Origin of the sequence: Arthrobacter celericrescens (genome assembly GCF_003614925.1) — a bacterium.
GTDB lineage: Bacteria > Actinomycetota > Actinomycetes > Actinomycetales > Micrococcaceae > Arthrobacter > Arthrobacter celericrescens.
Map to the genome: position 1 here is coordinate 1 of NZ_QYLP01000090.1, position 56,971 is coordinate 56,971.

49 protein-coding genes (1 of these 49 cut by a window edge) are annotated in these 56,971 nt (G+C 67.5%); 25 read left to right on the forward strand and 24 right to left on the reverse strand.

The window, feature by feature from the left end; all coding sequences use genetic code 11:
• Window positions 1–97: 97 nt before the first annotated feature.
• The 5 genes from D3654_RS15430 to D3654_RS15450 all read right to left on the reverse strand — a co-directional run bounded on the left by D3654_RS15430 (window position 98) and on the right by D3654_RS15450 (window position 7,269).
• Window positions 98–2,908 (reverse strand): molybdopterin-dependent oxidoreductase, encoded by a 2,811-nt coding sequence (locus tag D3654_RS15430; RefSeq protein ID WP_120522357.1) that lies wholly within the window; start codon window positions 2,906–2,908, stop codon window positions 98–100.
• Window positions 2,898–3,884, reverse strand: coding sequence for an FAD binding domain-containing protein (locus D3654_RS15435; protein WP_120522358.1), 987 nt, complete (start codon window positions 3,882–3,884; stop codon window positions 2,898–2,900). Before D3654_RS15435 ends, D3654_RS15430 begins: the two co-directional genes overlap by 11 nt.
• Entirely contained in the window at window positions 3,875–5,089 is a 1,215-nt protein-coding gene (locus D3654_RS15440) for an XdhC family protein (RefSeq protein ID WP_120522359.1), read from the reverse strand. The genes D3654_RS15435 and D3654_RS15440 overlap by 10 nt, the downstream gene beginning before the upstream one ends.
• A gap of 116 nt (window positions 5,090–5,205) precedes the next feature.
• Complete coding sequence (locus tag D3654_RS15445; RefSeq protein WP_205571833.1) at window positions 5,206–6,759, reverse strand: NCS2 family permease; 1,554 nt, start codon at window positions 6,757–6,759, stop codon at window positions 5,206–5,208.
• A 15-nt stretch (window positions 6,760–6,774) separates the two neighbouring features.
• Entirely contained in the window at window positions 6,775–7,269 is a 495-nt protein-coding gene (locus tag D3654_RS15450; RefSeq protein WP_120522361.1) for a nucleoside deaminase, read from the reverse strand.
• Window positions 7,270–7,628: 359 nt separating this feature from the next.
• On the opposite strand from D3654_RS15450, the gene D3654_RS15455 reads away from it, so the two are divergent.
• Entirely contained in the window at window positions 7,629–9,017 is a 1,389-nt protein-coding gene (locus tag D3654_RS15455) for an 8-oxoguanine deaminase (RefSeq protein ID WP_120522362.1), read from the forward strand.
• 49 nt (window positions 9,018–9,066) lie between these two features.
• On the opposite strand, the gene D3654_RS15460 is transcribed toward D3654_RS15455, so the two are convergent.
• Window positions 9,067–12,732: an ATP-binding protein gene (locus tag D3654_RS15460; RefSeq protein WP_120522363.1), complete on the reverse strand. Its 3,666-nt coding sequence runs from the start codon at window positions 12,730–12,732 to the stop codon at window positions 9,067–9,069.
• A 154-nt stretch (window positions 12,733–12,886) separates the two neighbouring features.
• On the opposite strand from D3654_RS15460, the gene D3654_RS15465 reads away from it, so the two are divergent.
• Window positions 12,887–13,276, forward strand: coding sequence for a hypothetical protein (locus tag D3654_RS15465; protein ID WP_074586844.1), 390 nt, complete (start codon window positions 12,887–12,889; stop codon window positions 13,274–13,276).
• A 9-nt stretch (window positions 13,277–13,285) separates the two neighbouring features.
• Complete coding sequence (locus tag D3654_RS15470) at window positions 13,286–13,726, forward strand: SRPBCC family protein (protein ID WP_074586842.1); 441 nt, start codon at window positions 13,286–13,288, stop codon at window positions 13,724–13,726.
• Window positions 13,727–13,845: 119 nt separating this feature from the next.
• On the opposite strand, the gene D3654_RS20535 is transcribed toward D3654_RS15470, so the two are convergent.
• A complete protein-coding gene (locus D3654_RS20535) occupies window positions 13,846–14,022 on the reverse strand; it encodes a hypothetical protein (RefSeq protein WP_162943758.1) in 177 nt (58 codons plus the stop codon).
• Window positions 14,023–14,391: 369 nt separating this feature from the next.
• On the opposite strand from D3654_RS20535, the gene pucL reads away from it, so the two are divergent.
• From pucL to D3654_RS15490, 4 genes are all read left to right on the forward strand, one after another.
• Window positions 14,392–15,303: a factor-independent urate hydroxylase gene (gene pucL / locus D3654_RS15475; protein ID WP_074586840.1), complete on the forward strand. Its 912-nt coding sequence runs from the start codon at window positions 14,392–14,394 to the stop codon at window positions 15,301–15,303.
• A gap of 208 nt (window positions 15,304–15,511) precedes the next feature.
• Window positions 15,512–16,996: a nucleobase:cation symporter-2 family protein gene (locus D3654_RS15480; RefSeq protein WP_120522364.1), complete on the forward strand. Its 1,485-nt coding sequence runs from the start codon at window positions 15,512–15,514 to the stop codon at window positions 16,994–16,996.
• Window positions 16,997–17,090: 94 nt separating this feature from the next.
• Complete coding sequence (locus D3654_RS15485) at window positions 17,091–17,909, forward strand: MurR/RpiR family transcriptional regulator (RefSeq protein ID WP_120522365.1); 819 nt, start codon at window positions 17,091–17,093, stop codon at window positions 17,907–17,909.
• Window positions 17,910–18,035: 126 nt separating this feature from the next.
• The gene (locus D3654_RS15490) at window positions 18,036–19,577 is read left to right on the forward strand and encodes an NCS1 family nucleobase:cation symporter-1 (protein ID WP_074586834.1); all 1,542 of its coding nucleotides are present in this window, start codon (window positions 18,036–18,038) and stop codon (window positions 19,575–19,577) included.
• Window positions 19,578–19,676: 99 nt separating this feature from the next.
• Here D3654_RS15490 and D3654_RS15495 read toward each other — a convergent pair whose 3' ends face one another.
• On the reverse strand, window positions 19,677–20,432 hold the full coding sequence (locus D3654_RS15495) for an IclR family transcriptional regulator (RefSeq protein ID WP_120522366.1): 756 nt from the start codon (window positions 20,430–20,432) through the stop codon (window positions 19,677–19,679).
• A 209-nt stretch (window positions 20,433–20,641) separates the two neighbouring features.
• Between D3654_RS15495 and D3654_RS15500 the strand changes: the two genes are divergently transcribed.
• Genes D3654_RS15500 through D3654_RS15515 form a run of 4 tightly spaced genes read left to right on the forward strand, consistent with a single transcriptional unit; the run spans window position 20,642 to window position 25,800 of the window.
• Window positions 20,642–22,078, forward strand: a complete 1,437-nt coding sequence (locus tag D3654_RS15500) for an NAD-dependent malic enzyme (RefSeq protein WP_120522367.1) — start codon at window positions 20,642–20,644, stop codon at window positions 22,076–22,078.
• Between the two features lie 15 nt (window positions 22,079–22,093).
• A complete protein-coding gene (gene aceB / locus D3654_RS15505; RefSeq protein ID WP_120522368.1) occupies window positions 22,094–23,689 on the forward strand; it encodes a malate synthase A in 1,596 nt (531 codons plus the stop codon).
• A 2-nt stretch (window positions 23,690–23,691) separates the two neighbouring features.
• The gene (locus tag D3654_RS15510; RefSeq protein WP_120522369.1) at window positions 23,692–24,957 is read left to right on the forward strand and encodes a DUF6986 family protein; all 1,266 of its coding nucleotides are present in this window, start codon (window positions 23,692–23,694) and stop codon (window positions 24,955–24,957) included.
• A 12-nt stretch (window positions 24,958–24,969) separates the two neighbouring features.
• A complete protein-coding gene (locus D3654_RS15515; RefSeq protein ID WP_120522370.1) occupies window positions 24,970–25,800 on the forward strand; it encodes a bifunctional allantoicase/(S)-ureidoglycine aminohydrolase in 831 nt (276 codons plus the stop codon).
• Between the two features lie 101 nt (window positions 25,801–25,901).
• On the opposite strand, the gene D3654_RS20840 is transcribed toward D3654_RS15515, so the two are convergent.
• Window positions 25,902–26,462: a hypothetical protein gene (locus tag D3654_RS20840; RefSeq protein WP_245413269.1), complete on the reverse strand. Its 561-nt coding sequence runs from the start codon at window positions 26,460–26,462 to the stop codon at window positions 25,902–25,904.
• A gap of 259 nt (window positions 26,463–26,721) precedes the next feature.
• On the opposite strand from D3654_RS20840, the gene D3654_RS15525 reads away from it, so the two are divergent.
• Window positions 26,722–27,186, forward strand: coding sequence for a cupin domain-containing protein (locus D3654_RS15525; protein WP_120522371.1), 465 nt, complete (start codon window positions 26,722–26,724; stop codon window positions 27,184–27,186).
• 154 nt (window positions 27,187–27,340) lie between these two features.
• Window positions 27,341–28,816, forward strand: a complete 1,476-nt coding sequence (locus tag D3654_RS15530) for an ATP-binding protein (protein ID WP_120522372.1) — start codon at window positions 27,341–27,343, stop codon at window positions 28,814–28,816.
• Window positions 28,817–28,820: 4 nt separating this feature from the next.
• Here D3654_RS15530 and D3654_RS15535 read toward each other — a convergent pair whose 3' ends face one another.
• Both D3654_RS15535 and D3654_RS15540 read right to left on the reverse strand, forming a co-directional pair.
• Window positions 28,821–29,036 (reverse strand): hypothetical protein, encoded by a 216-nt coding sequence (locus tag D3654_RS15535; RefSeq protein ID WP_120522373.1) that lies wholly within the window; start codon window positions 29,034–29,036, stop codon window positions 28,821–28,823.
• Window positions 29,037–29,117: 81 nt separating this feature from the next.
• The gene (locus tag D3654_RS15540) at window positions 29,118–29,702 is read right to left on the reverse strand and encodes an adenylate kinase (RefSeq protein ID WP_120522374.1); all 585 of its coding nucleotides are present in this window, start codon (window positions 29,700–29,702) and stop codon (window positions 29,118–29,120) included.
• A gap of 306 nt (window positions 29,703–30,008) precedes the next feature.
• Between D3654_RS15540 and D3654_RS15545 the strand changes: the two genes are divergently transcribed.
• Window positions 30,009–30,488, forward strand: coding sequence for a hypothetical protein (locus tag D3654_RS15545; protein ID WP_120522375.1), 480 nt, complete (start codon window positions 30,009–30,011; stop codon window positions 30,486–30,488).
• A gap of 58 nt (window positions 30,489–30,546) precedes the next feature.
• On the opposite strand, the gene D3654_RS15550 is transcribed toward D3654_RS15545, so the two are convergent.
• The 3 genes from D3654_RS15550 to D3654_RS15560 form a co-directional block, all read right to left on the reverse strand.
• Window positions 30,547–31,230: a response regulator gene (locus tag D3654_RS15550; protein ID WP_120522376.1), complete on the reverse strand. Its 684-nt coding sequence runs from the start codon at window positions 31,228–31,230 to the stop codon at window positions 30,547–30,549.
• Complete coding sequence (locus D3654_RS15555) at window positions 31,227–33,119, reverse strand: sensor histidine kinase (RefSeq protein ID WP_245413270.1); 1,893 nt, start codon at window positions 33,117–33,119, stop codon at window positions 31,227–31,229. The genes D3654_RS15550 and D3654_RS15555 overlap by 4 nt, the downstream gene beginning before the upstream one ends.
• A gap of 101 nt (window positions 33,120–33,220) precedes the next feature.
• Window positions 33,221–33,529: a hypothetical protein gene (locus D3654_RS15560; protein WP_205571826.1), complete on the reverse strand. Its 309-nt coding sequence runs from the start codon at window positions 33,527–33,529 to the stop codon at window positions 33,221–33,223.
• 333 nt (window positions 33,530–33,862) lie between these two features.
• Between D3654_RS15560 and D3654_RS15565 the strand changes: the two genes are divergently transcribed.
• Complete coding sequence (locus D3654_RS15565) at window positions 33,863–35,191, forward strand: MFS transporter (RefSeq protein WP_120522378.1); 1,329 nt, start codon at window positions 33,863–33,865, stop codon at window positions 35,189–35,191.
• Between the two features lie 33 nt (window positions 35,192–35,224).
• On the opposite strand, the gene D3654_RS15570 is transcribed toward D3654_RS15565, so the two are convergent.
• From D3654_RS15570 to D3654_RS15580, 3 genes are all read right to left on the reverse strand, one after another.
• Entirely contained in the window at window positions 35,225–35,839 is a 615-nt protein-coding gene (locus tag D3654_RS15570; RefSeq protein WP_120522379.1) for a DnaJ family domain-containing protein, read from the reverse strand.
• Window positions 35,840–35,964: 125 nt separating this feature from the next.
• Window positions 35,965–36,462 (reverse strand): SRPBCC family protein, encoded by a 498-nt coding sequence (locus tag D3654_RS15575; RefSeq protein ID WP_120522380.1) that lies wholly within the window; start codon window positions 36,460–36,462, stop codon window positions 35,965–35,967.
• A gap of 12 nt (window positions 36,463–36,474) precedes the next feature.
• Window positions 36,475–36,819, reverse strand: a complete 345-nt coding sequence (locus D3654_RS15580; RefSeq protein WP_120522381.1) for an ArsR/SmtB family transcription factor — start codon at window positions 36,817–36,819, stop codon at window positions 36,475–36,477.
• A 64-nt stretch (window positions 36,820–36,883) separates the two neighbouring features.
• Here D3654_RS15580 and D3654_RS15585 point away from each other — a divergent pair, with 64 nt between their 5' ends.
• A complete protein-coding gene (locus D3654_RS15585) occupies window positions 36,884–37,450 on the forward strand; it encodes an MOSC domain-containing protein (RefSeq protein ID WP_120522382.1) in 567 nt (188 codons plus the stop codon).
• 14 nt (window positions 37,451–37,464) lie between these two features.
• On the opposite strand, the gene D3654_RS15590 is transcribed toward D3654_RS15585, so the two are convergent.
• A complete protein-coding gene (locus tag D3654_RS15590) occupies window positions 37,465–37,860 on the reverse strand; it encodes an SRPBCC domain-containing protein (protein ID WP_245413271.1) in 396 nt (131 codons plus the stop codon).
• Between the two features lie 321 nt (window positions 37,861–38,181).
• Here D3654_RS15590 and D3654_RS20540 point away from each other — a divergent pair, with 321 nt between their 5' ends.
• A complete protein-coding gene (locus D3654_RS20540; protein ID WP_205571827.1) occupies window positions 38,182–38,355 on the forward strand; it encodes a hypothetical protein in 174 nt (57 codons plus the stop codon).
• A gap of 118 nt (window positions 38,356–38,473) precedes the next feature.
• Here the strand turns inward: D3654_RS20540 and D3654_RS15595 are convergent, their stop codons facing one another.
• Window positions 38,474–40,402 carry an ABC transporter ATP-binding protein gene (locus tag D3654_RS15595; RefSeq protein WP_205571834.1) on the reverse strand — a complete coding sequence of 643 codons (1,929 nt, stop codon included), beginning with the start codon at window positions 40,400–40,402 and terminating at the stop codon, window positions 38,474–38,476.
• Between the two features lie 107 nt (window positions 40,403–40,509).
• Window positions 40,510–42,243, reverse strand: a complete 1,734-nt coding sequence (locus D3654_RS15600) for an ABC transporter ATP-binding protein (protein WP_120522384.1) — start codon at window positions 42,241–42,243, stop codon at window positions 40,510–40,512.
• A 157-nt stretch (window positions 42,244–42,400) separates the two neighbouring features.
• Here D3654_RS15600 and D3654_RS15605 point away from each other — a divergent pair, with 157 nt between their 5' ends.
• The 4 genes from D3654_RS15605 to D3654_RS15620 all read left to right on the forward strand — a co-directional run bounded on the left by D3654_RS15605 (window position 42,401) and on the right by D3654_RS15620 (window position 46,289).
• Window positions 42,401–43,237 carry an alpha/beta fold hydrolase gene (locus D3654_RS15605; protein WP_120522385.1) on the forward strand — a complete coding sequence of 279 codons (837 nt, stop codon included), beginning with the start codon at window positions 42,401–42,403 and terminating at the stop codon, window positions 43,235–43,237.
• Between the two features lie 204 nt (window positions 43,238–43,441).
• A complete protein-coding gene (locus D3654_RS15610; RefSeq protein ID WP_205571828.1) occupies window positions 43,442–44,908 on the forward strand; it encodes an MFS transporter in 1,467 nt (488 codons plus the stop codon).
• Window positions 44,898–45,611 (forward strand): aspartate/glutamate racemase family protein, encoded by a 714-nt coding sequence (locus D3654_RS15615; RefSeq protein ID WP_120522386.1) that lies wholly within the window; start codon window positions 44,898–44,900, stop codon window positions 45,609–45,611. Before D3654_RS15610 ends, D3654_RS15615 begins: the two co-directional genes overlap by 11 nt.
• A 198-nt stretch (window positions 45,612–45,809) precedes the next feature.
• Complete coding sequence (locus D3654_RS15620; RefSeq protein ID WP_120522387.1) at window positions 45,810–46,289, forward strand: hypothetical protein; 480 nt, start codon at window positions 45,810–45,812, stop codon at window positions 46,287–46,289.
• A 102-nt stretch (window positions 46,290–46,391) separates the two neighbouring features.
• Here the strand turns inward: D3654_RS15620 and D3654_RS15625 are convergent, their stop codons facing one another.
• From D3654_RS15625 to D3654_RS20850, 3 genes are read right to left on the reverse strand one after another with little or no spacing between them, the layout of a single operon-like run.
• The gene (locus D3654_RS15625) at window positions 46,392–47,063 is read right to left on the reverse strand and encodes a response regulator transcription factor (RefSeq protein WP_120522388.1); all 672 of its coding nucleotides are present in this window, start codon (window positions 47,061–47,063) and stop codon (window positions 46,392–46,394) included.
• The gene (locus D3654_RS20845; RefSeq protein ID WP_245413272.1) at window positions 47,060–47,662 is read right to left on the reverse strand and encodes a histidine kinase; all 603 of its coding nucleotides are present in this window, start codon (window positions 47,660–47,662) and stop codon (window positions 47,060–47,062) included. Before D3654_RS20845 ends, D3654_RS15625 begins: the two co-directional genes overlap by 4 nt.
• Complete coding sequence (locus D3654_RS20850) at window positions 47,659–48,618, reverse strand: hypothetical protein (RefSeq protein ID WP_245413273.1); 960 nt, start codon at window positions 48,616–48,618, stop codon at window positions 47,659–47,661. The genes D3654_RS20845 and D3654_RS20850 overlap by 4 nt, the downstream gene beginning before the upstream one ends.
• Window positions 48,619–48,749: 131 nt before the next feature.
• Here D3654_RS20850 and D3654_RS15635 point away from each other — a divergent pair, with 131 nt between their 5' ends.
• Window positions 48,750–50,360 carry an alkaline phosphatase D family protein gene (locus tag D3654_RS15635; protein ID WP_120522389.1) on the forward strand — a complete coding sequence of 537 codons (1,611 nt, stop codon included), beginning with the start codon at window positions 48,750–48,752 and terminating at the stop codon, window positions 50,358–50,360.
• A 180-nt stretch (window positions 50,361–50,540) separates the two neighbouring features.
• Complete coding sequence (locus D3654_RS15640; RefSeq protein ID WP_120522390.1) at window positions 50,541–52,853, forward strand: solute carrier family 23 protein; 2,313 nt, start codon at window positions 50,541–50,543, stop codon at window positions 52,851–52,853.
• Between the two features lie 1,435 nt (window positions 52,854–54,288).
• Here D3654_RS15640 and D3654_RS15645 read toward each other — a convergent pair.
• The gene (locus D3654_RS15645) at window positions 54,289–55,026 is read right to left on the reverse strand and encodes a glutamine amidotransferase (protein WP_120522391.1); all 738 of its coding nucleotides are present in this window, start codon (window positions 55,024–55,026) and stop codon (window positions 54,289–54,291) included.
• 323 nt (window positions 55,027–55,349) lie between these two features.
• Here D3654_RS15645 and D3654_RS15650 point away from each other — a divergent pair, with 323 nt between their 5' ends.
• Window positions 55,350–56,609, forward strand: a complete 1,260-nt coding sequence (locus tag D3654_RS15650) for an ammonium transporter (protein WP_120522469.1) — start codon at window positions 55,350–55,352, stop codon at window positions 56,607–56,609.
• Between the two features lie 45 nt (window positions 56,610–56,654).
• Window positions 56,655–56,971 carry the start of an NADPH-dependent F420 reductase gene (locus tag D3654_RS15655; protein WP_280960125.1) on the forward strand. Its footprint extends 367 nt past the window's final position, so the window shows 317 of its 684 coding nt (coding positions 1–317); the start codon lies at window positions 56,655–56,657; the stop codon falls past the right edge of the window.

Genomic DNA, 56,971 nt, shown 5'->3' on the forward strand with positions numbered 1-56,971 from the left:
CCGACGGATCTATCGAACCCTCAACGCGACAAACCACACCCGCAGCCAGGCTTGACGAACTATAGAAGGGTCAACAACTGCGAGCTAGTTGGGGAAGCTAGACGGCAATCTCTTCCCGGGCCTTCTCCTTCAGGCCCAGGTAGATCTTGTCCCGCGCGATCGGCAGCTCGGCGAAGCGCACCCCCGTGGCGTTGCGGATGGCGTTGGCGAGCGCGGGCGCCACCGGGTTGAAGGGGCTTTCGCTCATCGACTTCGCACCCAGCGGGCCGAGTTCGTCGTTCGTCGACGCGAAGTACACCTCGCTGCGCGGCACGTCCGCGAAGGACGGGATGTGGTACTGCCGCAGGATGTCCGTGGTCACTCGGCCGTCGTCGTCAACTTTCACTTCCTCGTACAGCGCGACGCCCAGGGCCTGCGCGATCCCGCCCTCGATCTGCCCGCGGCACTGCCGCGGATTGACCACCACGCCGGCGTCGGCGGCCTGCACACTCTGCAGGATCCGCAGCTCTCCGGTGCCGGTGTTCACCGCCACCCGGAACCCGTGGACGTTGAACGCGACCGACCGCGGGGTGCCGCCCCAGCGGCCCTCGGCGGACAGTTCGACGCCGGCCCGGTGCGCCGCGCCGTACACCTCGGACAGCGTTACCCGGCGTTCCCCGCAGAGCACGCCGCCGCCGTCGAGCACGCAGTCCGCCTCCGGGACGCCGCTCAGCGCGGACGCCACCGTGCGGATCCGGCGCGCCAGCTCCTGGGCGGCGAGCAGCGTCGCCTGCCCGGCCACCACAGTGCCGGCGGAACCGAAGGCGCCGGTGTCGTGCTCCACGAGGTCCGTGTCGGACTGCCGCACGGCCACCTTCGGGGCCTCGGTGCCCAGGGCCGTCGCCGCGAGCTGGGAGTGCACCGTGGTGGTGCCGTTGCCGAATTCGGCGGTCCCGACGGCGGCGTCGTACGTGCCGTCGGGCAGCAGGCGCAGGCGGGTGTGGGCGTAGTGGCCGCGCGGCGGGACGGTGTCGATCATGGACAGGGCGGAGCCGGTGCCGGTGACCCATTCCGGGCCGAGGTCGTCCAGGCCGGCGTCCCGGTAGCGCGCTGCCCCGCGGTCCAGGGCGTCGCGGACCAGCTGGATGCACTGTTCGAGGCCGTAGCTGCCGTAGTGGACGTCCTCTTCCGGTTCCGGATGGGTGGAGAGCATGTGGTCGCCGGGGCGGACCATGTTCTTCAGCCGGAAGTCCAGCGGGTCCATGCCGATGCCTTCGGCGAGCTCGTCGATGGCGGACTCGATCGCGAAGATCATCTGGCTCAGCCCGTAGCCGCGGAAGGCACCGGCCGGGACGGTGTTGGTATACACGGCCCGGGCGTCCACCTTCTTGTTGGCGCAGTTGTACACCGCCAGGGATTCGCCGCAGCCGTGGAACATGACCCCGGGCGCGTGGTTCCCGTAGGCACCGGTGTTGGTGACCACGTCCAGCTGCAGGGCGGTGAGCAGGCCCTCCCGGTTGGCTCCGGCCTTGAGCTTGATGGTGAAGGGGTGGCGGGTGGTGGTGGCGGTGAACTGCTCGGTGCGGGTGAACTCCACCTGCACGGGCCGGCGCAGCTTCAGGGCGGCGAGCGCCACGAGGTCTTCGGTGAGTACCTCCTGCTTGCTGCCGAAGCCGCCGCCCACCCGGCCGGCGACCACACGGACGCGGTCCTCTGACAGGTCGAACACCCGGGCCAGGGTGCGCTTGACCAGGAACGGCACCTGGCTGGAACTGCGCACCACCAGCCGGTCCTCGTCGTCGAGCCAGGCGATCGCGGCATGCGTTTCCATGGCCACGTGCTGGACGCGCTGGGTCTGGTACGTCTTCTCGTGGATGACGTCGGCGGCGGCGAAGCCCGCGGCCACGTCGCCCAGTTCGGAGTGGACCTCGGCCACCACGTTCTCCAGGGGCCGGGAGATCCGGCTGGTTTCGCCGTCCTTGTCGCCGTGCACGGCGGGCGCTCCCGGCTGCAGGGCGTCGGCCGGAGTGAAGACGGCGTCCAGGAGTTCGTATTCGACCTCGACGGCGCGTGCCCCGGCTTCCGCCGCGGCCACCGAGTCGGCGACGACGGCGGCCACCCGCTGCCCGATGAAGCGCACCACGTTATCCAACACCCGCGTGTCGTCGGGGTCGTCGGTGTAGAGCTCGTGCTGGGCGGTGGAGAACAGCTGCGCCGGCGCGTCCTCGTGGGTGAAGACGGCCACCACCCCGGGCACCCGCAGCGCGGCCGCCGTGTCGATCGACACGATCCGGGCATGCGCGTGCGGCGAGCGCAGCAGCTTCAGGTGCAGCAGCCCGGGGAGCTGCTCGGGCGGGACGTCCAGGGTGTAGCGTGCGGTGCCGGTGACGACGGCGTGCCCCGCCGGGGCGGGAACGTTGTCGCCGAGCTGGCCGGAGCCGGAGCCCGAGGCAACCGCGCCGGAACCGGCGGACCCGGCGGCACCGTTCGCCGTGCCGCAGACGGCGTCGGCGATGGAGCGGTAGCCGGTGCAGCGGCAGAGGTTGCCCTTGAGGTTGCGCGGCAGGTTGGCTTTCTGCTCCTCGTCGAAAGTGGCGGCCGTCATCATCATGCCCGCCGTGCAGAAGCCGCATTGGAAGCCTTGGTTCTCCAGGAACCGCTCCTGCACCGGGTGCAGCTCCCCCTCCGCGCAGCCCGCAGAAGCGGGCAGGCCCTCGATGGTGGTCACCGAGTGCCCCTCGGCGCGCACCGCCGGATAGATGCAGCTGTGCACGGGAGTGCCGTCCACGTGGACCGTGCAGGCGCCGCAGTCGCCGCCGTCGCAGCCCTTCTTGACCCCGAAGTTGCCTTGTTCGCGGAGGAAGGTCCGCAGGCATTGGCCCGGGCGCGGCGACTCCGCAGCGGGGGTTCCGTTGATCTCAATTGCCATTCGGGGCCTCCTTCGTGGGGGCTGGAGTCTGCGGGAAAGTCTGTGCGGCCGAAGCCTGGGCTGACGTGGCGTGCGGTCTTCCGGAAGGGCTCCAGAAATCGCCGGACACCCGGATTCCTTCGCCCAGGAGCTCGGCACGGATTTCCTCCGCCAGCCGGAACGTCATGTCGCGGCGCCAGGCGGGCAGGCCATGGATGTCGTCGTGGTAGAGATCCGCCGGGATCGAGTGTTCGACGGCGTCAGCCAACTGCTGCGCGTCAGGCAGCTTCGCCGCGGCGAAGCGCAGCTGCACCGGGCGTTTGGTGGCGGCCGTGACGGTCAGGACCAGTCCGCCGTCGGGATCCAGGCGGCCGGTCAGCAGCGCGCCGGAGCGGCCGAGGTTGCTCAGCGAGAGCCGCCGGAACGCCACCTTGGCGGACAGCGCGGATGCCGGGATGAAGATGCTGCGCAGCAGCTCACCGGGGGCCAGGCAGTTCCTGGCATCGCCGGTGACGAAATCCGCCACGGGGACCGTCCGGGTGGCGCCGCCGGAGCCGAGGATGGTGGCAGTGGCGTCGAGCCCGGCGCACAGGGAGATCATGGGCCCGGCGGGCAGCGAGGTGCAGATATTGCCGCCCACGGTGGACATGTTCCACACCTTGAAGGAGGCCACGAAGGAGTCGCAGCACGGCCGGAACAGGTCCAGGCCGGACCAGCCGCGGCCGGCCACGGAGGGGGAATCCGGCAGGGCGTAGAGTTCGGCCACGGTGCAGGTGGCGGCAAGTTCGATGCCGGCCTCGTTCGCGGTGGCGGGGGTCCAGCCGGCCTGTCCGAGGTCCAGCAGGCGCCTCAGCGGTCCGCCGTCGGAGACGGAACGGCCGAAGGCGAAGCTGCCGTAGGAAAACAGGACCGTTCCGCCTGCCAGCCAGGCGTCGCCGTCGCGCCATTCGGCCGGATCGGTGGTGGGCACCACCGCCTCGATGGTGTTCATGTCCATTGCTGCGCCTTTCGGGCCGGGCTCGTTGAAAGAGTGCTTGTAGAAGTCATTGAAGGGTCTGTTGCGTGGATGGGGCCGCTGCCGTTCCGCAGGGGCGCGGCCGAGGCGTTGCCCCGGGACGCGATGATTTCCGCCGTGACGGACACCGCCACCTCGGCGGGGGTGACGGCGCCCAGGTCCAGGCCGATCGGCGAATGGAGCCGCTGCAGGGCTTCGGCCGTGGTGCCTTCGGCGAGCAGCGAGTCCACGCGCTGGCGGTGGCTGCGCCGCGAACCCATGGCTCCCACGTAGGCGAGCCCGGGTTCCGAGGCCAGGTCCAGGGCGGTGCGCAGCAGCGGGATGTCGAACTTGGGGTCGTGGCTGAGCACGCACACCACGGTCCGCGCGTCGATCCGGCCGGCCTCGGCCTCGGCGGCGAGGTAGCGGTGCGGCCAGGCGGTGGCCAGTTCATCGGCGGCACGGAAGCGTTCCTGGCCGGTGAACGCCGGCCGGGCATCACACAGGGTCACGTGGTAGCCGAGCAGCTTGCCGGCCGGGATGAGGGCGGCAGCGAAGTCGTTGGCGCCGAAGACCAGCATGCGGGGTGCGGGCAGCCGGCTCTCGACGAAGAGCGTGATGGGTTCCGTGTCCGGATCGCAGCCCCCCGGCGATTCGAGCCGGACCAGCCCGGCCCGTCCGCCGCGCAGCAGCGGTTCGAGCTGGGCCGCCGCGGCGGCCAGCACCGCCGGGTCGTCGCCCAGCAGCCGCGCCAGGTCCGCCGAAGCGGCGGCGCGGAAGTGCGCGGGGTCATCGACCACGACGGCGCCCGGGGCGTCGAGCCTGCGGATAAGTGCCAGGGCCGCCCCTGCGCCCCTGCCGGCCAGTGCGCCGAAGCCTGCGAGTTCGGCCGGGTCGGCCGGTTGGATGTGGACTTCCAGCTCGCCGCCGCAGCTGAGCCCGACGGCGAAGGCGTCCTCGGCACTGTAGCCGAACAGCTCGAGGCGGCTGCCGCCGTCGCGCATCGATTCCAGGGCCGCCTCCACGACGGCGCCTTCGACGCAGCCGCCGGACAAGCTGCCCAGGACCTCGCCGTGTTCAGACACCAGCATCGAGGTGCCCATTGGGCGGGGAACGGAACCGCCGCAGGCCACGATGGTGGCGACGGCGCAGCGCTGGCCGCTCAGGGCGGGTTGCCAGCTGCCGAGTGTCGGCATCAGATCCAGCATGGAAATCACTTCCTTTACCGTGACGTTCCGGGCGGGTTTCCCCGCCCGGAACGGTTCGCGATCCTCTCCCTAGTCTTGTTCTTCCCTGCCGTTCTGGGAAGGACGCCCAGGGAGTGTCAGACGCCGAGCAGGGTGTTGATGGGGCCGCGCGCGAAGTAGACCAGGAAGCCCGCGGTGACCACCCACATGAGCGGATGGACCTTCCGGGCCCGGCCGGATGCGGCGCTCACCACGGCGTAGGAAACGAATCCGACGCCGATGCCGTTGGCGATCGAGTAGCTCAGCGGCATGGTGACGATGGTGAGGAAGGCCGGCAGCGCCACCGAGAACTTGGTGAACTTGATCTCCCGGATCTGGGCCATCATCATCGCGCCGACCACCACCAGGGCGGCCGCGGCCACCTCGATGGGAACCACGGAGGTCAGCGGCGTGAAGAACATCGAACCCAGGAACAGGACTCCCGTAACCACGGAGGCCAGGCCCGTGCGGGCGCCTTCGCCGATGCCGGCCGCGGAGTCGATGTAGACGGTGTTGGACGACCCGGAGGTTCCGCCGCCCACCACTGCGCCCATGCCTTCGACAATGAAGGCCGACTTCAGCTTGGGGAACGTGCCGTCCTTGTGGGCCACACCGGCGCTCTTGGCCAGGCCGGTCATGGTGCCCATCGCGTCGAAGAAGTTGGTGAACACCAGGGTGAAGACCAGCATGGTGGCAGCGAGGCCGCCGATCCGTGCGAACGAGCCGAAGATGTCGAACTGGCCCACCAGGCCCAGGTCGGGGACGGATACCAGGTGCCCTGACAGGACGGGCGTGTTGAGGTGCCACCCGCCGGGGTTGTCTGCGCCGCCGGGACCGATCCGGAACACGGCCTCGGCAACGGCGGCGAGGACGGTTGTAGCGACGATGCCGATCAGCAGGCCGCCCTGGATCTTGCGTGCCACGAGGATACCCATGACCAGCAGTCCGACGATGAATACGAGTGTGGGGATGGACGTGATGGATCCATCGTTGCCGAGCTGGACCGGCGGGCCGCCCTTGGTGGCGCGGACGAAGCCGGAGTCGACGAAGCCGATGAAGGCGATGAACAGGCCAATGCCGACGGTGATGGCGGCCTTGAGTTCCTTGGGTACTGCCTTGAAAATCGCCGTCCGTGCGCCCGTGGCGCCGAAGAGGACGATCAGGATGCCGTTGATGACCACCAGGCCCATGGCTTCGGGCCACGTGACCTCCTGGATCACCGCGACGGCGAGGAAGGAGTTGATGCCCAGGCCGGCCGCGAGGCCGAAGGGCAGGTTGGCCACCAGGCCGAAAACGATCGTCATGACGCCGGCGGTCAGGCCTGTAACGGCGCCGACCTGTGCGGCCGAGAGCCACCCCCCGGCGACATCCGTGGGGGCGTTCTCTGCCGAGAAGCCGCCCAGGATGAGCGGGTTGAGGATGACGATGTACGCCATGGTGAAGAACGTGACCAGGCCGCCGCGGAATTCGCGGGCCAGCGTGGAGCCGCGCTTGGAGATCTGGAAGAACGTGTCAAGGAACGCCGGCGGCTTCTTGCCGTTTCCTGCTCCTGAAGGCGCGGGCTTTGCGTGTGCCGCTGTGGGCTCTGCGCTGTTGTGCCCGTTGGGGAGCAACGCAGCCTGCTTTTCAGCGGAATTGTCCAGGATTGTCATGTCAGCCACCGGGCCCTAGTAGTCGATCCTGGAATCGAGGGTGTTCCACGTGGTGAACGGCTGGATGACGGGCGGGGCTTGGGGGTCTCCCAGTTCCAGCCGGGCGACCGGCATAAGTGCGTCCCGGTTGTCATTCTCGAAGTATTCGTAGAAGACGGCGTCGTCGAAGCCGACGGAGGCGGCGTCGTGGCGGTCTGCGGCGAAGAACACGCGGTCGATGCGGGCCCAGAGTGCGGAGGCCAGGCACATGGGGCATGGCTCGCAGCTGGTGTAGAGGGTGGCGCCGCTCAGGTCGAAGGTTCCGAGTTCGCGGCAGGCGTTGCGGATGGCGGTGACTTCAGCGTGGGCCGTGGGGTCGTTGCTGGCAGTGACGCGGTTGACGCCTTCGAAGGCCCTGCCGTCCGCGGTGACGACGACGGCGCCGAACGGGCCGCCGCTGTCCAGGACGTTGGCAGTTGCCAGTTCGATGGAGGTGGCCAGGTGCTTTTCGGCCGTGACGGTTGTACTCATTGTGCGACTTCCTTTTGCTGTGGAAGCGCTGGCGACCGAAAAACACCAAGGAACGGAACTGTGCCGCGGTTACCAGGCTTCAGCATGTGCGATGAAGGTTGAGTTACGCCTGGTAGATAGCTTCCCGGAGTCCGGGTGCCCGCCTTTGGCAGTTAGAGATTAGCACCGCTGTGTGAGCCGCGCCATAGGTTTTTGAAAAATAAATATCGCGATGTGAAATCTGCGTTTCACCAGCCTCACGTGGCCGGTCGCACTTGGCAGACAGAAGTGCCGCCGCTACGCTGCCCGTACACCTGGATCAGCAGACAGGGCCTAACTGAGCTGGCACGCACACCGTCACACAGCCAAAGGAGACCGTCATGGCACCTGTCCCCGCAACGATTCTGCAGGAGGCCCCCGCCCCGTCCAGGCTCTGGATCAAGAACCCCCTCGCCGCCTTCACCGCCAACGGCCTCGACGCCGGCGGCGGCCTGGTGGTCAGCGAGGGACGGATCGCCGAACTCGTGCCCGGAGGAGGACAGCCGTCCGCGCCGTGCGATGAGGTGTTCGACGCCGGACGGCACGTCCTGCTGCCCGGCCTGGTCAACACGCACCACCACTTCTACCAGACCCTCACCCGCGCCTGGGGGCCGGTGGCGAATGCTCCCCTGTTCCCCTGGCTGCAGAACCTGTACCCCGTCTGGGCGCGGCTGACCCCCGACAGCCTGGAACTCGCCGTCGAAGTGGCCCTCGCGGAGCTGCTGCTCTCGGGCTGCACCACCGCGGCGGACCACCACTACTTGTTCCCCGCCGGGCTGCAGGACGCCATCGACATCGAGGCCGCCGTGGTTCGCCGCATGGGCATGCGGGCCACGCTCACCCGCGGTTCCATGACGCTCGGCGAGGACGAGGGCGGGCTGCCGCCGCGGTCCACGGTGCAGGACCCGGAGACGATCCTGGCCGACAGCGAACGGCTCATCTGCCAGTACCACGAGCCCGGCGAGGGCGCCGTGATCCAGATTGCGCTGGCGCCATGTTCCCCGTTCTCGGTCACCAAGGAGATCATGGCCGAAAGCGCCGCCCTGGCTGAGAAGCACGACGTCCGCCTGCACACGCACCTGGCCGAAACCCTGGACGAGGAGGACTTCTGCCGGGAAATGTTCGGGCTGCGCACCGTGGACTACCTGGAGAGCGTCGGTTGGCTCGGCAGCCGCACGTGGCTGGGCCACGGCATCCATTTCGACGACGGCGAGATCGCCCGGCTGGGAGCCGCGGGCACCGCCGTCGCGCACTGCCCGACGTCGAACATGCGGCTCGCGTCCGGCACCGCACGGGTGCTGGAACTCGAGGATGCCGGGGTTCCGGTGGGACTGGGCGTGGACGGATCGGCATCCAACGACGCCTCGAACATGGTCCTGGAGGCCAGGCAGGCGCTGTACCTGCAGCGGCTGCGCTACGGCGCGGACGTTCCGGTGGAGCGGGCGCTGCGCTGGGCCACCCGGGGTTCGGCGGCAGTGCTGGGCCGTGCGGACATAGGCCAGCTGGCGCCGGGCCTGCAGGCGGACCTGGCCATGTTCACGCTGGACGAGCTGCGGTTTTCCGGCAGCCACGATCCGGTGGCGGCCCTGTTGCTGTGCGGCGCGGACCGCGCGGACCGGGTGATGGTCGGCGGAACCTGGCGGGTGGTGGATGGCGCCATCCCCGGCCTGGATGTGGCAGGACTGGCGGCGAAGCACACGGCTGCGGCACGGAAGCTCATCGCCGGTTAGGCCGTGCTTGCGAAAGCGGCGATCCGGATCCTTCTGCGCACATGAGGTTTCAGTGCAGATGAGCCATCGCGGCTAGGTTTCCCTTGGCCCGGTAGCAGCGCGCAGCTTCCGCCACGGCGGCGTCACCCCTGGCACGGTCGCCGCGGGCGAAGCAAACGCCGGCCACTGTACGGTGCACGTCGCCGCGCAGGTTCAGCATCTCGGCCGGCGCCCATCGAAGCGCCTCAAGGGCAAGGACTAGTGCCTTGTCCGGATCTCTCGAGGCCATTGCAGACGCCGCCGCCGAGAGGGCCCGGGCCTCCACGCCCTCGGCAGTTGCGGTCGCGGCCGCCAGCGCGGCGAGCTCGGCAGCCTCTTCGGGACGCCCCATCTCGTGGAGCAGCAGCGACAGGCGGGCGGCGGACGTCGGCAAGTTTTGCCGCTCGCCAGTACGCCTGGCAGCGTCGAGCTGGGTCCGCAGGGCTGCCTCTGCGGCGGGGAAATTGCCGGCGAGGAGCTCGGCAGTTCCCCGGACTGCGGCCACGAACATAAGGAGGCGCGGTGCGTGCAGGGTTTCCTGCACGGCTCGTTGGGCCCGGTCGAACAGCTCCCGGCCCTCGTCGAAGCGGCGCTCCATTGCGTGAAGCCAACCCGCGTGGATCAACAATCCGGGGTGCTCAACACCCGGCAGGGCGATGGCCTCGATCTCCGGCAGGCACTGCCGCACCGGTACCGGGCCCGCGGCGAGCGCCTCCGCGAGCAACCAACGGTTCGCCATTTGTTCCCGGACACTCTTCGCCCGGTCTGCAAGTTCGATGTTGGCCCGGAAAGCCCGCTCCGCCTCGGTGAGGCGACCCTGCCGCACCCGGACGCAGGCTTGCAGGAAGATCGCGCGGCAGCGGCCGCCGTCGTCATTGTGTGCGGTGAAGAATGACTCCGCCTCGGCGGCTTCCCGCCCGATCGACGATAGCGGCACGGGATCCGGACCGACGATGAACTGGATGCGGGCGTGCTCGAGGAGTGCCGCCCGTGCGGCGACGTCGTTGCCCGCGGCGGCTGAACGCTGGGCCAACTCGAGCAGGAGTTGCTGTGCCTCGGGGAACCGGCCGAGCACGAGATCGACCTCGGCCAGGCGCTGCGTAAGCGTCCCGCTCGCGGAATCGTCCCCGGCCATCATGGCCCGCGCCCGGGACAGAAGATTCCGGGCCGCGGTCTGATCGGATCTGGCGGCGGCGCGTTCTCCCGCGCGGGACAGGTGCGCGCCCGCCCGGGCCGCCAGGGACTCGTCGCCGGCGCCGATAGCCCGAAGGCTGAGTACGGCCTGCTCCAGGTGGTAGCCCACAATCTCGTCGAGTTCGGGTGGCTGCTCGTGTGCGCCGTCCAGGAGCCATTCGGCGTAGCGTCGATGCAGTGCGGCGCGGTCCGGGTGCGTCATGGAGCGGTATGCCGCGAGGCGGATGAGCACATGTCCGAAGCGGACCACGCCGTTGCTCCCACCCGTCAACAGGCGCCGGGCCTTGAGAGTGGAGAGATGCCGCTCAATGTAGGCCCGCGCCCCGTCCGGTAACAGCGCCGCCAGCGCGTCGCGGCCACAGTCGTCACCGGCCACCGCCGCGACTCTCAGCAGGTCCCGCTCGCCGGGACCGAGCCGGTCCAGACGCGCCGCGAGGAGGGCACGGAGCGAATCCGGGAGCGCGTCAAGGTCCGCCTCCTCGTGCGCCGCGAGGAGTTGTTCGGCGAACAGCGGATTCCCACGGGCGCGGTCGACGATGGCAGTGACGGCCTCGACGTCGATCCCGGGTGCCCGGCCCCGCAGCAACGCCGCCACGTCATCGGCGGGGAGCGGCTCGAGGACGAGCGCATCGGTCCATTCCGGCCGCTGGTCCAGCAGTTCGGGACGCCCCAGGCAGAGCACGAACAGCCGTCCTTTCCCGGAGCCTACTGCCTGGTCGACGAGGTCTAGCAGTGTCGGCTCCGCCCAGTGCAGGTCGTCGAGCACCAGCAGGAGGGGTTGCCTGGCGGAGAGTGCTTCCAGCAGCCGCACCGTTGCACGCAACATGGCGGGCACAGTCTCCGTGCCCTCGGCCAGACCCAGCCCGGCGGCCACTACCGCGGCGTCTTCCGGCACGAGCTCGGCAAGCGCCGGCCAGCCACGTTCGCCTGCGGCGTCGAGGAGGGCCTCGCGGAGCGGCAGGAACGTGATGCCCTCGCCGTACGACGCACAGCGGCCCCATGCCACCAGGGCCTCGCCGTCAACGCTGTCGGCGAAGTCTGCGGCGAGCCGGGTTTTGCCGATGCCGGCCTCCCCCACCACGGTGAAGCGCCCCGGCACACCGGCCCGGCCGGCCGCCCGGAATGCGGTACGGATCCTGACCAGCTCCTCCGCCCGTCCCACGGTCGTGGAATCAAAGCGGAGCCTGCCGCGGGAGTCGTCCATCATCCCGATGACCCGCCACGCAGCGGTCTCACCTGGCACGGATACCACAACCGCCGCGCCGCGCACGAGCTGCAGGGTGCGCGGGCCCACCACGACGTCACTGTCGCGTACGAGCCGCTGGAGCCGGAAAGCGGAGGTGACCGCCGGACCCGACACCATGTCCGCGAGCGACCCGCCCGATCCGCTGACCACGATGTCGCCGGTCTCGACGACGGCCCGCGCGGCATGCCGAACGACGGGCTCGTCGACAGTCGCGAGCCGGTCGCAAACCTCGACGGCGGCACGCACGGCCCGCACGGCGTCGTCCTCGTGCGCCACCGGGAACCCGAAGAACGCGACCATCAGGCCACCCACGACCTGTTCCACGCGTGCGCCATGGGTGCGCAGCACCGCAGCGGCAACCTCGTTGGCACGCGTACCCGCTGCGGCCAGGGCTTCGGCGTCCGCGTCGTCGTCGGACGCCGGCACGATCTCAAGACCGACCACCGTGACCATGCGGCGCTCACGGGGCAGCCAGCCTTCGGTCACGACCCGCGTCGGGGAACGTTCCCCCAGCGAAGGATCCTGCCGGAGAACCGCTGCTTCGATCTCACGCAGCCCGGGGCCGGGCTCGACGCCAAGTTCGTCCACCAGACGGTTGCGGGCGTCGCGGTAGGCAGCGATCGCATCCGCCTGCCGGCCCGCACGGTAAAGGGCAAGCATCAGCAGGCCGGAGAGCCGCTCCCGGAAGGGGTGCTCGGCGACGAGCAGGTCGAGCTCGGCGACCAAACCATGATTCCGGCCCAGCTCGAGGTCTGCCTCGATGCGCGCCTCGAGCGCGGACAGCCTCAGTTCTTCCAAGGCGGTGATGGTGCCCTGGGCGAACGGGTGGAAAGCGAAGTCGGCCAGTGCCGGGCCGCGCCAGAGGGCCAGCGCCTCCGTAAGGAGCCTGGAGCGCGGCTCCGCAGGCTGGCCGGCGGCCTGGTCGAGGAGCTGCTTGAAACAACCGGCGTCAACGTCCCCCGGACTTATTGCCAGCCGGTAGCCGCTTCCTTGAGTGACCAACAGCGTCGGGTGACCAAGGGCTTCGCGGTCAGGCTCGAGCAGCTTGCGCAGCTTCAAGACGTGCATCTGCACCACGGTGTTAGCGGTGGGAGGGGGCTGCTCGCCCCACAGCTCGTCGACAAGACGCTCGGAAGGGACGGGGTCACCCGCATGCAGGACCAGCATCGCGAGGAGGGCACGGGCCCGCCCGCCCGGTACGTCGAGGCGCCGGGTCCCTTCGCGAACCTCCATCGGTCCGAGGATGCGGAATTCCACCGACAGCCGCCTTCGCCAGATCGTCCCGTGCACCAATCTAGCACCGCCGGATCCCGGCCGGATCCGGCTTTAGCGAGGCGTTAGCGGCCGGGCGGACCATGGAAAAAGCCCCAGAGGGGACCCCCAACAAGAGAGAGAGCAAGGAGTGAGAACCATGAATGGAACATTCGTATTCGTCGGCAATTGGACGATCAAGGAAGGCAGGGTCGAGGACGCGAGGAAGGCACTGTCTGAGCACACCGATTTTGTCGAGATCAACGAGCCGCGGCTCATTTCATTCAACTTCTACATCGACGAGGACACCCGCCGCGTGACCTGCGTCCAGGTCCACCCGGACGCAGACTCCATGGCGACTCACATGCAGCTCATCAGCAAGCACCTTTCAGACGGCGTGGAGTGGATGGACACCACCGAACTCGAGCAGTACTACGGCCAGAAGTCGCCGCGGCTGGCCGAACTCCTGGAGCCGTGGTCGAGCCCGCACGTCCCCGAACGATACCTTCCGGAACACTTGGCGGGCTTCACCCGCAGCACGGTCCGCTAAGGAGGAGTGATGATCAGCATTGAGAGCAGCGAGTGGATCGGCCGACCCACGGAGGAAGTGTTCGCGTTCGTGTCCGACATACGCAACGACCCGCAATGGCACACCGACGTCCTCGAGGCGGAATACGAGGCGCCAGGACCGCTCGCCACCGGTACCGCCTTCCGGGCAAAGTTCAAGCCGTTCATGGGACTGTCCGAAGGGACGGGCACAATCACGGCGTACGAACCCCCGCGTCGGGTCGTGCTCACGGAGCGGATGGGCAAGTTCGAGCCGGTGCTGACGCTCACGGTGGAGCCCGACGGCGGCGGCTCGCGGATCACCCGCCGCCTCGACATGGAGCCACACGGGATGCTCAGGATCATGGCGCCGTTTACCGGCGGAATGATGCGCAGGCGTAACGAGGGCTTTCTCAGCAACCTCAAGCGGGTCCTCGAGACCGGACGCCGTTGAGCCGGCACACCCGGCACCGGCCGGGCTTCCGGACACGGAAAAGCGGGCGGCACCTCCCCAGGTACCGCCCGCTTGATGGCTCTGTTGCGCAGAGTCCGTACGTCTCCTAAGGCAGGCTCTCAGGGACGTTGCCGGCCGAACACCGGGAGCGCACGCAGCCACCGGGAGAACCCGCCTTTGGTGCGGTCGCAGTCGGCCGGAATGTAGAAGTCCGGGTCCGTGGAGCCGAACGGCAGGTACAGCTCCTGGCCGGGAGCCGGAAATTCCACGACGTTCTTATTCTCCTGCTGGTCCATCTGTTCCTCCTCGTTCGCAGTCCATCGTTTCCGTATTTCGGAAAACTTTTATTGTTATGTGGAAATCGTAAACAGGTTCCCGTGGCCCGTCAAGAGCCGGACCCGGCCGGATCCGTGCCGGCCGGTCATATTCGGAAAATTGCCGCTGATTGCGTGGACCTCTTCACAAGGTCCGAAACCCGCGCTAGTCTTTTCAGCAACTCGTGACTCAGGTCACGAAACCTGGGAGCAGCAGGCAGGGTCGTAATGAGCTGGCATCGATGGATGCCGGCTCTTTTTTGTTGCCGGCGTCCGCCAAAACAGGCGCCGCACGGCGCACGACACCACACGGTGGACGGGCTCCGCCCACCAGGAAAGTTGAGACAGACCATGAGCAGCAAGATCGTCCTCGGCAAGAACCAGTACGGCAAGGCGGAAAATCGCGTCGTCAAGATCACCCGCGACACCGACCGCCACGAGATCGAAGACCTCAACGTCACTTCCCAGCTCCGCGGCGACTTCAGCGCCGCCCACTTCGAGGGCGACAACGGCCGCGTGGTTCCCACAGACACCCAGAAGAACACCGTCTACGCCTTCGCCCGCGACGGCATCGGCTCCCCGGAGGAGTTCCTGCTCCGCCTGGCCAAGCACTTCACCAGCGAATTCGACTGGGTGACCGGCGGCCGCTGGGAAGCCGAGCAGTACGCCTGGGAGCGGATCATCGCCAACGGCAAGGAGCACGACCACTCCTTCGTCCGCAAGGGGCAGGAAGTCCGCAACGCCGTGGTGGTCCGCGAAGGCGATTCCACCTACGTCATCTCCGGCCTGAGCGACCTCACGGTCCTCAAGTCCACCCAGTCCGGCTTCGAGGGCTACCCGAAGGACAAATACACCACCCTGCAGGAAACCTCGGACCGCATCCTGGCCACCGCAGTCTCGGCCCGCTGGCGCTACAACAACGACGCCGTCGCCGAAGGCAGGATCGATTACAACGCCGCCTACGAATCCGTGAAGGCGCTCCTGCTGGAAGGCTTCTCCGAGCAGTATTCCAAGGCCCTGCAGGAGACCCTCTACCAGATGGCCCAGAAGGTACTGGACGCCCACCCGGAGATCGACGAACTGCGCTTCTCCACCCCGAACAAGCACCACTTCGTGGTGGACCTGAGCCCCTTCGGCCTGGACAACCCGAACGAAGTATTCTTCGCCGCGGACCGCCCATACGGCCTGATCGAAGCCAACTTCGAGCGCGACCTCATCTCCGACCCGGGCAACGCCTGGGACGGCATCGCCGGCTTCTGCTAAGCCGCTCATTAAAAGACCGGGGCGCCGGAGCCAGGGCTGAACAGCGCCTGGCCCCGGCCGCCCCGGAACTCAGCCATACCCCAATAGGCCCCGGCCCTGCCGATCAGTGCCCGAACAGGCCCCCGCCCACAAGCCGTTCTTCGGCCCGGATTGTTAGCCAGACATATCAGCCAGACAAAGGTGTCTGCCCCAAATCAGGAAGTCTGCCATGAACACCAAGAAGAAAACCCGTCCCACAGGGAATGCCAGCACCCGGCCCGAAGACCAACGCCTGTCAATCGGCAGCTCCTTCGCCTACGGATTCCAGCACGTCCTGACCATGTACGGCGGAATCATCGCCCCGCCCCTGATCATCGGCGCGGCCGCCGGCATGTCTTCGCAGGACATCGGCCTGCTGATCGCCGCCTGCCTGTTCGTCGGCGGGCTCGCCACCATCCTGCAGACCGTGGGCATCCCCTTCTTCGGATCCCAGCTCCCGCTCGTCCAGGGCGTCTCCTTCGCCGGCGTGTCCACCATGGTGGCGATCGTCAATGGCGGCGGCGGCATCCAGGCGGTCTTCGGTTCCGTGATTGTCGCCTCCCTGATCGGCCTGGCCATCACCCCGCTCTTCGCGAAAATCATCAAATTCTTCCCGCCCGTGGTCACCGGCACCGTGATCACCACCATCGGCCTGACCCTGATGCCCGTGGCCGCCAACTGGGCCATGGGCGGCAACGCCAAGGCCGAGAACTACGGCAGCGTGGCGAACATCGGCCTCGCCGCCGCCACCACCGCCGTCGTCCTGCTGCTGAGCAAAGTAGGCAACGCCGCCATCTCGCGCCTGTCCATCCTGCTGGCCATGGTCATCGGCACCGTCATCGCCGCGGTCACCGGCATGGCCGACTTCTCCAAGGTGGGCCAGGGCGAGATCGTCGCCTTCCCCACCCCCTTCGCCTTCGGCCCGCCCACCTTCGAGATCGCCGCCATCGTCTCGATGCTGATCGTCATCCTGGTCACCCTGACCGAAACCTCGGCGGACATCATCGCCGTCGGTGAAATCGTGGACACCAAGGTGGACTCCAAGCGCATCGGCAACGGCCTGCGCGCGGACATGCTCTCCAGCGCCATTTCCCCGGTCTTCAACTCCTTCACCCAGAGCGCCTTCGCGCAGAACGTCGGACTCGTGGCCATCACCGGCGTCAAAAGCCGCTTCGTGGTCAGTGCCGGCGGCCTCATCCTGGTGATCCTGGGCCTCCTGCCCGTCCTCGGCCGCGTGGTCGCCGCGGTTCCGACCCCCGTCCTGGGCGGCGCCGGCGTCGTCCTCTTCGGCACCGTGGCCGCCAGCGGCATCCGCACCCTGGCCAAGGTGGAATACCGCAACAACATGAACCTGATCGTGGTGGCGGCGTCCATCGGCTTCGGCATGATCCCGATCGCCGCCCCCAAGTTCTACGACCAGTTCCCGTCCTGGTTCTCCACCATTTTCCACTCCGGCATTAGCTCGGCGGCCGTCATGGCCATCCTGCTGAACGTGCTCTTCAACCACTTCAAGAAGGGCAACTCGGACAACCAGTCGGTGTTCGTGGCCGGAACGAACCGCGTGGTCACCGAAGCCGACCTCGCATGCCTCGCAGAAGGCGACCGCTTCGAAAACGGCAAGCTGATCGACTGCGACGGCAACGAGGTCCCCATCAAGACATCCGCCGAACACTGAGAAGGAGGGTTCAACGACGACGCTTCATTTTTGAATGGTAAGAGCCGCCGGACACCAAGGTGTCCGGCGGCTCGCTTCGTGAGACGGTTGTTTCATGAGGATCGACGAGCGCATCGGACGGCATTATCCGGAGCTGGGGCCGCAGGAGCAGAGGGCCGCAGACACCCTCCTGGACCACCTGGGCGACCTCGCCGTGTACAACGCCGCCGAGCTCTCCCGGCTGAGCGGCGTCTCCAAGGCCACGATGAGCAGGCTTTTCCGCCGCCTCGGCTTCGCCGACTTCAACGAGGTCAAGGAACACACCCGGACGCTGCGCGCCAGCGGGGTCCCGGTGGCCGCCCACGAGGAGGGCGACCTCGCCGCGCACTTGGCGTATGAGCTGGACAACCTGCGCCGCACCTTCGAACAGCTCGACGCCGGCCAGCTCACCGCCGCCACGGAGGCGCTGGCCTCCGCCGGGCAGCTGCTGCTGATCGGCTTCCGCAACAGCTTTCCGCTCGCGCTGCACCTGCGACAGCAGCTCCTTCAGTGCCGCGGAAACGTCGCCGCCGCCCCGCAGCCGGGCCAAAGCATCGGCGAGGAACTGGCAGGGTACGGCGCGGGCGACGTCGTACTGTTGCTGGGATTCCGACGGCGGCCGGCGGCTTTCGCGGCCGTCCTCGAGGCGGCTGCCGCGGGCGGCTCCACCACCGTGCTGATCGGCGATCCGAGCGCCCGCCGTTTCGCGGCCAAGGCCGATATCTGGCTTGAGTGCCCGGTGGACAGCGTCTCGGCCTTCGACAGCTACGCCTCGGCCATGAGCCTCATGAGCGTTCTCGCCAACGGGGTGCTGGCGGTCCGTGCCAAGGCCGGCCGGGACCGGATCCGCGAGGCCACCGGACTCTTCAGCGCCCTCGGCGAGCTGGAAGAGTGACCCGAGTCACATTCGGCGCGTAATACACAGGGTCTTCTTCCAGCAGAAACAGCTATGTAACATCCGTTCCACAAACTTGGGTTCATGAAACGGCCGATCCGGCCGCGAACTTACCGGAGGAACAACATGGCTGAACTTGAGACCGCGGCCGGCACCGGCGCCGGCGCCGTCAAGCACGGGTATGACCACCGCCTCGCCAACGAGGACCTCGTCCCCCTGGAGAAACAGGGCTGGGGCGCCTACAACATTTTCGCTTTCTGGATGTCCGACGTGCATAGCGTGGGCGGCTACGTCACCGCCGGCAGCCTGTTCGCCTTGGGCATCGCGAGCTGGCAGGTGCTCCTGTCACTGATCATCGGCATCGTGATCGTGCAGGTCTTCACGAACCTGGTGGCCAAACCGAGCCAGAAGACCGGCGTCCCCTACCCCGTGATCAACCGCGCGATCTTCGGCGTCAAGGGCGCCAACATCCCGGCAATCATCCGCGGCCTGATCGCCATCGCCTGGTACGGAGTGCAGACCTTCCTCGCCGCGGAGTCGCTGAACATCATTTTCCTGAAGTTCATCCCCGCCACCCACGCCCTGGCCACGGACTACTCCTTCCTGGGCTTGTCCGCCCTGGGCTGGATTTCCTACGCGATCCTCTGGGTGGCGCAGGCCGCCGTCTTCTGGAACGGCATGGAGACCATCCGCAAGTTCATCGACTTCGCCGGACCCGCGGTGTACGTCGTCATGATCATCCTGGCGATCTACCTGGTCTCCCAGGCCGGCTGGGACAAAATCAGCCTTGACCTGGCGGCGGGCGAGCCGCTGGACTTCTGGGCCTCCATTCCGGTGATGCTCAGCGCGATCGCGATCGTGGTGTCCTACTTCTCCGGCCCCATGCTGAACTTCGGCGATTTCGCCCGTTACGGCAAGTCCTTCAAGGCCGTGAAGAAGGGCAACCTGCTCGGCCTGCCGGTCAACTTCCTGTTCTTTTCGCTCCTCACCGTCATCACGGCGTCGGCCACCGTACCGGTGTTCGGCGAGCTCATCACGGACCCCATCCACACGGTGGAGCGGATCGACACCCCGTTCGCGATCCTGCTGGGCGGCCTGACCTTCGTCACCGCCACGGTGGGCATCAACATCGTGGCCAACTTCATCTCGCCGGCGTTCGACTTCTCCAACGTTGCCCCGCACCGGATCAGCTGGCGCACGGGCGGCATGATCGCCGCCGTCGGCTCCGTGATCCTGCTGCCGTGGAACTGGTACAGCAACGCCACCGCCATCCACTACTCCCTGGGCATCCTCGGCGCACTGATCGGCCCGCTCTTCGGCATCCTGATCGCCGGGTACTACCTGGTCAGCCGGCAGAAGGTCTGGGTGGACGAGATGTACACCATGGATCCGGGCGGCAAGTACTGGTTCAGGAACGGCTACAACCCCAACGCCCTCAAGGCCGTGGCCATCAGCGGCGCCGTGTCCATCGCCTCGGTCATCATTCCCAAGCTGCTCCTCGACACCGGCGCCACCACGGTGGACGCCACCTGGCTGGGCAACTACAGCTGGTTCATCGGCTGCGGCCTGGGCCTGGTGGTATTCCGGTCCCTGGAGAAGAGCTCACCCATGATCAACCTCGACGCCGACGGAGTGGACGTCAACGACGGCTCGCTCAGCGACGACTAGGCATCCGATTCCATGACCGAGCGTACAGTTGAGGCCCTGAATCCGCGGATTCCAGGGCCTCAGCTGTACGTTCGCGCCGGGTTGGCTGCGGTTTCGGGCTCAGTTGCGGTTCAGCTCCACGGAGATCGCGTTGGCCGCCTCGCGCAGCATCGGCACGGCCCGCTCGCCGAAGCCCTGGTCCACGCGGGTGATGGGACCGGAGACGGAGATGGCCGTGGGCGTCGGGGCGTTGGGCACCGCCATGGCGAAGCATCGGACGCCGAGTTCCTGCTCTTCTTCGTCGATCGAGTAGCCGCGTTCCCGGATGAGCTTGAGGTCGTGCAGAAGGGCGTCGATGTCGCCGATGCTCTTGGCCGTGGGCGTGGGCATGCCGGTGCGGGCCACGATTCCACGGACCACGTCGTCGTCCAGCTGCGCCAGGATCGCCTTGCCGACGCCGGTGTCGTGGGTATGGGCGCGGCGGCCCACCTCCGTGAACATGCGCATGGAGTGCGACGACGGAACCTGGGCCACGTAGATGACCATGTCCGAATCCAGCACGGCCATGTTCGAGGTTTCACCCAGTCGGTCCACCAGGGACTTCAGCTGCGGACGGGCCAGGGCGCCGAGCTGCTTGTTGGCGCCGTCGCCGAGCCGGATGAGGCGCGGCCCCAGGGCGTAGCGGCGGTTGGGAAGCTGCCGGATGTAGCCCAGCGCCACCAGGGTGCGCAGCAGGCGGTGGATGGTGGGCAGCGGAAGATCGGTCGACGACGACAGTTCGCTAAGCGTGACGTCACCGCCGGCATCCGTGATCAGTTCCAGCAGTTCGAAGACGCGCTCGACGGACTGCACGCCTCCCGAGGGCTTTTCGGCCATTCCGTTGTCTCCTATGGCTCGGAATCCGACAACTCTTATCCGCATCGTGAAAAAAAGTTGTTTAGGTCTTCAAGATACCGCACCAAACCCCCCTGCGGTCACCTTCGGTGGAAAGCTTGTGTTTCCACTTTGTAGATAATAATATCCATAATACGAAAACACTAGCGAGGCACACCGGTCCTAACGGACCCGCAACAGGAGGACATTCAATGGCGAACCCGGGCCCCGGAAACTCAATCACCTTGCGCGTCGCCGCGCCGTCGAGCTTCACTGCCACCAGTGAGATCGCAGCGGCCGTCGCGGCAGCCGGCGCAGCCGTCACCGCACTGGACGTCACCGAGTCCCACCACGACACGATCGTTGTCGACGTCACGTGCAACACCACCGGCGAGGAGCACGCAGAAGAGGTCAAGAACGCCCTGAACGCGCTCGACGGCGTCACGGTCCAGCACGTCTCGGACCGCACCTTCCTCATGCACCTGGGCGGCAAGCTCGAAGTTGTTCCGAAGGTGCCGCTGCGCAACCGCGACGACCTGTCCCGCGCCTACACCCCCGGCGTCGCACGCGTCTGCCTGGCCATCGCCGAAGACCCGTCCGCTGTCCGCAACCTGACGGTCAAGCGCAACACGGTGGCCGTCGTCACCGACGGTTCCGCCGTCCTGGGCCTGGGCAACATCGGCCCCGCCGCCGCCCTGCCGGTCATGGAAGGCAAGGCCGCCCTCTTCAAGCAGTTCGCCAACGTGGACGCCTGGCCGGTCTGCCTGGACACCCAGGACACCGAGGAAATCATCCGCACCGTCAAGCTCCTGGCTCCCGTCTTCGGCGGCGTGAACCTCGAGGACATCGCCGCTCCCCGCTGCTTCGAAATCGAAGCCCGCCTGCGCGAAGAACTCGACATCCCCGTCTTCCACGACGACCAGCACGGCACCGCCATCGTCACCCTCGCAGCGCTCGTCAACGCCCTGCGCGTTGTGGACAAGAAGATCTCGGACGTCAGGATCGTGGTCTCCGGCGTCGGCGCCGCCGGCTCCGCCATCATCCAGCTCCTTAAGGCCCAGGGTGCCCGGCACATCGTGGCCGCCGGCCGCTCCGGCGCCATCCACCACGGCGAGAGCTACGACGACCGGCACCGCACCTGGATCGCGGAAAACACCAACGAAGAAGGCTTCTCCGGCAGCCTGCACGAGGCGCTCGTGGGCGCGGACGTGTTCATCGGCGTCTCCGCTCCGAACATCCTGGCCGAAGAGCACGTGGCCTCCATGGCCGAGGACGCCATCGTCTTCGCCATGGCCAACCCCACCCCCGAGGTTGACCCGTCCATCGCGTCCAAGCACGCCGCCGTCGTGGCCACCGGCCGCAGCGACTTCCCGAACCAGATCAACAATGTCCTGGCCTTCCCGGGCCTGTTCCGCGGCCTCCTGGACGCCGGTGCGAGCGACATCACCCCGGACATGCTGGTGGCCGCCGCCGAAGCAATCGCCAAGCGGGTCGCTGACGATGAGCTCAATGCGAGCTACATTATTCCCAGCATTTTCGACCCGCACGTGACGGCCGACGTCGCAACCGCCGTTGCGAACGCCGCGCACGCCGCCGCCCAGTCCCACGCCGCCCAGTCCCACGCCGCCGTTCCGGCCGGCGCCCACTAGGAAGGACCCGCTCCCATGGCTCTTACCGTCACCGATCCCCGGCCGGTCGAACGCGCCGAAGAAATCCTGACCCCCAAGGCCCTGGCCTTCGTCGAGGAACTGCACAAGCGCTTCGCAGGCACCCGCAACGAGCTCCTGGCAGCCCGCGCCACCAAGCGCGAGGAAGTGGCCCGCACCGGCAAGCTCGATTTCCTTCCCGAGACGAAGGACATCCGCGACGGCGACTGGAAGGTCGCCGAAGCCCCCGCCGCGCTGCAGGACCGCCGCGTCGAAATGACCGGCCCGGCCTCCCCCGCCAAGATGGCCATCAACGCCCTCAACTCGGGCGCCAAGGTGTGGCTCGCGGACCTCGAGGACGCCAGCACCCCCACCTGGGCCAACGTCATCGACGCCATCCTGAACCTGCGCGACGCCGCCACCGGCACCCTGGCCTACACCTCCCCCGAGGGCAAGGAATACCGCCTGCGCACCGACGCTCCGCTGGCCGTCGTCGTCACCCGCCCCCGCGGCTGGCACATGGACGAACGCCACCTGCTCCTCGACGGCGAACCCACCGTGGGCGCACTGGTGGACTTCGGCCTGCACTTCTTCCACACGGCCAAGCAGCTGCTCCTCAACGGCCACGGCCCGTTCTACTACCTGCCCAAGATGGAGAGCCACCTCGAGGCCCGCCTCTGGAACGACATTTTCGTCTTCGCGCAGGACTACATCGGCATCCCGCAGGGCAGCATCCGCGGCACCATGCTGATCGAAACCATCCCGGCGGCGTTCCAGATGGAGGAGTTCCTCTACGAACTGCGCAGCCACGCCTCCGGCCTGAACGCCGGCCGCTGGGACTACCTGTTCAGCATCGTGAAGTACTTCCGCGACGCCGGGGAGTCTTTCATCCTGCCGGACCGCGCCTCCGTGGTCATGACCGCTCCGTTCATGCGCGCCTACACCGAACTGCTGGTCAAGACCTGCCACAAGCGCGGCGCCTTCGCCATGGGCGGCATGGCCGCCGTCATCCCGAACCGCCGCGAACCCGAAGTCACCGCCCAGGCCTTCGAGAAGGTCCGCGCGGACAAGACCCGCGAGGCGAACGACGGCTTCGACGGCTCCTGGGTTGCGCACCCGGACCTGGTTTCCACCTGCCAGGAAGTGTTCGACTCCGTGCTCGGCAGCAAGCCGAACCAGCTCGACAAGCAGCGCCCGGAAGTCTCCGTCACCGCCGAGCAGCTCCTGGACGTCCCGTCCGCCGGCGGCGAGGTCACCGAGGCGGGCATGCGCCTGAACCTCTATGTCGCCGTCGCCTACACCGCGGTGTGGCTCTCCGGCAGCGGCGCCGTCGCGATCCACAACCTCATGGAGGACGCCGCCACCGCGGAAATCTCCCGCTCGCAGGTCTGGCAGCAGATCCGCAACAAGTCCGTGCTGGCGGACACCGGGAACACCGTCACCCGCGAGCTCGTCACCCGGATCCTAGGCGAGGAAACCGAACGCCTGCGCGGCGAAGTGGATGCCGAGTCCTTCACCAAGTTCTACGAGCCGGCCAGCCGCCTGATCGCGGACATCTGTCTCTCCGAGGACTACACCGATTTCCTCACCACCCCCGCCTACGAGCTGGTGTAGGGATGGCAGAACACTCCCTTAGCGCGGCAGACCTCGCCGCCATCGATTCCCGGCTCGCCGCCACGGACCAGCTGCTGGAACGCAACTACCCCGGCGACAGCGGCAGCCGCCAGCCCGTGCACACCGTGTACGTGCCGGCGGACCGCTTCACGCCGTCGCTCGCTTCCGAATGGGGCGCCCAGGCGCTCGCGACGGCGGAAGAGCACGGCGGCCTCGAGAAGCTCGGCGCGCTGCTGGGCCAGGAGCCCGGGCTGGCGGCCGCCGTCGCCGGCCGGGTCGCGGCCAAGCTGCGCAGCGAGCCCATCGAGGACCTGCGCCTGGACTTCGAGGACGGCTACGGCGACCGCGGCGACGAGGCTGAAGACGTGGCCGCAGTCGCGGCCGCGCAGGCCGTCAGCGAAGCCGTGGCCGGTGGTTCGGCCCCGCCGTTCATCGGCATCCGCTTCAAGTGCTTCGAGGCGCCCACCCGGGCCCGCGGCCTGAAGACCCTGGACCTCTTCGTCTCCACCCTGGCCTCCGCGGGCGAACTGCCCGAGGGCCTGGTGCTGACCCTGCCCAAGGTCACCACGGTGGCCCAGGTGGAGGCCATGGACTTCGCGGTCTCCCGCTTGGAGGAGATCCACTCGTTGCCGGCCGGCCGGCTCCGCTTCGAAGTCCAGGTGGAAACCCCGCAGCTGATCCTCGGCCCGGCAGGCACCGCGCCGGTGGCGCAGCTGCCCCACGCGGTTCCCGGACGCATCAGCGGCCTGCACTACGGCACGTACGACTACTCGGCGTCGCTGCAGATCTCGGCAGAGTACCAGTCCATGGAGCACCCTGTGGCTGACTTCGCCAAGGAAGTCATGCAGCTGGCCGTGGCCGGCACCGGCATCCGCCTCTCGGACGGCTCCACCAACATCATCCCCGTGGGCGACAACGTGGAGAACGCCTGGAAGCTGCACGGCCGCCTGGTCCGCCGCTCCCTTGAGCGCGGTTACTACCAGGGCTGGGACCTGCACGCCAACCAGCTGCCCAGCCGTTTCGCCGCCACCTACGCCTTCTACCGCGAAGGCCTGCCGGCCGCCGCGGCACGGCTGCGGAACTACGTGGAACGGACCGAGGGCGGCGTCATGGACGAGCCGGCCACGGCACGTGCGCTGGCGGCGTTCATCCTGCGGGGCGTCCAGTGCGGCGCGGTGGGCACCGAAGAGGTCCTGGCGCTTGCCGGCGTCGAACTTCCCCGGCTGACCCATCTGGCGCATCCGCGACTCGCCACCACTTCGAAGTAAAGGAACTCCTGCATGAGCGACTACTACTACCCCACCGGCGGCCTGCCCCCGCAGACCCACCTCACCACCGAGCGCGCGATCGTCACCGAGGCGTACACGGTCATCCCCAAGGGCGTCCTGACGGACATCGTGACGAGCCTCCTCCCGGGCTTCCGCAAGACCCGTTCCTGGATCATCGCCCGCCCGATCTCCGGCTTCGCCACCACGTTCTCGCAGCTCATCGTCGAGGTTGCTCCGGGCGGCGGCGCGCCGAAGGCCGAGTTCGAGTCCGGCGTCGAAGGCGTCATCTTCGTGGTCAAGGGCACGCTGAACCTGGACCTCAAGGGCGAGAAGCACATCATGGAGGAGGGCGGCTACGCCTACCTCGCCGCCGGCGACGAGTGGGGCATCGAGAACACCTCCGACGACATCGCCACGTTCCACTGGATCCGGAAGGCCTACGACCGCCTTGAAGGTTACGAGGCCAAGTCCTTCGTCACCAACGAGAAGGACGTGGAGGGCACCGCGATGCCGGACACCGACGGCGTGTGGAGCACCCAGCGCTTCGTGCCGTCCGACGACCTGGCGCACGACATGCAGGTCAACATCGTCACCTTCCAGCCCGGCGGCGTCATCCCCTTCCCGGAGACCCACGTGATGGAACACGGCCTGTACGTCCTGGAAGGCAAGGCCATGTACCTGCTCAACAAGGACTGGGTGGAGGTGGAAGCCGGAGACTACATGTGGCTGCGCGCCTTCTGCCCGCAGGCCTGCTACGCGTCCGGCCCCGGCCGGTTCCGGTACCTGCTGTACAAGGACCAGAACCGCCAGATCAAGCTCACCGGCGCACCGCTGCCGGGCTAGGCGTCCAGGTTCCGGGCCCCCGCCCAACTAGCTCGCAGTTAATGTCGTTTTGGAGCGTCAAAACGACAACAACTGCGAGTCAGTTGGGCGGGGCTTTCCGTTTAACGCCGCTTGCCGAGGCGGTGTCCCGCCCAGAATGCCAGCACCAGCAGCCCTACGACAACGGTCACCAGGCCTGCCTGCGTCATCGGGCCGAGGAAGGCGATGCCGGGTGGGCTGAACGTTTCGTTCGCGAGCGGTGCGTACGCGAACCAGCCGAACGAGACCGGCTGGCTCTTGCCGGCCAGGGCGGTCACCACGCCTGCGATGACTACGGCCAGCCCCAGCAAAAGCATGACGACGTTCGTCCGTGCCCTGGCGCCCCTGCGGAGCCCCGCCCACATCGCCAGAACCAGCAGCCCGACGAGGGCAATGACATAACCGGCTTGTGTCAGCGGGCCAAGGATGGCGGCACCCGCCAAGTTGAAGAAATCGGGTGCCGGAGCGACAAAGCCGAAATCAAGCGGCTGGTTCGCTCCAATCACGGCGGTCACCATCCCCGCGATAACCGCCGCGAGACCTAGCAAAAGTACGACGACGGCCGTCACCTTTCTCATGCTGCCCGCATTGTTATCCGGCAGGCCCGGTTCGTCCGGCTTACTGTTATCCCCCAAAGATTCCATGCCCGCCAGAGTAGCAGCGCCCCGCCGTCGGGCAGCCTTAACGCGCGACTCAGGTGAATTTGTCAAGTCGTTGATTTAGCTGCCTGCCGGGGCCATAATCCCTCCTGCCCGGGCCGGACCATTTTGATCACTCCGCGGGGCTGTGGGGCGTCCGGGAGATCGTGTCCCGTGGGGCTGGTGGTCCTGGCTGGGGGTGGCTGACCACGCAATGTGTACCCCGGGGCCAAGGGTCCCGCGTGCAGTTGGAAGGGAATCCACCATGAAATGGACAAGAGCCGCCACCTCCGCCGCTGTTTTCGTTGCGGTCGCGACATTGGCCACAAGCAGCATCGCCGTGGCCACGCCCGGTTCCGGGACCACGGCCGGTCCGGCGGTCATCGGAACGATCCAAGGCAGCCAGAAAACCGAACAGGATGACATCGAGTTCAAGACGAAGGGCGGCGTTGCCGTGCTCGATTTTGAACTCACATATGCGGTGGGCGCGTTCTCCGGCTGGCATAAGCACCCCGGCATTGTCATAGCCACGGTGAAATCCGGATCGGTCACGAGGAAGCTGGGGTGCACCACCCAGACCTTCGTCGCCGGCGACACGTTTACCGAGGTCGGGCCGCACTTTGTGAGCAACCCGAGCACCACCACGCCAGCGGTCTTGTCGATCACCCAGATCGTGCCAGTGGACCAGCTCAATGCCCGGAGGATCGACCTTCCGGCACCCACCTGCTGACCGGCCAGCGCGAAATCGCGGGTGAAGCACGGGGTCGCCGGAGCGTTCCAGCGACCCCGCAGCCCTACCGCGACCCCTGCGCGGCGCCCCGGCGCGGCGCCCCGGGCCTCCAGCCCCAGGCAGCAGGCCTTGCCCGCCCTGCTAGGGTCTGTCCATGGATGAAAACTTGGGGAAATTCATCAAAGACTTCGCTGCCTTGGTCCAGCTGGCACAGTCCGGACGGGAAGTGTTTCCAAACGGCAAGCAACTGTTCAAGGCGCTGACAGACCATCTGGGGACACCTGCAACGGAGTTATCCGTGGTGGTGGAGGAGATCCAGGCCCACCGCCTGGTGGACGTGGACATCCTGATGGAGGCCGTGGCCGGCAGGGATCCCGGGCACCGCCTACTCGGGATCGGCGGCGGAGCCGAGCGCAACCACATGTCCCTGAGCGACATCCTCCAGCACTCCCGCATGTACCCGTCGTTTCCGCTGGCCCGCCCGGACTACACCAACCTCGCCATCGGGCCCGACGAGCAGCGCCAGGTGGTCGCCATGGGCCTGTGGCTGTTCAGCTACGGCGGTGCCCCGCTGGCGGTCCTGCAACGCGAGGCCAACCACCAGTACGGCCGGCACATGGCAACGCTTGAAGTCCTCTCCGAAGAGGCGGCGACGGCGGCTGCCTTCCTCGCCGAGATCCGCAGCAATCTGGAGCACACCAGCGTGTTCAAGGGCCAGGTCATCGCCCTGACCATGGGCGACTACGGCCCCACCATGGGCGGGGTCACCTTCATCCGCCGCCCGGAACTGGGCACACGGGACGTAGTTCTCCCCGGCGGGCTGCTGGGCCGGGTGGAGGACCACGCCCTGGGCATCGCCCGCCAGGCCTCCGTCCTCCAGGCACACGGCCAGCACCTCAAGCGCGGGCTGCTGCTCTACGGCCCGCCGGGCACCGGCAAGACGCACACCGTCAGGTACCTGCTGGGCCAAAGCGAAGGAACGACGGCGGTGCTCCTCTCGGGCGGGACCCTCGCCCGGGTTTCCGAAGCGGCGCGGATCGCGCGGGCACTCGCGCCGTCCATCGTGGTGCTCGAGGACTGCGACCTGATCGCCGAGGACCGCAGCTACGGCCACGGTCCGCAGCCCCTGCTCTTCGAGGTGCTGGACGCCATGGACGGACTGGACAGCGATGCCGACGTCGCCTTCGTCCTCACCACCAACCGGGTGGACATGCTCGAACGCGCCCTGGCGCAGCGGCCCGGCCGGGTGGACCTCGCCGTCGAAATCCCGCTGCCCTCGGAGCACGAACGCGAACGGCTCCTGGAACTGTATTCCTCGGGCCTGGGCTTCTCGGCCGCAGCGCTCAAGGCTGCGTCGGCCCGCACGGCCGGGACCACTGCGTCGTTCGCCAAGGAGCTGGTGCGCCGCACGGTGGTGGCCGCGGCACTGGCCGGGGAGGCGCCGTCGGACACTCATCTGGAAGGCACTGTGGAGCAACTGATGGCCGACAGCGAGGCGCTCACCCGCAGCCTCTTAGGCAGCAACGGCCAGCATCCCGACGGCGGCGGCCCCGGTTCCGGGGCACCCGGCCATGGGGTGGACTTCGGTTTCGTCGCCGGGCCGTTTCCCCCGGGTTTCCCGCCCGGGTAGCGGCTCAGTCGGAGGGCGCCCAGCTCAATTTGATGGTGGCACCTTCGGCGTCCTCTTCGATGCAGAGCTGCAGCTCCTCGCCGAAGAGGAATTCATGCTCCAGGGTGCGGCCGTCAATGCGCGCCGCTTCCACCAGGCGGGTCATGGCACTGGCCACGGCCCTGCCCCAGTCGTGGGGATGTTTACTTGAGGCCTTTTCGAGCGCCGAGTAGCTCGTCATGCCATCAATTGTTCTCCGAAGCGGCCGGTTCTGCCAGAGCACGTTGCCCGGGACGCGGAGTGTCAGGTGCCGACACTCCGTTCACCGCGGGGTTTCCAGGAAAGATCCGAGGGCGGCAATCGCCCGTTCCGTGATCACCGCCCTGTCCCCGCCGCCGTCGACGTCCACGACGATCCCCCGTTCCGCATAGGCGGTCACCACCGGCAGGGTTTCCTCCTGGTACAGCTCCAGCCGGCGGCGGATCACCTCCTCGGTATCGTCGCTGCGGCCCTGTTCGGACGCCCGTTGGAGGAGCCGCCGGACCAGCTCCCCCTCGTCGAGGTCCAGCCGCACGACGGCGTCCAGCTGCTTCCCGTCGTCCGCCAGCAGGGCGTCGAGCGCCGCGAGCTGAGCCAGGTTGCGCGGGTAGCCATCCAGCAGGAAGCCGTTCCCGACGTCGTCGCCGTCCAGGCGACGCGCGACCATCGCGTCGGTGAGCCGGTCCGGCACGAGCTCGCCCCTGTCCATGAACCGGCTGGCCTCGACGCCGAGTTCGGTCTGCTCCCGTACGTGGGTGCGGAAGAGCTCGCCTGTGGAAATGGCCGGGATGCCGAAGTGCGCGGCGAGATATTCGGCCTGGGTGCCCTTTCCGGAGCCGGGCGCGCCGATGATGATCATGCGGGTCATGCCTGAGCCTAGCAACGGGCGCGTCCGTTGGCACCAGGTCCGCGGAACGTGGAGGCCGCGCGACCGGTTGTGAGAGCCCGCACCTGCTTTTATCCAAATGCCGGATTAAATACGTGCTAGCACGGAAGCGCACGCCCCTGCCCCGGGAGCACTATTGATTTCGGGCCAGGAACCCCTGGCCCGAAGCGGGGGACCCGCACCGTAGAGGGACCTCCACTGATTGCCGGCAGGCCGGAGCGCACAGCCCGGGCCGCGGATGTCCGTTCACATCCGCACCGCCGGTCCACATCACACCCCAGGAGAGAAATGCGCACCAACACCCTGTCCCGGCCAAAGCGCGCCCGGATCATCTCAGCACTTGCCGTCAGCCTTGGCCTCGCCGGCGCCAGCCTGGCCCTCAGCGCACCCGCCCAGGCCCACACCGCCTATTCCTGCACGGTCGAACCGTTGAAGCCGATCTTCTCGCACTTCAACAGCAGCGGCGTGAAGGTCCTCGACTACCGGATCACGGCAAGCTGCTCCGGAAGCCGCTCCCTCTACATCCAGCAGGAGCGCTGGGAATCGGACGGCTGGCCCAACCCGGATGACTACCTGGGCACCTCGTACTTCAGCAAGTACCTGAGCGCAGGAACCAGCACCACCATCCACAACTACCGCACCTTGGTGGACGGTGAAATCGGCTACGAAGAGGTCTACCAGAAGATCCGCTTCAAGGTGGGCAGCGGCGGCGTCTGGTCCGGCTGGACCGGCTGGCACACGAGCTCCCAGCTGTCGATCTCGAACTAGCCCCCATCGGCTGCAGAGGGCCGGCCCGGTACGCATGCGTACCGGGCCGGTTCCGCGCTTAATGGATGGCCCTGTGCCCTCCCCCGGACCGCAGATAGCTCAGGACGGCGAGGACCCGCCGGTGGTCTTCGGGTTCGGGCCGCAGGTTGAACTTCACGAAGATGCTGCGGATATGCGCCTCCACGGTACGTTCACCAAGGAACAGGCAGCGGCTGATCGCCTGGTTGGTGCGCCCCTCAGCCATGAGTTCGAGCACTTCCCGTTCCCGGGTGCTCAGCTCCTCCCCGCTTTGGCGGCCTTCCTGCGGCCGCGAAACCAAGCGGGACACGAGGTCCGGGTCGACGGCGGTGCCGCCGGCAGCCACCCGCCGCAGGGCGTCGAGGAAATCCTCGACGTCGGACACACGTTCCTTCAGCAGGTAACCGAGGCCTTTCGCGCCATCCGCCCCGGCGAACAGCGACATCGCATTCTCCGTCTCCACGTACTGGGACAGCAGCAGCACCCCGGTCGCCGGATGCCGGCGCCGGATCTCCCGGGCAGCCTCGATCCCTTCGGTCGCGTAGCCCGGCGGCATGCGGATGTCCACGACGGCGGCATCCGGACGCTCGCGGTCGACGCAGCTGAGAAGTTCCCCGGCGTCGCCGGCTTCGCAAACCACCGTCATGCCTTCGGCTTCCAGCAGCGCGGCCAGCCCCCTGCGCAGCAGTGCGGAATCATCCGCGATGGCAACCCTCAACGTCATGGCGTGGCTCCTTTCTCTTCGCCCGGCTGCGCAGGAAATTCGCCCGGCTGCGCAGGAAGTGATGCCGGGTCCGGGCTGAACGGCAAGACTGCCGTGACGGCGGTGCCCCGCCCCGGGGGACTGACGACGTCGAAAGTGCCGCCCAGCGCGGCCGCGCGGTCTGCGAGCCCCATCAGTCCGCCGTCGGGCCCGGGCGCAGCGCCTCCCCGGCCGTTGTCCATGACCACCACGGTCAGCCCGTCCGCGGTTCCCGTCGCCCGGACATGGATCATGGTGGCGCCTGCGTGCTTGGCAGTGTTGGTCACGGCCTCGGCACAGATGAAGTAGGCGGCGAGTTCAACCGCAGGGGGCACGGGTGCGGCGAGCTCCACCTGCACGTCCATGGGCACGGCGGTGCGCTCGGCGAGCGCGGTGAGGGATCCGGCGAGGCCGCGTTCGCGCAGCGACGGCGGGTACACGCCACGGGCCAGCTCCCGGAGTTCGCGCAATGCCGTGTTGAGTTCCCCGGCGGCGTGCCCGATCAGCTCCCGGACGTCGGCATCGGCGGCGAGGCGGCGGGCCCGGGCGAGTTCCATGGCGACGGCCACCAGGCGCTGCTGGGCGCCGTCGTGCAGGTCCCGTTCGAGCTGCCGGCGGCGGGCGTCCCCGGCGGTGACGATGCGTTCCCGGGAACGGCGCACTTCGATCAGCTGTTCCCGCAACTGCTGCTCCATGTTCCGGTTTTCCAGGGTGAGGGAGGTGGCGCTGCGCACGGCTTCGAGCAGGCGGGGCTGGTCGCGGAGCGCCTGGTCGAACACCAGGGCACCCACCGGCAGGCCCCTGCGTTCCAGCAACATGGCGGCCCGTCCGCTGTGTTCCTCCGGGAGTTCGCGGGCCCTGCCGTGTCCGTCGATGAAGCCAGGCTGCCCCGGAGACCATTGCCACAGCTCCAGGCTCGGGTCCCGGACCGTCTTCCGCAGCGCGTCGGTGAGCCGCTCGCTGAGCGGGGCGGAGCCGATCTCCACCATGAGCTCGCTGAGGGACCCGCGGGCGAAACGGTAGCGCCACAACCCCAGCAATACCGCCAAGGGGATCACCGCCGTCGCGGGGTATTGCCAGAGCAGCGCCTCCGAAACCTGCGGGCCGGAGAACTGGACGACGGCGGCGGCCACCCAGATGGTCGCGCCGGTCTTGAGGACCAGGGCGAAGCCGAGCGGCAGGAAGGCGCTCCGGTAGGCCGGGGTGCCGGCGTGCCAGCGCATGGCCAGGAGCACGACGATTGCCAGCCCCACGCCGATCTGCACCACACGGGCCACGTTTCCAATGGCCGTGGTGAGCGCGAGGTCGTCCCAAAGCAGGAGCAGGTTCTGCGAGGTGGAATCCCCCGCGGCGACGTGCTGGCGCGGATCGAAGAACGCCCAGTTGGCCACGGCAATGGCCAGCCACAGGGAGAAGAAGAAGCCCACGGCCACCTTCTGGACCCGGGTCTTGAGCGTCCCGGTGGGGAAGCTCAGCGCCAGCTGCAGCAACGGCGGCTGGTACATCAAGGTCAGCGTCACCCCGACGGTGAAGGCCAGGGGATCGCTGGAGCGGCGTAGTCCCGCTGCCAGCCACAGCCAGCCCGCCAGGATCAAAAGGAAACCCGGCCTGGCGTTCGGCCGGCTCCGCCATGCGGCCACACCGGAGAGGACAAGGCCCAATCCGACGGCGAGGAACATCGCAAGTTCAAGGACTCCGAAGGGGGCCCTGTCCGCGATCCCGCCCAGGTGCACAACGCCCTGCGCGTTGAGCAGCCCGAGGGTCCGGGCAGGATCCTGCAGCGCGGCCGGCGACCAGTCGACGGCCAGCAGCACGACGACGGCCAGGCCGGCGGTCACCGCCAGCACCAACGCACTCTGCCGTGGAGTCACCGTGCCACCCCCTCCGCCACGGCTTAAGATTCCCATGCCGGAGGGCGGCGGGCTACAGGGAATTCAGTGGCTGTTCCGGACGGAACCCGGACGCGGCAGCGTCAGTCTTCGCGCTGGAGGCGGGCCAGCGCGATGCGGCGCAGCTCGGCGAGGCTCTTCAGCAGCGGCGTGGTGATTCCGGCGTCGTGGGTTCCGCGGTAGCGGCGGCTGATGTCCATGACGGAAAGGGCCACGGCCACCGGGCTGAGCACCACGGCGGCGTAAATGAAGATCATCCAGGACAGCACCGTCAGGGGCGACTGGCCGCCGCTGAGCCAGCTCAGTCCGCCCAGCAGGCCCACTGTCCAAAACAACAGGACGCCACCCAGCACAACCCCTGCAGGAAAGTACTCGCTCCGCACTACACGCATCAGCTTTTCCACCAGCCGAACCCCATCTTCAACACCCGGATTTCACAACAACCAAGACAAGTATGAGGCCGCCGAATAGCTGATTAAGCCGTTTCCGGGCAGAGGTGATGAAGCTAACTTTCCGGTCTTCGGAAGGGGCCCGGCAAGGGCCCGTGAAGAACCGAAAAGGACCTTCGCGCGGGCTCCGGGAACGCCGGGTGTTGTGAGCCACCTCACCGTGGAGTACTCTTTTCATGAACCGCATATCGTACAAGCGTTCGTAATACGAACAAGTTGCACAGCAAACCAGCAAAAGACCCCAACACCGTCTTTCAGCGCGGAAGGACTTCCGGAATGACCAATCTCGCAAGCGGCCCTGCCATTGCAGCAAACGAGCGCCAGCTTAGGCGGGCGAAGAAGGCAGCCCTCGCGGCGTTCCTCGGCGGCGCCCTCGAGTACTACGACTTCTTCATCTACGCCACCGCGGCATCGCTGGTCTTTTCGAAGATCTTCTTCCCGGCGGGCGATGCAACCGTGGCCCTCATTGCCTCGTTCGCCACGTTCGGGGTGGCCTACGTGGCGCGCCCCTTCGGCGCCATCGTCTTCGGCCACCTCGGGGACAAGATCGGCCGCAAGAACACCCTGGTCCTGACCCTCGTGCTCATGGGATCCGCCACCTTCCTGATCGGTGCGCTCCCGGACTTCAACGCGGTGGGCTACTGGGCTCCGGCGCTGCTGGTGGTCATGCGCCTGATGCAGGGACTGTCCGCCGGCGCGGAAACCGCGGGCGCCTCCGCCCTGTCCACCGAGGAGGCCCCGGAAGGCCGCCGCGGCTTCTTCGCCAGCTTCGCCATGAGCGGCATTTCCGCCGGCATCGTGCTGGCCTCCCTGGCCTTCCTCCCCGTGGCCGCCATGGGTGAAGCCGAGCGCCTCGCCTGGGGTTGGCGCATCCCGTTCTGGCTGTCCCTGGTGGTGCTGGTGGTGGCCTACCTGGTGCGGCGGTCCCTCGATGAGCCCGAAGTGTTCGAGGAAAAGCACGACCACGGCGAGCTGGTGCGCCTGCCCTTCATGAAGATGTTCAAGACCCACCCGGCACAGTTCTTCCAGGTGGCCCTGATGTCCTTCGAAACCGTGACCAACACCTTCATGCAGTCCTTCGGCTTGGCCTATGCCGTCTCGGTCGGCGTCCCGGCGTCCACCATGCTGTGGGTGAGCATCGTCGGCAACGTCATCGCCATCGCCAGCCAGCCGCTGATGGCGCACCTTTCGGACCGCTTCGGCCGGCGTCCGGTGTTCATTGCCGGCGTGCTCGGCTCCGGCGCCATGATCTTCGTGTACTTCTCGGTGATCTCCACGGGAAACATCCCCATGATCTTCCTGGCCAGCACCCTGATCACCGCGGGCACCTATTCGATGTCCAACGCCATCTACCCGGCCTGGTTCTCCGAGCTGTTCAACGTGAAGGTCCGCTACTCCGGCATGGCCATCGGCCTGCAGGTCGGCATCCTCTGCGCAGGCTTCACCCCGCTGCTGGGCACGGCCCTCGTGGGTGCCGAGAAGGCGAACTGGGGTCCGGCGGCCTGGATCGTGGCGGCCTCGTCGCTGCTGGCCGTGGCCGGTGCATACTGGGCCCGGGAAACGAACAAGACCCCGCTGCGCGAACTGGGCAACCCCGTTCCGTAGGCTGGCCGCTCAGTAAGCTAGCCGTTCCACAGGCTAGCCGCCCCGCCCGCGACGCCACCATGGCCTCGCGGGCGGCGGTTCCGGCGGCTCCGGATGCGCCGCAGCCGCTGCTGCCCGGCGGGCGCGCCAACGCTCCAGTTCGACGGCGACCTCCCGGGTCTTGGTGATCACGGGAGGTCCGCCCTGGAGCTGGCGCCGGGCGTTGACCACCCGGGCATTGAAGTCCTCCACGATGGTCCGGACGCGTTCCTCGGTGGGCTGTTCGTCCAGCACGGCATCGAGGCCCGCGTCTTCGCTGCGCAGCAGGATTGCCTCCGGGCCCAGGCCGCTGAGGTGCTCGCGCTGGATGAGGCCCTTGACCCACCAGTCCGGATCATAGCTTTCGCCGAGGCCCGGGATCGGCTTGCCTGCGTACTTGAGGTTGTCGAACTTGCCGTGCGCGATGGCATCGCGCACCAGGTAATCGGCGCGCGAGGCACTGTCGACCTTCCGGCGCTTCTCCTGGAGCGCGTCTTCCGCGGCGGCAGCGGCGGCTTCCTCCGGGGTGAGCTTTCCGGAGTACCGCGCGGCCCGCAGTTCCGCCGCCCGTTCCAGCCGGCGCCTGGCGCCGGAGCCCCGGGCGTCGGGGTCCCTGGCATCGGAGTCCATAACCACAGGGTACTGCCGACCCCAAAGACGATCGCAGCTTAAGGACAGACGACGACGGCGGGAGGCTCCCGCCGTCGTCGTCTGCTGTTTTCGCGCCAGCACCGGTTGCTCAGGCGTGGGCGTGCTCAGGCGTGGGCGTGCGAGGCCAGGACGGAATCGATCTGTCCTGCAGCCTCCTTCATGCCTTCCTCCATGCCCATCTCGAGCATCTGGGTCATCTGCTCCTCGGAATCAAAGGTGGACAGGACGGTCATCCGGGTGCGGCCGGCCAGGTCCTCCAGGGTGACGACGACGTGACCGGCACCCATTTCCTCAACAGGGGAGCCGTTCTCGTCGGCGAAACCGTCGTCGAGCTCAAGGCGGTGGGGCCGTTCGATCCTGGTGAAGCGCCACCAGCCGCGGGGCTTCTCCCCTTCGGGGGTGGTCATGTAGTAGCCGGCCTCGCCCCCGGGCGTGAATTCGTGCTTTTCGAAGGTGGCCGGATAGCCGGGAGGGCCCCACCAGCGCTCCAGCTGGCGCGGATCTTCCCAGACCTGCCAGACACGTTCGACGTCGGCGTCGAACTCGGCGACCAGCGTGAGGCTGAGCGTCTCGGGATTCGTCGTGGTGCTGATGACAGTCATTGCGGAACCCTCCTAGTTGTTTTTCGGTTCTTCGGCGAGGATGTCTGCGATCCGGGCGGCGCGCTGCCGCCAGATCTCCTCGTATTCGTCAAGCAGCCGGCGGACACTCTGTAGTCCTTCGTGGTTCCCCCGCACGATCTGCTCCCTTCCGCGCTTCTCCTTGCTGACCAAGGAGGCGCGTTCCAGCACTGCCACATGCTTCTGGACGGCGGCAAAACTCATGGCGTACAGCGCAGCAAGACCCGACACCGAGTACTCCCCCAGAGTCACCCGGCGCACAATGTCCCGGCGGGTGGGATCTGCGAGCGCCTGGAACAGGCGGTCGATCCCGGTGTCATCAAGCTGATCTACAACCATTTGGTTGTACGTTATGGCAGAACACGGGCAATGTCAACGGGTTCCCGGAGGATAATTTGGTGCCATGAGCTATCGCTACGAGGTGGACGTCCTGCACCTCCTGGTCTCGCCGGAGCACGCCTATTTCGGCCGGGCCAAGGACGGTGCCACCGAGGTGCCCGCCACGGACTCCGGACAGGTGGAGCTGGTGGCCGGCAAGGGCATCGTGGGCGACCGCTTCTTCGGCAAAGCCGCGCACATGGACGCGGCGGTCACGCTCTTCGCCGTCGAAGCCCTCGAATCCATCGCCGCGGAACTCGGCACCGGCCCCTTCGACCCTCTGTTGACCCGGCGCAACGTCTTCCTGCGCGGCGCCGAGCTGGCACCCCTGCTCGGTCAAGACTTCATCCTGGAATCCGGCGGCGAACAGGTGCAACTGCATGCCGGGCGGCCTGCCCACCCCTGCGCCTGGATGGACAAGATGCTCGCACCCGGCGCCCACAAGGCGATGCGCGGGCGCGGCGGCATCCGCTGCCGCGTCGTCTCCGGCGGGATCCTGCATCGCGGCCCGGCAGTGCTGCTCAGCCCCGTGCCGCTGGATCCGCAACGCGCCGGCGAGGCGACGGTCCTTCGGCCCTCGCGGCTGCCATAGCGCGACCTGCCCTACTACTCCCGCTCAGCGATCTCCTTCACGCTCGCCACGAGGTTGTCCCACATGCCCTTGGAGTGTTCGGCCTCCTCGGCGCTGGCGTTGTTGTCCTGTGACAGGGTCAGCTTGGTTCCGCCGGCGCTCTCCTCCAGCGTCCAGGTGAGCGTGTGGTAGTTCTCCGGCACGTCCTCCTGGCCGCCCAGCGGGCTGAAGTGCGTCATGACAAGCCGGCTCCCGGGCTCGGCTTCGAGGATCTCACCGCGGTCCGCGTACTCCTTGCCTTCCCATTCGCCGCGCCAGGTGATGCTGCTGCCCGGCAGCCAATCGGTCCGGACGTCCGCGCCGAACATGAACTCCTTGACCGCGGCGGGGTCCGTGAGGACCGCCCAGAGCCCGCTCAGCCGCCGCCGCAATGGTGATGTCCGACGTCGCCACATAGTTCCCAGTCATGGCCCCGACCCTACTCCGCGGCCCCAGCAGCCGTAACCCTTCAAGTGTGAGTAGGATCACCCGGGCTTGTGACCCAGTCGATTGAGCCACCACGCCGCCGCCGGGCACCATGGAAAAGTTGGCCAGGACCCGTTCCTGGCCCGCCCTTCATCTGCTGGACGCAACGAGGCCAAAGCGGTGAGCTCGCAGAGCCGCCCCGAGGCACCGGGCGTTCATGGATCAGCACCATCCGGCTCCGCACTGGCGCAGGGCCGGCAACCTAATTCATGATTGGAAGCCGAACAATGACGTTTGAAACTGCCGAATCCGTCACCCTCAAGATCTGGGACCGCTCCGCCGTGCACCACACGCTCGACTCCGTCGTGAACGAGCTCTCGGTCCGCCACAACACCTGCACCAGCAAGATCGCCGTCACCGCCAGCGGCCCCAACACCTTCACCGTTTCGGTCGCCGCCTAGGGCCCCGAGGGCCCCGATATAAGCGTCGTCCCGAGGGCCCCGACGCGAGCTTGCGAGCGTTGGGAAGGGACCAACGCGGGGAGGTTGCCTCCCGCCGTCGCTCTCGTTAACGGCCTGGCTAGACCTCTTCCGCCGCCGGCGCCGCGAACTGGGCCAGGTACAGCCGCGTATAGGCGCCGCCCGCCGCGACGAGCTCCGCATGGTTTCCCTGCTCCACGATTTGCCCGGATTCCATGACCAGGATGAGGTCGGCGTCGCGGATGGTGGACAGTCGGTGGGCGATGACGAAGCTGGTGCGCTCCGAGCGCAGGGCCCGCATCGCGTTCTGCACCAGCACCTCGGTGCGGGTGTCCACCGAGCTGGTGGCCTCGTCCAGGATCAGCACGGACGGCCGGGCGAGGAAGGCCCGGGCGATGGTGAGCAGCTGTTTCTCGCCGGCGGAGATGTTACCGCCTTCGTCGTCGAGCACGGTGTCGTAGCCCTCGGGCAGGGAGTGCACAAAACGGTCCACGTAGGCGGCAGCGGCGGCTTCGATGATCTCGTCTTCGGAGGCTGCGGGCCGGCCGTAGGCGATGTTGTCCCGGATGGTGCCGCCGAACAGCCAGGTGTCCTGCAGCACCATGCCCATCCGCCCCCGCACGTCGTCGCGGCGCATCGAGGCGATGTCCACGCCGTCGAGCGTGATGCGGCCGGCGTCGAGCTCGTAGAAGCGCATCATGAGGTTCACCAGGGTGGTCTTGCCGGCGCCGGTGGGTCCCACGATCGCGATGCTCTGGCCCGGCTCGGCCACCAGGCTCAGGTCCTTGATCAGCGGCTTGTCCGGCGAGTAGGAGAAGGACACGTCCTCGAACACGAGCCGGCCGCGCGCCGTCGTCGGGGACGCTGCGGGTACCGGATCCGGGGACTGTTCCTCGGTGTCCAGCAGCTCGAACACGCGCTCGGCAGAGGCGACGCCGGACTGCAGCAGGTTCGCCATGGACCCCAGCTGCGCCAAGGGCTGGGTGAACTGCCGGGAGTACTGGATGAACGCCTGGACGTCGCCGAGCTGCATGGCGCCCGCGGCCACCTGCAAGCCGCCCACCACGGCGATTCCCACGTAGACCAGGTTGCCGATGAAAGTCAGCGCCGGCATGATCAGGCCGCTGATGAACTGGGCGCCGAAGCTGGCCGCGAAGAGCTCGGCGTTCTTGTCCCGGAATTGCTGCTGCACCTCGCGCTGCCGGCCGAAGACCTTCACCAGGGCGTGCCCGGTGTAGCTTTCCTCGATCTGCCCGTTGAGTTCGCCGGTGTTCTTCCATTGCGCCACGAACAGCTTCTGCGAGCGCTTGGCGATCAGCATGGTGGTCACGAGAGTCAGCGGCACCGTGATCATGGTGATCAGCGCCAGCAGCGGCGAGAGCAGCACCATCATGAAGATCACCCCGGCCACAGTCAGCAGCGAGGTGACCGCTTGGCTGATGGACTGCTGCAGGCTTTGCGAAATGTTGTCGACGTCGTTGGTGACCCGGCTGAGCAGCTCGCCGCGTTTCACGGAATCGAAGTGGCGCAGCGGGAGGCGGTTGATCTTCGCCTCGATGTCCTCGCGCAGGCGGTAGACGGTGCGCTGCACCACGCCGTTGAGGATGTAGGCCTGCATCCAGCCGAACGCCGAGGCCAGCACGTACAGCACCAGCACCCACAGCAGCACCGAGGACAGCGCGGTGAAATCGATGCCCTGGCCCGGCGTCAGCTTCATGGGGCCGAGCATGTCCGCCCGGGCGTCCTGCCCCGAAGCCCGCAAGCCCTCGATGAACTGTTCCTTGCTGGTCCCGGCGGGCAGATCCTTCGACACCACGCCGGCAAAGATCAGGTTGGTGCCTTCGCCCAGCAGCCTGGGCCCGAGCACCTGGAGGGCTACGCTCGCCACGGACAGGACCAGCACGAGGACCAGCCACAGCCGCTCGGGCCGCAGGGTGCCCAGGAGCCGTTTGGCGGAGGGCAGGAAATTCAGGGCCTTCTCCGCCGGAATGTTCATCCCGGCGAACGGGCCGCCGCGGCCCGGTCCCATCGGCGGCCGTTGCGGCCGGCCGAGGCCCGCGTTGTCGGCAGTGGATTGCCCTGAGCCCGATTGCCCGACGACGGCGGGCTGCGTGCCGCGGTTTCCGCCTGCGCCGCTCATGCCGCTTCCTCCGCCGAGAGCTGGGAGGAGACGATCTCACGGTACGTTTCGGACGTCTCCATGAGCGAGTGGTGGGTACCGCGCCCCACGATCCTGCCGTCGTCGAGAACCAGGATCTGCTCCGCGTCGATGATGGACGAGACGCGCTGGGCGACGATCACGAGGGTGGCGCCGGTGGTGCTGCGCTTGAGGGCCTGGCGGAGCCGGGCGTCGGTGGCGGTGTCGAGGGAGGAGAAGGAGTCGTCGAAGATGTAGAGTCCGGGCTGTTTCACCAGGGCCCGGGCAATCGCGAGCCGCTGGCGCTGACCGCCGGACAGGTTGGTGCCGCCCTGCGAGACCGGCGCGTCCAGGCCGCCATCCATCTCCTCGACGAAGTCGCGGGCCTGGGCGATGGCGAGCGCGGCCCACAGCTCGTCTTCGTCAGCGTCGGGCTTCCCATAGAGCAGGTTGCTGCGCACGGTGCCGGAGAACAGGTACGGCTTTTGCGGCACCAGGCCGATGTGGCCCCACAGGAGGTCCGGGTGCAGTTCACGGACGTCCACGCCGTCGAGGCGCACGGAGCCGCTGCCGGCGTCGAACAGGCGGGGCATCAGGTTCACCAGGGTAGTCTTGCCCGCGCCGGTGCTGCCGATGATAGCCGTCGTCTGCCCCGCGCGGGCGGTGAAGCTGATGCCCTCCAGCACCGGCTGCTCGGCACCCGGGTAGGCGAATCCGACGTCGACCAGCTCCAGTTCGCCGCGGCCGGCGCTGCTGAGTACCGGGTCCAGCGGCGGCCGCACGCTCGACTCGGTCCGCAGGACCTCCCCGATCCGGTCCGCGGACACGGCGGCGCGCGGAATCATCACGGCCATGAACGTGGCCATCATGACCGACATCAGGATCTGCATCAGGTAGCTCAGGAACGCGATGAGGGTGCCCACCTGCATGGAGCCGTCCTCGATCCGGAAGGCACCGAACCAGATCACCGCCACGCTCGAGACGTTCAGGACAAGGATCACCACGGGGAACATGAGGGCCATGAGCCGGCCGGCGCGCAGCGCCATCTCGGTGACGCCGGTGTTCGCGGCGGCGAAGCGTTCGGTTTCCATGCCTTCGCGGACGAAGGCCCGCACCACGCGGATGCCGGTGAGCTGTTCGCGCAGCACCCGGTTCACGGTGTCGATCCGGGTCTGCATCTTGCGGAAGAGCGGCACCATCCGCGAGACAATCAGCCCCACCGCGACCAGCAGCACGGGGACGGCGACGGCGATGAGCCAGGACAGCTGGGCGTCCTGCCTGATGGCCATGACCACGCCGCCGATGCTGAGGATCGGAGCCGCCACCAGGAGGGTGCACGTCATGAGGACCAGTTGCTGGACCTGCTGGACGTCATTGGTGGTGCGGGTGATGAGCGAGGGCGCCCCGAAGTAGGCAACCTCCTGTTCCGAGAACTCCCCCACCCGGGCGAAGACCGCGTCCCGCAGGTCCCTGCCGAGCGACATGGCCGCCTTGGCCCCGAAATACACCGCGGTGATCGAGCACGCGATCTGGGCCAGGGTGATGAGCAGCATCCAGCTGCCCGTGCCCAGGATGTAGCCGGTGTCCCCGGTGGCCACGCCGTGGTCGATGATGTCGGCGTTGAGGGTGGGCAGGTAGAGCGAGGCGATCGACTGCGCCAGCTGGAACACCACGACGGCGATCAGCAGCCGTTGATGCGGCCGCAGGTACTGAACCAGGAGTTTCCAGAGCATCAAAACCGCCCGTCCGTGAGTGCTTCGAAGGACAGTTTACGACTGGTTGCTGAGGGCAACTAGGGGGTGTCCCGGAGCGATCCGCGCGACCCTCCACGGCGCCTCGCCGGGTTAGGCTGGGGAACGATCGTCACCGTCACTGGAAGGATGCTTTGCCATGGCTTTTGTCACTGTCGGAACCGAGAACAGCACGGACATCGAGCTCTACTACGAAGACCACGGAAGCGGGCAGGCGGTGGTGCTGATCCACGGCTATCCGCTGGACGGTTCCTCGTGGGAGAAGCAGACGGCCGCGCTCCTGGACGCTGGCTACCGCGTGATCACCTACGACCGCCGCGGCTTCGGCAAGTCCAGCAAGCCCACCACCGGCTACGACTACGACACCTTCGCCGCGGACCTGAAGACCCTGCTGGACACCCTGGACCTGAACGACGCCGTGCTGGTCGGTTTCTCGATGGGCACCGGCGAGGTGGCCCGCTACATCGCAACCCATGGTTCGGCGCGCGTGGCGAAGGCCGTCTTCCTCGGTTCCCTGGAACCGTATCTGCTGGACCCGGAGGAGGGCACCGACGGCGTTCCGCAGGAAGTCTTCGACGGGCTCCTGGAGGCGGTGAAAGCGGACCGCTACGCCTTCTTCACCGAGTTCTTCAAGAACTTCTACAACAGCGACACCTTCCTGGGCACCCCGCGGCTCAGCGAGGAATCGGTGCGGGCCAGTTGGAACCTCGCATCCCAGTCCGGAGCCTTCGCCTCCGTGGCGGCACAGCCCACCTGGCCCACGGATTTCCGGGCGGACATTCCCAAGATCGACGTCCCGGCCCTGATCGTCCACGGCACCGCGGACAACATCCTGCCCATCGATGTCACCGGGCGTCCGTTCTCCCGCGCCCTTCCGTCGGCTGAGTATGTGGAGATCGACGGCGCCCCGCACGGCATGCTCTGGACGCACGGTGCCGAGATCAACGAAGCACTCCTGGCTTTCCTGAAGAAGTAGCCCGCTCCGCGGAACTCCGCATATGACCGCCGGCCCACGGTGTGGGCCGGGGGTCATATTTCGTTTGCGCCCAGACCATTGAAATTTTGGGATCCCAAGATGTAACCTGAGTCACACATCATCTCAGTGGAAACTCATTTCCACATCATGGAACGCGCCTGGGAAGTGCGAACCGACCCCTTCCAGCTCAGTGAGGAGCACACCGTGGATAGAAACGCTTCCCCGGAAGCCACCACAAGGCCAGCCGGCGGCCCGGAGGCCGGTCCCCGCAAAGGTTCCCTGGCACAGCAGATCGAGGGCGCCTACCAGCGGATCGGCGTCACCGGCGCCCACCGCCAGATCGTCTTCATGATCCTCCTGGGTGTCTTCTTCGACGCCTTGGAACAGAATGCCGTCGGCATCACCGGCCCCATCCTGCGCGAGTCCTGGGGCCTGGGCGGCGCCGAGATCGGCCTGCTCAACACGATGACCTTCACGGCCACCGCGCTTGGCCGCATTGCCACCGGCCTGATCGTCGACAAGTTCGGCCGGCGCCAGATGCTGGTCATCAACCTGATCATCTTCGCCGGCGGCTCGCTCCTCTGCGCCGTCGCACCCAACTATCCCGTCCTCGCTGCAGGCCGCTTCATCGTCGGCTTCGGCCTGGGCGGCGAAATCGCCGTCGCGGTCATCATGATGGCCGAGTTCTTCGCGGCGAAACAGCGCGGCACCGCCGTCGGCCTCATCAACGTCACGGCAGCGGGCCTGGGCAACATGCTCGCCCCGGCCTTCGGCATCCTGGTATTCACCCTGTTCGATGGCCCGGACAAGTGGCGCTGGGTCTTCGGCCTGCTCTTCATCCCGGCCCTGTTGGTGATGTTCTTCCGCCGCTACGTCCCCGAAACCCCGCGCTTCCTGGCTTCCAAGGGCAGGCTCGACGAAGCCAACCTGGTCATCACCCGCCTTGCGCGCAACAAGCTTTCCGGCCCCATCAACGATCCCGAGCAGTTCATCACGGCCGTCCCGGACCCCGTCGAGGCGAAGTCCACCGGCCACTGGAAGGACGCCCTGCGCGGCAAGCTCCTCAAGCGCACCGTCCTGCTGTGCATCGCCGTCTGCATGTCCTACGCCGCCCAGATCTCCATGCTCACCCTGATGCCCACCATCCTGGTTTCCCTCGGCTACGCCGTGAACACCAGCCTGTGGTTCACGCTGATCATGCAGTCCGGTTCGCTCCTGGGCGCCTGCACCGCGGCGTTCCTCGCCAGCCGCCTGCCCCGCAAGAAGGTCCTCACCGCGGCCGCCATCCTTGGCTGCGCGGCCGGGCTGTCCATGGCGTTCCTGGCCAGCAGCATCGTGCTCGTGGTGATTTTCGGTGCCCTGTTCAACTTCGCCGTCATCATCCTGAACACCACCATCTGGCTGTTCGCCCCGGAGCTCTACCCCACCCGCACCCGCGGCTTCGGCACCTCGATCATCCTCGCGGCGGGCTCGCTCTCGGGCGGCCTCTTCCCGCTGATCTCCGGCGCCGTCTTCGACTCCGCAGGCCTGGGCGGCATGTTCACCACCCTCGCGGTCCTGTTCATCGTGCTCGCGATCGCCGTGCAGTTCCCGCCGGAAACCTTCGGCAAGCCGATGGAAGAGGACAGCGAGGCCTCCGGCGACGAGGAGGCGGCAATCTATGGGCACTGAACCGGCACGGCAGGAGCGGCGCACCGTGCTGCTGGTCAACCCGAACAGCAATTCCCGCACCACGGTGATGATGGCCGAACTCGCCAAACAGTCCCTGAAACCGCAGGGGTTCGACGTCGTCGGGCTCACGGCGGCCGAAGGCCCGACCATGATCATCGACCCGGAGTCGCTGGCCGCCTCGGCGGCGCACGTCCGCACCGCGGTGCTGGACTATCTGGCGGGGCCCGACGGCGGCGCCGTCGCCGCGGTGGTCGTCGCCGCCATCGGCGATCCCGGCCGGGAAGCCCTGGAACAGGAACTCAGCGGAGCAGGCGTTCCTGTATTCGGCATCGGCCAGGGCTCCATCCACCAGGCGTCCAAGGGCGGCCGCCGCTTCGGGATGGCCACCAGCACCCCGCTGCTGGCGGATTCCCTGGCTGAGCTGGTCGCTTCGCACGGGAAGTCGGCAACCTTCAGCGGGGTCCGGCTCACTGATTCCGAACCCCTGGTGCTCGCCGCGGATCCGGAACGGCAGTACCGGGAGTTGGCCGCCGCCGTCGGCGATTCCACCAGACTGGACGGCGCGGAAGCGGTGATCATCGCGGGCGGTCCGCTCAGCGAAACGGCCCGCCGCCTTGCAGAGACGACTTCCGCGGACATCGTCCAGCCGATTCCCAGCGCGTGCGCGCTGCTCCTGGAACGGCTCGGAGTCCCGGCCGCCTAGCCGCGCTGCGAAGTCCGGCGCCCCCGTTGTTGCGGGGGCGCCGGACTTTTGTGCTTGAAGGGACTCGAACCGCCTCAAACGGCCCTCCGCTCCTATTTCCGTGCTGCCACGGACGTAACCCCCGTGGTTCCGGCGAAGCATGGAAAGTGTCGGGCACGAACATCCAGGCCCGGCGCTCATTCCAAAAAAGGAGAAAGCATGCAGACCCTCAAGACCCGTTCACGCGTTTCGCGCATCGGCGCCGCAGCCGCCGTCGTCGTGGGCCTGGCGATAACGCCCCTCGCCCTTGGTGCACCGGCCCAAGCCTCCACCACCAAGGCTTCCTGCACAGTCAACCCCTTGAAGCCCGTCTACGACCACACCAATTCGGCCGGCAAAAAGGTGATCGACTACCGGATCAAGGTCAAGTGCACCAAGGACCGCAACATCAAGATCCAACAGCGGTTCTGGGAGGAGGACACGTTCAGCGACGACAAGATCGGAAAAACGAAGACCATCGAGAAGCGCATGGATTCCTCCGACGGCACGGTGACGTTCCACAGCAAGCGGGTGCTTCCCGACACTGAGTGGGGTGACGAAGAGATGTACCACGACGTGCGGTTCAAGGTGGGCAGCCACGGTGTGTGGACCAGCTACACCAAATGGGAAGACAGCCCGGTCCGCAGCTTCGCCTACTGATCCCTCCGGAATTGTCGACCCCCATACAGGGCCGGGCCAGCACTGCGGACAACCGCAGGCATGGTCCGGCTCTTGCCTGTGCCACCCCCCGGCGGCGCCGGCTTACGGAACGCTGCCCTGAGTCGAGCGCAGATAGCGCAGGACGGCAAGGACCCGCCGGTGATCCTCCGGTTCCGGACGCAGGCCGAGCTTGCGGAAGATGCGGTGGATGTGCGTTTCCACCGTGCGTTCGCCGAGGAAAAGCGACCTTCCGATCGCCTGGTTGGTCCGCCCTTCCGCCATCAGTTCCAGCACATCCAGGTCGCGGCCCGTCAGGTCTTCACTGTCGGTGCTCCGCACCCGGGGACGGCCGGTCAGGCGTTCCACAACGTCCGGGTCTACGGCGGTTCCGCCTGAAGCCACCCTGCACAGTGCGTCGACAAAGTCGTCAATGTCGGAAACGCGTTCCTTCAGGAGATAGCCCAAGTCGTTGGCCCCACCCTCGAGGAGGTTCATGGCGCTCTCCGTTTCCACATACTGGGACAGGAGGAGAATCCCGGTTTCCGGCTGGCTGCGCCGGATTGTCCTGGCGGCGTCGATCCCTTCGGTTGTGTAGCTCGGTGGCATCCGGATATCCACCACCGCAACGTCCGGGCGCTCTTTGCGAACACACTTGAGCAACTCATCTGCATCCGCAGCTTCTCCCACAACGGCCAGGCCCTCGGCGGTGAGCAAGGCGGACAGTCCACGGCGCAGTAATGCTGAATCGTCTGCAACAGCGACGCGTACATTCATGACGGATCCCTTCCACTATCAGCCGCATATGGCAGTACCGCGGCGATGGTTGTCCCTTTCCCGGGAGGACTCCTCAGTTCAAGCGTGCCGCCCAGAGCAGCCGCACGGTCCGCCAGGCCGAGCAGCCCGCCGTCGGGGTCCCGCAGCTCGCGCAACGCCGCAGCCAGGTCCTCACTGGCCTGCTCGAGCAGATCGCGTACCTCCGGCGTCGCGGCAGCGCGCCGCGCACGGGCCAGCCCCATGGTGGCAACCACCAGCCGCTGCTGCGCGCCGTCGTGCAGGTCCCGTTCCAGCTGGCGCCGGCGGGAGTCGCCGGCCGTGACGATGCGTTCCCGGGACCGGCGCACTTCCTCCAACTGTTCCCTGAGCTGCTGCTCCACCCTTCCGTTGTGCAGGATCAGGGCAGCGGCGTTGCGCGCCCCCTCGAGGAGCTGGGGCTGGTCGCGCAGTGCCGCGTCGAAGAGCAGCGCTCCCACCGGTGAGCCGTTGCGTTCAAGAACCAGGGCGGCCCTGTCGTCCCCGTCCGCCGGAAGAAGCCGGGGCGTGCCTGAGTTGTCCACGAAGGAGTTCATTTCCGGCGACCACTGCCAAAGGTTCAAGGTAGGGTCCCGCAATGATTTCCGCAGGGCGTCCCGGAGGCTCCGTCCCACCGGCGCGTCCCCCACCTCCACCATGAGGTCGCCCAGGACCCCCTGGGCATCCTGTAGCGCAGCAGTCCGAGCAGCACCGCCAGCGGAATGACCGCGGTTGCCGGGTACTGCCACAGGAGAACCTCTGAGGCCTGCCGGCCCGCAAGCTGCGTCACGGCCAGGGCCGCCCCGATGGTCGCCGCGGTCTTGATGATGATCGCGAGCCACAGGAACAGGAACGAGGCCCTGTAGGCGCTCGTTCCGGTGCGCCAGCGGTTCACGAGGACCAACACGATGGCCAGGCCCACGGCGATCTGGACCGCACGGACCGCGTCGCAGATGCCGCTGGCCAGTTCCGGGCTGTCCCGGAGCAGCAGCAGGTTCCGCGACGTCGATCCGCCGGCCGTCGCGTGCAGGCGGGGGTCGAAGAACGCCCAGCAGGCAATGGCGGACACAAACCAAAACGCGAAGAAGAACGCCACCGCCCGCTTCTCGGCCCTCGTGCCGAGGACTCCCGAGGGGAAGTTCAGCGCAAGCTGCAGAAGCGGCGGCTGGTACATCAAGGTGAGGGTGACCCCCAGGGTGAATGCCAACGGGTCGCTGGAACGGCGCAGGCCGCCCGCGATCCACAACCATCCGGCAAGGACGAGGAGGAAGCCCTGGTTCCGGCCGGGCCGGTGCCGCTCCACTGCTATGCCCGAGCCAACAAACGCAAGCCCCACGGCGAGGAACATCATCAGTTCAAACAGCGTGAAGGGAACCCGATCGATGTTCCCGCCCAGGTGGACCACTCCCTGCGGGCTGAGTAGTCCCAAGGTCTTCGCAGGATCATTGAAAGCTGCGGGAGACCAGTCGAGAAGCAGCAGCACCAAAGTAACAAGACCTGTGGTGACAACAACTACCAGTACGGTTTGCTTTTGAGTCATCCCGTGCATATCCCCCGTACAAGGGTCCCACTTCGCGGCACTGCTGGCTACAGCTGCGGGAAAGCCACAGTTCAGGCTGTATTCACAAGTCCTTCAGGGCCTGTCAAAACGTGACACCTAGCGTGACAGGCATGACTATCTCAGGGAGTTCGAATCTTTCACGCAGGTCACTGCTCACCGCCGGCCTTGGCGCCGGCCTGATCGTCGCGGTTCCCGGTGCGGGAATTTCCGCCGCGGGAACGGCCCAGGGCCCGGCAGGGCTGAAGACCGAGCCCTTCAGCCTGGGCATCGCCTCGGGCGAGCCGTGGCCGGACGGCTTCGTCATCTGGACCCGCCTGGCCGTGGACCCGCTGGCCGACGACGGCCTGGGCGGCATGCCGTCCCGCGACGTCCCCGTGGATTGGGAAGTCGCCGAGGACGAGCGCATGGCGCGGGTGGTCAAGCGCGGCGTGGCCATCGCCTCGATCGGCTCCGCCCACTCGGTGCACGTGGAACTGCGCGGCCTGCGCCCGGGCCGCGAATACTTCTACCGCTTCCGCAGCGGCCGCTACATCAGCCCGGTGGGCCGCACCCTCACTGCACCGGCCCTGAACGAGATGCCCGCCGCCCTGGCCATGTCCTTCGCCAGCTGCGCCCAGTACGAGCACGGCTTCTTCACCGCCTACAAGCGCATGGCCGAGGACCAGCCGGACCTCGTGCTGCACCTGGGCGACTACCAGTACGAGTACAAGAAGGACTCGTACGTGGTGGGCGGCGGAAACGTCCGCGACCACGACGGCCCCGAAACCGTCACCCTGGCGAACTATCGCCAGCGCCACGCCCAGTACAAGGCCGACGCCGACCTCCAGTCCGCGCACGCGATCGCGCCGTGGCTGGTGGTCTGGGACGACCACGAGGTGGACAACAATTGGGCAGACGAGATCCCGGAAAACCAGGACCCGGCGCAGCTCAATGACTCCGCCGCGCACTTCCGCCAGCGTCGGGCCGCCGCCTTCCAGGCCTACTACGAGAACATGCCGCTGCGCCCGTCGGCCCTGCCCTCGGGGGCGGACATGACCATCTACCGCCGCCTACAGTGGGGCCGCCTGGCCAACTTCCACATGATGGACACCCGGCAGTACCGCGACGACCAGCTCGCGGGCGACGGCTGGAAGAAGAACGTCATGGAGCGCTTCGACGAGAACCGCACCATCACCGGCGCCGAGCAGGAGAAGTGGCTCCTGGACGGCTTCAAGAACTCCGAGGCCCGCTGGGACGTGCTGGGCCAGCAGGTGTTCTTCGCCGAACGCGACCGCGCCCAGGCGCTGGACGTCGACGACGTCTCCATGGACGGCTGGGACGGCTACGCCGCTTCCCGCCGCCGCATCACCCAGGGCTGGGTGGACGCCGGGGTGCGCAACGCCGTGGTGCTCACCGGCGACGTGCACCGGCACTGGGCCGGTGACCTGAAGGTGGACTACAAGGATCCGGAGTCCCCGGTGGTCGGCTCCGAACTGGTCTGCAGCTCCATCACCTCCGGCGGCAATGGAAGCGCCACCGCCACGGACGCCACCATGGCCTGGAACCAGCACCTGAAGTTCTACAACGACCAGCGCGGCTACGTGAACACGAAGATCACGCAGGACGCCATGCGCGCCGACTTCCGGGTGTTGGACTACGTCAGCACCGCCGGTTCCGCGGTGCGCACCAGGGCTTCCTTCGACATCGTGGACACCGTGCCCGGGCTGCAGGCGCGCGCCTGACCTTAGGCCGGGCGGCGCAGGCGCTTCCTCACCAACGCCGCCGCCCGGCCAAAAGTTCCTCTTTGTCATAGTGCGACGAATGATATTCACTAGTTTTGTCATAAGCGTCACACATTCTTGTCACTATCGTGGGGAATTTCCTTGAGTTAACGGGTCAGCATTCCCGAGCCAAGGACAACCATGCCCCACTCATCAGGTTCCGCCGCAGTTCCCAACGACGCCCACAGCCCGCCGCCGAAGAGCCCCGGCACCGCCAAGGGCCAGGGGCGCAGGCCGTCATGGCTGAGTTCCCTGGGCGCCGACCTTCCCGCCTCCCTTGTGGTCTTCCTGGTGGCGCTCCCCCTGTCCCTCGGCATCGCCGCGGCCTCAGGGGCACCCGTCATGGCGGGGCTGATCGCCGCGGCAGTCGGCGGCATCGTCGCCGGCAGCCTGGGCGGCTCGCCCCTGCAGGTGAGCGGCCCGGCCGCCGGGCTGACCGTCGTCGTCGCGGGCCTGGTGGACGAGTTCGGCTGGCAGGTGACCTGCGCGATCACCGCGGCAGCCGGCGTCGTGCAGTTGCTCCTGGGCGTCAGCCGCGTGGGCCGCGCCGCACTGGCGGTGTCCCCGGTGGTGGTCAAGGCCATGTTGGCCGGCATCGGCATCACGATCATCCTGCAGCAGCTGCACGTGCTGCTGGGCGGCAAGGCTGCCGGGTCCGCCGTCGGGAACCTCACCGCCTTGCCGGCCGCCATCACCAATGTGGAGCTGCACTCGGCGCTGCTCGGATTGGCCGTGGTGGCCATCCTGCTCGCCTGGAAGTTCCTGCCCCCGGCGTTGCGGAAGGTTCCCGGGCCGCTGGCAGCCGTCGTCCTGGTCACCGCGCTGTCCGTGCCCGTGGCGCCGGGCGTTGAACGGATCAGTTTCAGCGGTTCCCTGTTCGACGCCGTCGCGCTGCCCAGCCTGCCGGACGGCAACTGGCGCGCCGCGGCCATGGCCGTCCTCACCGTGGCGATGATCGCGAGCATCGAATCGCTGCTGTCCGCCGTCGCCGTGGACAAGATGCACTCGGGGCCGCGCACCAGGCTGAACCGCGAACTCGTCGGCCAGGGCTCCGCGAACATGGTCTCCGGCATGCTCGGCGGCCTCCCGGTCACCGGCGTGATCGTCCGCAGCGCCACCAACGTGGAGGCAGGCGCCGCCAGCCGCGCCTCGGCGATCCTGCACGGCGTGTGGGTGCTGGTGTTCTCCGTCCTCTTCGCCGGCCTGATCCAGCTCATCCCGCTGGCCGTGCTGGCCGGCCTGCTGCTGGTGATCGGCGCCAAGCTCATCAAGGTGGCCGACATCCGGACGAGCCGCCGCACCGGCGAGCTCCTGGTGTATGTGGTCACCCTGGCGTGCGTCGTCTTCCTCAACCTGCTCGAAGGCGTCATCATCGGCCTGGCCCTGGCCGCCGTGTGCGTGTTGTGGCGGGTGCTCCGGGCCCAGATCCATGCACATCCTCCCACCGCCGCGTACCTTCCGTGGCGCGTGACCATCTCCGGGTCCTGCAGCTTCTTCGCGCTGCCCCGGCTGAACCGCGTCCTCCATTCCGTGCCCGAAGGCCAGGACGTGATGGTGGAACTCAACGCCGACTACCTCGACCACGCGTTCCGCGAAGCCCTGCTCGCCTGGCAGAGCCAGCACCGGAGCACCGGCGCCTCCGTGGTGCTCGAGGAACACGGCACGACGGCGTTCCGGGACGCCGCGGACCAGGCGCCGCAGCGCCAGGACCCGCGGGAGTTTCCGCTCCCGCCGAGGAATTCCTGGCAGGCGCCGCTTGACGCGGACTCCCCTGCCGACGTCGACGACGACGGGCAGCCGCGCCTGCGCTCCATCCTGCTGGGTATCGATAAGTACCACCGGCGGCACGCGGACAAGGTCCGCCCGTTGGTGCAGGACCTGGCCGAGGGGCAGAACCCGGACACGCTTTTTGTGGCCTGCGTCGATTCGCGCGTGAACCCGAACCTGATCACCAGCAGCGGTCCGGGCGACCTGCTGACGCTGCGCAACATCGGCAACGTGGTGTGCAGCGATGACCATGATGCCTCCATCGACTCGGCGTTGTCCTTCGCGGTGAAGGGATTGTCGGTGGACTCGATTGTGGTCTGCGGCCACTCCAACTGCGGCGCCATGAAGGCCGTCCTGGCGGATGCCGAAGGTGCGGGAAACGCCGCCCTGGGCACCGGCTTCGACACCTGGCTCGGCCACGCCCGCCCCAGCTACCGTGAGCTGACGGCGGAACACCCGGTGGCACTGGCCGCCGAGGCCGCCGGCTACAGCCGGCTGGACCAGCTCAGCATGGTGAACGTCGCTGTCCAGCTCAGGAAGCTCGAAGAGCACCCGGTCACCGGGCCCGCCCTGGCATCCGGCAAGGTCCAGGCCACCGGACTGTTCTACGACATTCGCACGGCCCGCGTGGTCCTCGTGACCCATGAAGGCATCGAGCAACTGGATCCGAGCGTGGCGGTCCGCTGAGTGGCGCGGCCCCGCATCCGCCGCGGCCGGGTGCGGGGCCGGGCATGCCGGTAGGCTGAATTGGTTGTCGGCAGCTCAACTCAAGGATTGACCCTTGTTCCTATGGCTCGGCGACGACGACCGGCGTAGCTTAATGTCCAAACGCCGTGCCGGGGAGGTGAGGGTTTTGGCCAGGCATGTGGGGCGCAGTGGCCTCTCCCTTCTTCGCCCTGCTTTACCCGCCCTCCTTGGCGCGTTGGTGTGGTTGGTGTGGCTCGCCGGCTCGTCGCAGGCCGATGATCTCTTGCCCCCGGTTCCAGCCGGACCCTCAATACCCGCCGCCCCCGCCATTCCGTTGCCGGCCGTTTCCCCGGCTCCGGCCCCGACTCCAGACCTGGCTCCGGCCCTGGACCCGGTGCCGGCCCCGACTCCAGACCTGGCGCCGGCCCTGGACCCGGTGCCGGACCTGGACCCGGTGCGGAGCCTGGACCCGGCCCTGGACCCGGTGCCGGACCTAACCGTGGTTCCGGCCGTGCCCTCCGTACCTGCCTTGCCCCCGGTACCTGCCGTCCCCATCATTCCGTCTCCTGCCGTTTCGCCGGACCCGACGCAATTGACCGAGATTCCGAAAGCCGTCATCAACGAGCTGCCGGGTGCCGTCGTAGCCCCTGTCGTCGGGGTGGTTGACACGGTGACGCCGGTGATTGACCGCGCCGTGCGGAATGGACCGACGCTGCCGGTGCCCGAACTGCCGCCCTTGGCTCCCGGCTCCGAGGCCGCCGCGTCCAACGCCAGGCCACCGGCGCTGGTTGCCGCCACGGCTTTCCGCCGTACCATCGTGCTTCCGCCAAAGGCCCGGGCCGCACCGGCAACGACCACAGGGAGCCCCCGGTTCATCCCGCAGATGTTGGTCCTTGTGCCCGCTGCATTGTTGGCGACAGCGGATATACCGCCTCCAGCGGGTGCGCCGCCGGGCAAACCGCTCCCTCCATCCGCGCCCGCGGTCCAAGCGGGGGCTACGAACGGACCCCAGGGCGGTTCAGCCCATGGCGCCGCGGATCTTCCGGATCAACGGGCACTGGCACCGCCGAAAGGAAGCACCGCCGTCAGTAGCGGCCCGCAGATCCCTGCAGCCGGACCCTCGTTCGATCCGGGGTCTTCTCCCGACTGAGCAGGCCGTCCCTGCCCCATGGCAGGCACGACCACCTGCGCCACCCTGCGCAGGGACAGGCCTCAGTCAAGAGAGAAGCCATGAGAGAAAACATCCACGTTCAAGACCGCAGCCATCACCTCAACGCATTCATCGGCAATTGGCCCGACCCCATGGGAAAAAGAACCAAATAGCCGCCTGAAGACACAGATCGACTGAACACAAAGATCGACGCCGGCCGTGCAGTCAGCCTGACTGCACGGCCGGCTCCGTTGTAGCCGGGCAGGTTGTGCTTACGCTCCGAAGCTACTGCTGGCTCGCGTAGCGTTTCACGAAATTCCGGAGCATCTTCATCGGCTCGGTGACCGTGTGCTTGTAGGCCTCGATGATGAGCCGGCCGGCGTCGTCCGGCGGGAAGTAGCCCGAGTAGCGGTAGGTGTTGATCCGCAAGGCCAGCCCGTCGGCGTCGAGCTCCGGATGGAACTGCGTGGCATAGAGGTTCCGCTTGATCCGGAACATCTGCACCGGGCACGCTGCCGAGCCGGCCAGTAGGACGGCGTTGCCGGGCAGCACCGTGCACGCCTCCTTGTGCCCGACGAACGCTTCGAAGCGTTCGTCCATCCCGGCCAGCAGCGGATCCTGGATGCCGTCGGCGGTCAGCTTGATGGTCACCCCGCCCAGGGTTTCGCCGTAGGTGCGGTCGATGACGGCGCCCTGGTGGCGGCCCAGCGTGCCGACCCCGTAGCAGGCTCCGAGGAACGGGAAATCCTGCTCCACGATCCGGTCCAGCAGCCCCGCGAGTTCGCGCTCCACCCGGTGCTGGGTGTCGCTCTTGTGCTCGGGAGGGTCGCTGGAGGTGAAGGGACTGCCGCCGACAATCACGCCTGAATACTCTGACAAGTCCAGCTCCGGCAGGGGTGCCGCCTCGAGGCGGATGCGTCTCAGCTGCGCCTCTTGCAGGTCGCCGAAACGCAAATAGGCGCGGTATTCCGCCTCGGCGGCAACGTCTTCAGCACGGGAGGCGAGCAACAGGAAGGGCTTCACACAGCAAGTTTGCGCCCGTCCCGGACGCTGCGCCAGAGGCGGCGGGACCGGTGAGCCGGGGTTTACACAGGGGAAACGTCACGCCCGGCGGGCCGTTGAAAGGCCACAATAAAGAACGCTGAAACATGGATGAAACATGGCCGACACGCGCTCTTCACCTAACCCCGAATTCTGTAACTTGGCCGCAATTTTTTCCAACATTTCCTGAAACACGAGCCCTGAACCATTGATCCGGGGAACAAAACGGGAGCAGCAGCCTCCCCGGGACGGACTTCTGACGGAGAAGGGACACGCACGTGCACATCACTGCGGAACAGATTTGGATGATGGTGGCGGCAGCCCTCACTCTCATGATGACCCCGGCACTGGGCCTCTTCTACGGCGGCATGACCCGCGCCAAGTCCTCCCTGAACATGATCATGATGAGCTTCCTCTCCGCCGCGATCGTCGGCGCGATCTGGGCGCTGTGGGGCTACTCGATGATCGGCGGTGAGGGTTTCCTCGGCCTGTTCGGCAACCCCTTCGCACACTTCGGCCTAAGCAACCTCATCGGCTCCCCCGACCTCATCAAGGTGGGCTACAGCGCCACCTTTGCGATCATCACCGTCGCCCTGATCAGCGGTGCCATCGCGGACCGTGCCAAGTTCAGCTCCTGGGCGGTCTTCGTCCCGGTGTGGGTCACCCTGGTCTACTGCCCGCTCGCCTACATGGTGTGGGGCGGCGGGCTGATGAGTGCCGGCGGCGCGCTCACCCAAGTGTTCGGCCAGGTCATCGACTTCGCCGGCGGCACGGTCGTGGAGATCAGCTCCGGTGCCGCGGCCTTCGTCCTCGCACTGATCCTGGGCAAGCGCCACGGCTTCGGCAAGGACCCCAACCACCGCCCGCACAACATCCCCTTCATCATGCTCGGCGCGGCCCTGCTGTGGTTCGGCTGGTTCGGCTTCAACGGCGGCGCCGCCACCACTGCCGAGCAGGCAGGCCTGATCTGGGTCAACACCATGCTGGCACCGGCCGCCGCGATGATCGGCTGGCTGGTCACCGAGAAGGTCCGCCACGGCCACCCCACTTCCCTGGGTGCCGCGTCCGGCGTCGTTGCCGGCCTCGTCGCCATCACCCCGTCCTGCGCCAACATCAGCCCGGCCGCAGCCCTTGGCCTCGGCCTGGTGGCGGGTGCGGCCTGCGCCGTGTTCGTGGACCTGAAATACAAGTTCGGCTTCGACGACTCCCTCGACGTGGTGGGCGTGCACCTGGGCGCCGGCCTGATCGGCACCCTCGCCCTCGGCTTCATCGCCCTGCCCGTGGACGGCGTGGGCGGCGGCCTCTTCTACGGAGGCGGCCTCCAGCAGCTGATCGCCCAGACCACCGCAGTGGTGGTCACCCTGGTAGTCTCGGTGGGCATGACCGCAGCGATCGGCCTGGCCATCAACAAGACCCTCGGCTTCCGCGTCAGCCACGAGGCCGAGACCGTAGGTGTGGACCTCTCCGAGCACGCCGAAACCGCCTACGAATTCGGCGAGATGTCCCGCAGCCACTTCCACTCGGTGCTGCACGCGGCCGCCGCGCCGGCACCGGCCAAGGACTAACTCCCCGCCGGGGACACCCGGCGTAACGTACGGAACGGCCGCCGGCTGGCCGGTGTTGCCGCAGATATGACGACAATCGGAATCATCGGTGCAGGACACATTGGCAGCCAGGTGGCACGCAAGGCGGTCGACCTTGGCTATGACGTAGTGATCAGCAACTCGCGCGGCCCGGAAACCCTGGCGGACCTCGTCGCGGAACTCGGCCCCAAGGCCCGAGCGGCAACACCGGCCGAGGCGGCAGCGGAAGCCGATTTCGCCGTCGTGACCGTCCCGTTCGGGAACTACCGGGACCTCCCGGCGGAACCGCTGGCGGGCAAGGTGGTCATCGACACCAACAACTACTACTGGGAGCGTGACGGCTA

Bases quoted from the DNA above. Each gene is read 5' to 3' on its own strand.
- D3654_RS15430 (WP_120522357.1), bottom strand. From the start codon at position 2,908: ATGGCAATTGAGATCAACGGAACCCCCGCTGCGGAGTCGCCGCGCCCG.
- D3654_RS15435 (WP_120522358.1), bottom strand. From the start codon at position 3,884: ATGGACATGAACACCATCGAGGCGGTGGTGCCCACCACCGATCCGGCC.
- D3654_RS15440 (WP_120522359.1), bottom strand. From the start codon at position 5,089: ATGCTGGATCTGATGCCGACACTCGGCAGCTGGCAACCCGCCCTGAGC.
- D3654_RS15445 (WP_205571833.1), bottom strand. From the start codon at position 6,759: ATGACAATCCTGGACAATTCCGCTGAAAAGCAGGCTGCGTTGCTCCCC.
- D3654_RS15450 (WP_120522361.1), bottom strand. From the start codon at position 7,269: ATGAGTACAACCGTCACGGCCGAAAAGCACCTGGCCACCTCCATCGAA.
- D3654_RS15455 (WP_120522362.1), top strand. From the start codon at position 7,629: ATGGCACCTGTCCCCGCAACGATTCTGCAGGAGGCCCCCGCCCCGTCC.
- D3654_RS15465 (WP_074586844.1), top strand. From the start codon at position 12,887: ATGAATGGAACATTCGTATTCGTCGGCAATTGGACGATCAAGGAAGGC.
- D3654_RS15470 (WP_074586842.1), top strand. From the start codon at position 13,286: ATGATCAGCATTGAGAGCAGCGAGTGGATCGGCCGACCCACGGAGGAA.
- D3654_RS20535 (WP_162943758.1), bottom strand. From the start codon at position 14,022: ATGGACCAGCAGGAGAATAAGAACGTCGTGGAATTTCCGGCTCCCGGC.
- pucL (WP_074586840.1), top strand. From the start codon at position 14,392: ATGAGCAGCAAGATCGTCCTCGGCAAGAACCAGTACGGCAAGGCGGAA.
- D3654_RS15480 (WP_120522364.1), top strand. From the start codon at position 15,512: ATGAACACCAAGAAGAAAACCCGTCCCACAGGGAATGCCAGCACCCGG.
- D3654_RS15485 (WP_120522365.1), top strand. From the start codon at position 17,091: ATGAGGATCGACGAGCGCATCGGACGGCATTATCCGGAGCTGGGGCCG.
- D3654_RS15490 (WP_074586834.1), top strand. From the start codon at position 18,036: ATGGCTGAACTTGAGACCGCGGCCGGCACCGGCGCCGGCGCCGTCAAG.
- D3654_RS15495 (WP_120522366.1), bottom strand. From the start codon at position 20,432: ATGGCCGAAAAGCCCTCGGGAGGCGTGCAGTCCGTCGAGCGCGTCTTC.
- D3654_RS15500 (WP_120522367.1), top strand. From the start codon at position 20,642: ATGGCGAACCCGGGCCCCGGAAACTCAATCACCTTGCGCGTCGCCGCG.
- aceB (WP_120522368.1), top strand. From the start codon at position 22,094: ATGGCTCTTACCGTCACCGATCCCCGGCCGGTCGAACGCGCCGAAGAA.
- D3654_RS15510 (WP_120522369.1), top strand. From the start codon at position 23,692: ATGGCAGAACACTCCCTTAGCGCGGCAGACCTCGCCGCCATCGATTCC.
- D3654_RS15515 (WP_120522370.1), top strand. From the start codon at position 24,970: ATGAGCGACTACTACTACCCCACCGGCGGCCTGCCCCCGCAGACCCAC.
- D3654_RS20840 (WP_245413269.1), bottom strand. From the start codon at position 26,462: ATGGAATCTTTGGGGGATAACAGTAAGCCGGACGAACCGGGCCTGCCG.
- D3654_RS15525 (WP_120522371.1), top strand. From the start codon at position 26,722: ATGAAATGGACAAGAGCCGCCACCTCCGCCGCTGTTTTCGTTGCGGTC.
- D3654_RS15530 (WP_120522372.1), top strand. From the start codon at position 27,341: ATGGATGAAAACTTGGGGAAATTCATCAAAGACTTCGCTGCCTTGGTC.
- D3654_RS15535 (WP_120522373.1), bottom strand. From the start codon at position 29,036: ATGACGAGCTACTCGGCGCTCGAAAAGGCCTCAAGTAAACATCCCCAC.
- D3654_RS15540 (WP_120522374.1), bottom strand. From the start codon at position 29,702: ATGACCCGCATGATCATCATCGGCGCGCCCGGCTCCGGAAAGGGCACC.
- D3654_RS15545 (WP_120522375.1), top strand. From the start codon at position 30,009: ATGCGCACCAACACCCTGTCCCGGCCAAAGCGCGCCCGGATCATCTCA.
- D3654_RS15550 (WP_120522376.1), bottom strand. From the start codon at position 31,230: ATGACGTTGAGGGTTGCCATCGCGGATGATTCCGCACTGCTGCGCAGG.
- D3654_RS15560 (WP_205571826.1), bottom strand. From the start codon at position 33,529: ATGCGTGTAGTGCGGAGCGAGTACTTTCCTGCAGGGGTTGTGCTGGGT.
- D3654_RS15565 (WP_120522378.1), top strand. From the start codon at position 33,863: ATGACCAATCTCGCAAGCGGCCCTGCCATTGCAGCAAACGAGCGCCAG.
- D3654_RS15570 (WP_120522379.1), bottom strand. From the start codon at position 35,839: ATGGACTCCGATGCCAGGGACCCCGACGCCCGGGGCTCCGGCGCCAGG.
- D3654_RS15575 (WP_120522380.1), bottom strand. From the start codon at position 36,462: ATGACTGTCATCAGCACCACGACGAATCCCGAGACGCTCAGCCTCACG.
- D3654_RS15580 (WP_120522381.1), bottom strand. From the start codon at position 36,819: ATGGTTGTAGATCAGCTTGATGACACCGGGATCGACCGCCTGTTCCAG.
- D3654_RS15585 (WP_120522382.1), top strand. From the start codon at position 36,884: ATGAGCTATCGCTACGAGGTGGACGTCCTGCACCTCCTGGTCTCGCCG.
- D3654_RS20540 (WP_205571827.1), top strand. From the start codon at position 38,182: ATGACGTTTGAAACTGCCGAATCCGTCACCCTCAAGATCTGGGACCGC.
- D3654_RS15595 (WP_205571834.1), bottom strand. From the start codon at position 40,402: ATGGGACCGGGCCGCGGCGGCCCGTTCGCCGGGATGAACATTCCGGCG.
- D3654_RS15600 (WP_120522384.1), bottom strand. From the start codon at position 42,243: ATGCTCTGGAAACTCCTGGTTCAGTACCTGCGGCCGCATCAACGGCTG.
- D3654_RS15605 (WP_120522385.1), top strand. From the start codon at position 42,401: ATGGCTTTTGTCACTGTCGGAACCGAGAACAGCACGGACATCGAGCTC.
- D3654_RS15615 (WP_120522386.1), top strand. From the start codon at position 44,898: ATGGGCACTGAACCGGCACGGCAGGAGCGGCGCACCGTGCTGCTGGTC.
- D3654_RS15620 (WP_120522387.1), top strand. From the start codon at position 45,810: ATGCAGACCCTCAAGACCCGTTCACGCGTTTCGCGCATCGGCGCCGCA.
- D3654_RS15625 (WP_120522388.1), bottom strand. From the start codon at position 47,063: ATGAATGTACGCGTCGCTGTTGCAGACGATTCAGCATTACTGCGCCGT.
- D3654_RS20850 (WP_245413273.1), bottom strand. From the start codon at position 48,618: ATGACTCAAAAGCAAACCGTACTGGTAGTTGTTGTCACCACAGGTCTT.
- D3654_RS15635 (WP_120522389.1), top strand. From the start codon at position 48,750: ATGACTATCTCAGGGAGTTCGAATCTTTCACGCAGGTCACTGCTCACC.
- D3654_RS15640 (WP_120522390.1), top strand. From the start codon at position 50,541: ATGCCCCACTCATCAGGTTCCGCCGCAGTTCCCAACGACGCCCACAGC.
- D3654_RS15650 (WP_120522469.1), top strand. From the start codon at position 55,350: ATGATGGTGGCGGCAGCCCTCACTCTCATGATGACCCCGGCACTGGGC.